The organism is Bacillus salacetis, from assembly GCF_049177075.1.
Lineage (GTDB): Bacteria > Bacillota > Bacilli > Bacillales > Bacillaceae_B > Rossellomorea > Rossellomorea salacetis_A.
The window spans coordinates 272,501-315,000 of record NZ_CP185377.1 but is presented as its reverse complement, the minus strand read 5'-3'; the positions used below and the strand labels follow the sequence as shown (position 1 = coordinate 315,000).

The 42,500-nt window shown below is 45.1% G+C and carries 36 protein-coding genes, 2 tRNA genes, 2 rRNA genes and 2 riboswitches (2 of these 42 running past the window's edge); of the genes, 8 read left to right on the top strand and 32 right to left on the bottom strand.

The window, feature by feature from the left end:
• The 11 genes from ptsG to ACOJQI_RS01675 form a co-directional block, all read right to left on the bottom strand.
• A protein-coding gene (gene ptsG, locus ACOJQI_RS01725; protein ID WP_421382943.1) for a glucose-specific PTS transporter subunit IIBC crosses the window boundary here: on the bottom strand, positions 1-1,963 show its 5' portion. It extends 104 nt beyond the left edge of the window; the window shows 1,963 of its 2,067 coding nt (coding positions 1-1,963); the start codon lies at positions 1,961-1,963; the stop codon falls past the left edge of the window.
• Positions 1,964-2,142: 179 nt separating this feature from the next.
• On the bottom strand, positions 2,143-2,985 hold the full coding sequence (gene glcT / locus ACOJQI_RS01720) for a glucose PTS transporter transcription antiterminator GlcT (protein ID WP_421382941.1): 843 nt from the start codon (positions 2,983-2,985) through the stop codon (positions 2,143-2,145).
• Between the two features lie 478 nt (positions 2,986-3,463).
• Positions 3,464-4,798, bottom strand: coding sequence for an NCS2 family permease (locus ACOJQI_RS01715; RefSeq protein ID WP_421382939.1), 1,335 nt, complete (start codon positions 4,796-4,798; stop codon positions 3,464-3,466).
• Between the two features lie 163 nt (positions 4,799-4,961).
• Positions 4,962-5,063: riboswitch (purine riboswitch) on the bottom strand.
• Between the two features lie 92 nt (positions 5,064-5,155).
• Positions 5,156-6,709: a glutamine-hydrolyzing GMP synthase gene (gene guaA / locus ACOJQI_RS01710; protein ID WP_421382937.1), complete on the bottom strand. Its 1,554-nt coding sequence runs from the start codon at positions 6,707-6,709 to the stop codon at positions 5,156-5,158.
• Between the two features lie 132 nt (positions 6,710-6,841).
• Positions 6,842-6,943, bottom strand: a riboswitch (purine riboswitch).
• Positions 6,944-6,984: 41 nt separating this feature from the next.
• Positions 6,985-9,186, bottom strand: coding sequence for a transglutaminaseTgpA domain-containing protein (locus tag ACOJQI_RS01705; protein ID WP_421382935.1), 2,202 nt, complete (start codon positions 9,184-9,186; stop codon positions 6,985-6,987).
• Positions 9,183-10,400, bottom strand: a complete 1,218-nt coding sequence (locus ACOJQI_RS01700) for a DUF58 domain-containing protein (protein WP_421382933.1) — start codon at positions 10,398-10,400, stop codon at positions 9,183-9,185. Before ACOJQI_RS01700 ends, ACOJQI_RS01705 begins: the two co-directional genes overlap by 4 nt.
• Positions 10,401-11,357, bottom strand: a complete 957-nt coding sequence (locus ACOJQI_RS01695) for an AAA family ATPase (RefSeq protein ID WP_421382931.1) — start codon at positions 11,355-11,357, stop codon at positions 10,401-10,403.
• Between the two features lie 789 nt (positions 11,358-12,146).
• Positions 12,147-13,046 carry a nuclease-related domain-containing protein gene (locus ACOJQI_RS01690; RefSeq protein ID WP_421385370.1) on the bottom strand — a complete coding sequence of 300 codons (900 nt, stop codon included), beginning with the start codon at positions 13,044-13,046 and terminating at the stop codon, positions 12,147-12,149.
• Positions 13,047-13,158: 112 nt separating this feature from the next.
• A complete protein-coding gene (gene nadE, locus ACOJQI_RS01685; RefSeq protein ID WP_421382929.1) occupies positions 13,159-13,989 on the bottom strand; it encodes an ammonia-dependent NAD(+) synthetase in 831 nt (276 codons plus the stop codon).
• Between the two features lie 84 nt (positions 13,990-14,073).
• Positions 14,074-15,546, bottom strand: a complete 1,473-nt coding sequence (locus tag ACOJQI_RS01680) for a nicotinate phosphoribosyltransferase (protein WP_421382927.1) — start codon at positions 15,544-15,546, stop codon at positions 14,074-14,076.
• A gap of 163 nt (positions 15,547-15,709) precedes the next feature.
• Positions 15,710-15,973 carry a hypothetical protein gene (locus ACOJQI_RS01675; RefSeq protein WP_421382925.1) on the bottom strand — a complete coding sequence of 88 codons (264 nt, stop codon included), beginning with the start codon at positions 15,971-15,973 and terminating at the stop codon, positions 15,710-15,712.
• A 133-nt stretch (positions 15,974-16,106) separates the two neighbouring features.
• Here ACOJQI_RS01675 and ACOJQI_RS01670 point away from each other — a divergent pair, with 133 nt between their 5' ends.
• A complete protein-coding gene (locus ACOJQI_RS01670) occupies positions 16,107-16,475 on the top strand; it encodes a hypothetical protein (protein WP_421382923.1) in 369 nt (122 codons plus the stop codon).
• 6 nt (positions 16,476-16,481) lie between these two features.
• Here the strand turns inward: ACOJQI_RS01670 and ACOJQI_RS01665 are convergent, their stop codons facing one another.
• Complete coding sequence (locus ACOJQI_RS01665; RefSeq protein ID WP_421382921.1) at positions 16,482-17,483, bottom strand: LLM class flavin-dependent oxidoreductase; 1,002 nt, start codon at positions 17,481-17,483, stop codon at positions 16,482-16,484.
• Positions 17,484-17,738: 255 nt separating this feature from the next.
• The gene (locus tag ACOJQI_RS01660) at positions 17,739-17,876 is read right to left on the bottom strand and encodes a hypothetical protein (RefSeq protein WP_421382919.1); all 138 of its coding nucleotides are present in this window, start codon (positions 17,874-17,876) and stop codon (positions 17,739-17,741) included.
• Between the two features lie 151 nt (positions 17,877-18,027).
• Here ACOJQI_RS01660 and ACOJQI_RS01655 point away from each other — a divergent pair, with 151 nt between their 5' ends.
• The 3 genes from ACOJQI_RS01655 to ACOJQI_RS01645 are packed head-to-tail and all read left to right on the top strand — an operon-like array spanning position 18,028 to position 21,747.
• Positions 18,028-19,158, top strand: coding sequence for an endospore germination permease (locus ACOJQI_RS01655; RefSeq protein ID WP_421382917.1), 1,131 nt, complete (start codon positions 18,028-18,030; stop codon positions 19,156-19,158).
• Positions 19,124-20,572: a spore germination protein gene (locus tag ACOJQI_RS01650; RefSeq protein WP_421382915.1), complete on the top strand. Its 1,449-nt coding sequence runs from the start codon at positions 19,124-19,126 to the stop codon at positions 20,570-20,572. Before ACOJQI_RS01655 ends, ACOJQI_RS01650 begins: the two co-directional genes overlap by 35 nt.
• Positions 20,569-21,747 carry a Ger(x)C family spore germination protein gene (locus tag ACOJQI_RS01645; protein WP_421382913.1) on the top strand — a complete coding sequence of 393 codons (1,179 nt, stop codon included), beginning with the start codon at positions 20,569-20,571 and terminating at the stop codon, positions 21,745-21,747. The genes ACOJQI_RS01650 and ACOJQI_RS01645 overlap by 4 nt, the downstream gene beginning before the upstream one ends.
• Before the next feature lie 84 nt (positions 21,748-21,831).
• On the opposite strand, the gene ACOJQI_RS01640 is transcribed toward ACOJQI_RS01645, so the two are convergent.
• Genes ACOJQI_RS01640 through ACOJQI_RS01625 form a run of 4 tightly spaced genes read right to left on the bottom strand, consistent with a single transcriptional unit; the run spans position 21,832 to position 25,681 of the window.
• Positions 21,832-22,599 carry a FixH family protein gene (locus ACOJQI_RS01640; protein WP_421382911.1) on the bottom strand — a complete coding sequence of 256 codons (768 nt, stop codon included), beginning with the start codon at positions 22,597-22,599 and terminating at the stop codon, positions 21,832-21,834.
• A 13-nt stretch (positions 22,600-22,612) separates the two neighbouring features.
• Positions 22,613-24,052 (bottom strand): sensor histidine kinase, encoded by a 1,440-nt coding sequence (locus ACOJQI_RS01635; RefSeq protein ID WP_421382909.1) that lies wholly within the window; start codon positions 24,050-24,052, stop codon positions 22,613-22,615.
• Positions 24,033-24,704, bottom strand: a complete 672-nt coding sequence (locus ACOJQI_RS01630) for a response regulator transcription factor (protein WP_421382907.1) — start codon at positions 24,702-24,704, stop codon at positions 24,033-24,035. Before ACOJQI_RS01630 ends, ACOJQI_RS01635 begins: the two co-directional genes overlap by 20 nt.
• A complete protein-coding gene (locus ACOJQI_RS01625) occupies positions 24,701-25,681 on the bottom strand; it encodes a YncE family protein (protein WP_421382905.1) in 981 nt (326 codons plus the stop codon). The genes ACOJQI_RS01630 and ACOJQI_RS01625 overlap by 4 nt, the downstream gene beginning before the upstream one ends.
• Before the next feature lie 559 nt (positions 25,682-26,240).
• Here ACOJQI_RS01625 and ACOJQI_RS01620 point away from each other — a divergent pair.
• Positions 26,241-27,068, top strand: a complete 828-nt coding sequence (locus ACOJQI_RS01620; protein WP_421382903.1) for an alpha/beta fold hydrolase — start codon at positions 26,241-26,243, stop codon at positions 27,066-27,068.
• A 65-nt stretch (positions 27,069-27,133) separates the two neighbouring features.
• Here the strand turns inward: ACOJQI_RS01620 and ACOJQI_RS01615 are convergent, their stop codons facing one another.
• The 3 genes from ACOJQI_RS01615 to groES form a co-directional block, all read right to left on the bottom strand.
• A complete protein-coding gene (locus tag ACOJQI_RS01615; RefSeq protein ID WP_421382901.1) occupies positions 27,134-28,396 on the bottom strand; it encodes a hypothetical protein in 1,263 nt (420 codons plus the stop codon).
• Positions 28,397-28,553: 157 nt separating this feature from the next.
• Positions 28,554-30,185 (bottom strand): chaperonin GroEL, encoded by a 1,632-nt coding sequence (gene groL / locus ACOJQI_RS01610; RefSeq protein WP_421382899.1) that lies wholly within the window; start codon positions 30,183-30,185, stop codon positions 28,554-28,556.
• Between the two features lie 50 nt (positions 30,186-30,235).
• On the bottom strand, positions 30,236-30,523 hold the full coding sequence (groES, locus tag ACOJQI_RS01605) for a co-chaperone GroES (RefSeq protein ID WP_409252644.1): 288 nt from the start codon (positions 30,521-30,523) through the stop codon (positions 30,236-30,238).
• A gap of 601 nt (positions 30,524-31,124) precedes the next feature.
• Between groES and ACOJQI_RS01600 the strand changes: the two genes are divergently transcribed.
• Both ACOJQI_RS01600 and ACOJQI_RS01595 read left to right on the top strand, forming a co-directional pair.
• Positions 31,125-31,868, top strand: coding sequence for a CPBP family intramembrane glutamic endopeptidase (locus tag ACOJQI_RS01600; protein WP_421382897.1), 744 nt, complete (start codon positions 31,125-31,127; stop codon positions 31,866-31,868).
• On the top strand, positions 31,865-32,071 hold the full coding sequence (locus ACOJQI_RS01595) for a YdiK family protein (RefSeq protein WP_421382895.1): 207 nt from the start codon (positions 31,865-31,867) through the stop codon (positions 32,069-32,071). Before ACOJQI_RS01600 ends, ACOJQI_RS01595 begins: the two co-directional genes overlap by 4 nt.
• An 84-nt stretch (positions 32,072-32,155) precedes the next feature.
• Here ACOJQI_RS01595 and ACOJQI_RS01590 read toward each other — a convergent pair whose 3' ends face one another.
• The 4 genes from ACOJQI_RS01590 to ACOJQI_RS01575 form a co-directional block, all read right to left on the bottom strand.
• Positions 32,156-32,440, bottom strand: a complete 285-nt coding sequence (locus tag ACOJQI_RS01590; RefSeq protein WP_421382893.1) for a hypothetical protein — start codon at positions 32,438-32,440, stop codon at positions 32,156-32,158.
• A 300-nt stretch (positions 32,441-32,740) separates the two neighbouring features.
• Entirely contained in the window at positions 32,741-33,514 is a 774-nt protein-coding gene (gene tatC / locus ACOJQI_RS01585; protein ID WP_421382891.1) for a twin-arginine translocase subunit TatC, read from the bottom strand.
• A gap of 18 nt (positions 33,515-33,532) precedes the next feature.
• Positions 33,533-33,706 carry a twin-arginine translocase TatA/TatE family subunit gene (locus tag ACOJQI_RS01580; RefSeq protein WP_421382889.1) on the bottom strand — a complete coding sequence of 58 codons (174 nt, stop codon included), beginning with the start codon at positions 33,704-33,706 and terminating at the stop codon, positions 33,533-33,535.
• A gap of 21 nt (positions 33,707-33,727) precedes the next feature.
• Complete coding sequence (locus ACOJQI_RS01575) at positions 33,728-34,429, bottom strand: redox-sensing transcriptional repressor Rex (protein WP_421382887.1); 702 nt, start codon at positions 34,427-34,429, stop codon at positions 33,728-33,730.
• Between the two features lie 339 nt (positions 34,430-34,768).
• Between ACOJQI_RS01575 and ACOJQI_RS01570 the strand changes: the two genes are divergently transcribed.
• A complete protein-coding gene (locus ACOJQI_RS01570; RefSeq protein ID WP_421382885.1) occupies positions 34,769-36,703 on the top strand; it encodes an ABC-F family ATP-binding cassette domain-containing protein in 1,935 nt (644 codons plus the stop codon).
• Positions 36,704-37,259: 556 nt separating this feature from the next.
• On the opposite strand, the gene tsaD is transcribed toward ACOJQI_RS01570, so the two are convergent.
• The 8 genes from tsaD to ACOJQI_RS01530 all read right to left on the bottom strand — a co-directional run.
• Positions 37,260-38,279, bottom strand: a complete 1,020-nt coding sequence (gene tsaD, locus ACOJQI_RS01565) for a tRNA (adenosine(37)-N6)-threonylcarbamoyltransferase complex transferase subunit TsaD (protein WP_421382883.1) — start codon at positions 38,277-38,279, stop codon at positions 37,260-37,262.
• Complete coding sequence (rimI, locus tag ACOJQI_RS01560; protein WP_421382881.1) at positions 38,272-38,730, bottom strand: ribosomal protein S18-alanine N-acetyltransferase; 459 nt, start codon at positions 38,728-38,730, stop codon at positions 38,272-38,274. The genes tsaD and rimI overlap by 8 nt, the downstream gene beginning before the upstream one ends.
• Positions 38,731-38,745: 15 nt before the next feature.
• Positions 38,746-39,435, bottom strand: coding sequence for a tRNA (adenosine(37)-N6)-threonylcarbamoyltransferase complex dimerization subunit type 1 TsaB (tsaB, locus tag ACOJQI_RS01555; RefSeq protein ID WP_421382879.1), 690 nt, complete (start codon positions 39,433-39,435; stop codon positions 38,746-38,748).
• The gene (gene tsaE, locus ACOJQI_RS01550; RefSeq protein ID WP_421382877.1) at positions 39,432-39,887 is read right to left on the bottom strand and encodes a tRNA (adenosine(37)-N6)-threonylcarbamoyltransferase complex ATPase subunit type 1 TsaE; all 456 of its coding nucleotides are present in this window, start codon (positions 39,885-39,887) and stop codon (positions 39,432-39,434) included. Before tsaE ends, tsaB begins: the two co-directional genes overlap by 4 nt.
• A 164-nt stretch (positions 39,888-40,051) precedes the next feature.
• Positions 40,052-40,128: transfer RNA gene (locus tag ACOJQI_RS01545), tRNA-Asp, on the bottom strand.
• Between the two features lie 104 nt (positions 40,129-40,232).
• Positions 40,233-40,306: transfer RNA gene (locus tag ACOJQI_RS01540), tRNA-Met, on the bottom strand.
• A 170-nt stretch (positions 40,307-40,476) separates the two neighbouring features.
• A 5S ribosomal RNA gene (gene rrf / locus ACOJQI_RS01535) occupies positions 40,477-40,593 on the bottom strand.
• 85 nt (positions 40,594-40,678) lie between these two features.
• Positions 40,679-42,500: ribosomal RNA gene (locus tag ACOJQI_RS01530) — 23S ribosomal RNA — on the bottom strand (it continues 1,114 nt past the right edge of the window).

Sequence of the window (42,500 nt, the reverse complement as noted above, 5' to 3'; positions counted from 1 at the left end):
TAGTAGAAGGAGCGTTATTTTTAATATAGTCCAGATCCACTTTTAGCAGCGGCTGTCCAGCTTCAACCTTGTCCCCTTCTTTAATCAGTGACTCAAAACCATTTCCTTCAAGTTTGACGGTATCGATACCAACATGGATCAGGATTTCTTTCCCGCCCTTTGATTCGATTCCGATGGCATGTTTGGTTGGGAAAACATTGACGATTTTTCCATCAACCGGAGAGACGATAAGGCCTTCAGACGGCAGGATGGCAAATCCATCTCCCATCATCTTTTGAGAGAAGACCTGATCAGGTACTTCTGATAAGTCTTTTATTTCACCTGTAATAGGAGAAACAAATTTCTCATTTGCGAATTCTTCTTCATTTTGTAACGCTTCAGGGTTTACCTCTTCGATTTGCTGTTCTACTTCCTCACTAGCATTTGTTTCAACTCTGCGAGGAGCTTTGCCCATCATGATATCTTTCATTTGAGATTTCAATGTATCTGACTTAGGTCCGAAGATTGCCTGGATGCTGTTCCCTACTTCAAGCACACCGGATGCTCCAAGTTTCTTCAGCCTGTTTTTATCGACTTGCTTTTCGTCATTAACTGAAACGCGAAGACGAGTGATACACGCGTCAAGGTGGGCGATGTTTTCTTTTCCACCCATGGCCTCAAGTACATCATGCGCCAGATCAGATCCTGTAGAAGGCGTTCCTTCTTCTTCATCATCTTCAACATCTTCACGGCCTGGGGTTGCCAGGTTGAATTTGCGGATGGCGAATCGGAAACCGAAGTAATAGATGACCGCAAAGACCAATCCAACCGGAATGACGAGCCACCAGTTTGTCTGCGGGTTGATGACACCAAATAAGATATAGTCAATCAAGCCACCGGAAAATGTCATACCGATTTTTACATCAAGCAGGTGCATTGTCATGAATGACAAACCTGCAAAGATGGCATGGATCCCGAAAAGGACCGGAGCTACGAACAGGAATGAGAACTCAAGGGGTTCTGTAATCCCTGTCAGGAAAGAAGTCAAAGCAGCAGATCCCATAATACCCGCTACGATTTTCTTTCTTTCAGGACGTGCTTCATGATAGATCGCCAACGCTGCTGCAGGAAGTCCGAACATCATGAACGGATACTTACCTGTCATGAACGTTCCTGCTGTCAGGTCCTGAACATTATCCTGGATCTGTTTCATGAAAATAGTCTGGTCACCACGCACCACTTCTCCAGCAGCAGTAGTGTAAGATCCAAACTCAAACCAGAATGGCGAATAGAAAATGTGGTGAAGGCCAAATGGAATCAACGAACGTTCAACCACACCGAAGATGAATGCGGCAATCGTTCTATTTTCACCAAGCATGAAATTAGAGAATGTATTCAGGCCGTGTTGAACCGGCGGCCAGATTAAAAGCATCAATAACCCGACTACTACCGCGGAAGCAGCTGTCGCAATCGGAACGAAACGCTTCCCTGCAAAGAATCCCAAGTACGATGCAAGTTCAATATTAAAGAAGCGATTGTACATATAAGCTGCAAGAATACCGATGATGATACCACCGAATACACCGGTTTGAAGTGTCGGAATCCCTAGTACATTGGCATATGCCATGTCAGCTTCAACATCAGCTGCAGTAATGCCCAATGCAGATCCCATCGTTGCATTCATGATCAGGTAACCAACTATGGCTGCAAGACCGGCGACACCTTCTCCTCCTGCCAGGCCTATGGCGACCCCTACGGCAAATAACAGCGCCAGGTTACTGAAGATGATGCCCCCGGCTTCTTTCATTACATTTGCTACCGTCGATACCCATCCTGCCTCAAGGAATGGGGCAATTTCCAGCAGGGTTGGATTGACAAGTGCAGATCCAAGGGCAAGCAGAATACCTGCCGCAGGAAGAATCGCAACTGGCAGCATCAACGCTTTACCTACTTTTTGCAAAACACCGAATGCTTTTTTAAACAAAGTGATAACCTCCCAAAATTCTTTTTTTATGGACAAAATAATAGCCGCAAACACAAAAAAGGCATGAGTAAAAGGAGACACTGATCGTGTATAAGGATAGACTTCCCCAAAATACACGAATCAATTATCTTCTTTACTCATGCCTGATCGTATCAGTAACACGTTAAAAGATAAGTTCATTATTTAACTTTATTCTGAATGCGCTGCAGATGCATTGTCAGGTAGACCACTTCCGCATCATCCACTGGTTTCTTCAGTGTTTGCTGCATTATTTTGATTAGTTTCCACGAGAGATTATAGCACAGCGGGTATTCTTCTTTCAATAGCAAAGCTATTTTTTCTGGTTCTTGAACACGTTCCTGCCTGAGCACACGCTCAATCGTATAGCGAAGATGGCGTACAAGCCTCATATAATGGACACTTTCCTTATCGATATCCACTTGCAGAGTATCCTCAATCGTTGAGGTCAGAGTTCCAATTAACTGCGAGTGCTGATTGACTTGCGAAAGGTCCTTATTCATCATGGCACTATGGATATGCAGCGCGATGAAGCCTATTTCACCTTCAGGCAGCTCAACATTTGTCTCTTCATTCAATAGGGCGACGACGTCTCTTGCGACTTCATATTCAAACGGGTATAAAGCTTTGGTCTCCATCAGGAACGGATTCCTAATCGCCATCCCTTTCATCAGGCGGTTGATCGCAAACAAGATATGATCAGTAAGCGCGACATGGATGTGTTCATTCAGAAAGGAGTTTGTTCTGTTCCGTATGAGCTCGATTGCCGAAATGATCGTTTCCAGCACATCTTCCTCAAGATAAGGCAGCAGCATTTTGTACTGCTCCTGTTCTTTCTCCCCTTTCAGCACAAACATTTTCTCTGCTAAATCATTTTCAATTAGGTCTCCCTTTTTCGCGTTAAAACCAATTCCTTTGCCGATCAGAACCACTTCTCCGTAACCTGCATGTTTAGCAATAAGAACATTGTTGTTCAGCGCTTTCTGTACTTCTATATGAACCATTTATGACTTCCCTCTTTTATCAGCTGAGACTTTTAGTATCCTCTGATTCTAACGAAAGCGCATACTTTTTTCAATGTAAAATGCTTCTATCTTACGGAGGTGTGCTTGGTGGTGTCATAAAAATCTTTGGCTGCTCCGATTCTGGGCCTTTCCGATTCCACAACCCCATAGAGCTCCTTTGACTACTCCGATTCCAACTCTCATCCAATTCCACAACCCCAGATCACCTATAACTTTGTTAACCAAAGGCTGTTTCGCAAAGTTTATCCTTTTTAAGTATATTAATCCGTTAATTCATAATCAGATTGGAGCGGAAGGTGAGTGACCTCCTGCGGGACTAGCGGGACAGGTGAGACCCCGCAGGCAAAGCCGAGGAGGCTCACCGCCCGCCCCGCGGAGTCACTCACCTGGAGCGGAAATCAACTATCTACGATTAAAACAAAAAAACAGCCCCTCAAAAAGAGAAGCTGTCTTAAAACTATATCAAGAAGATAAAATACAGAACAAAGATCACAAACAGAAGATACATGATTGGGTGGATTTCTTTCGTGCGTCCCTTCATGATCATCGTGATTGGATAGAAGATGAATCCAACCGCAATACCTGTTGCGATACTGTACGTCAACGGCATGGCGATGATGGTCAGGAATGCCGGTACCGCAATTTCAAAACGGTTCCAGTCGATTTTGCCGATGGCTGAAACCATCAGGACACCGACAATGATCAAAGCAGGTGCGGTTACTGGTGCTGTGATGACTTCAAGCAGCGGGAAGAAGAACAATGAGAGCAGGAACAAAACAGCCGTTACAACTGAAGCAAATCCCGATCTTGCACCCGCGGCAACCCCTGCAGAAGATTCAATGTATGAAGTGGTCGTTGATGTACCCAGTACAGCTCCGACTACCGTTGCACAAGAATCTGCAAAAAGCGCCTTGCCCGCTCTAGGAAGTTTGTTGTCTTTCATCAGGTTCGCCTGGTTGGCAACCGCCACCAAAGTACCTGCAGTGTCGAAGAAGTCAACGAACAAGAAAGTGAGTACGACTACAAGCATTTGAATCGTGAAAATACTTGATACATCATTGAAAAGCGGTTCAACCGCAGCTCCAAATGTCGGCTCAAGGCTCGGTACTGCTCCGACAATCTTTTCCGGAAGAGCGATCAAGCCGAAAATCATACCGGCGATGGCTGTAATCACCATTCCGAAGAAAATACCGCCCTTGGTGCCTCTTGTCATCAAGATGACCGTTACAAAGATTCCGAACACAGCCAGAAGGGTGTTCCCATCTGTCAAATCACCAAGGCCTACAAGCGTTGCATCGTTATTCGTGATGATGCCCGCATTCTGAAACCCTACAAATGTAATGAAAAGACCGATCCCTGCTCCTACTGCAAATTTCAATTCAGCCGGAATCGAGTTAATGATTTTTTCACGGAGACCCGTCAGCGTAAGGGCTATGAAAATCAAACCGGAAATCAATACGCCCGTTAAAGCAGCCTGCCATGTGATCCCCATCGTCAAAACGACAGTATAAGCGAAAAATGCGTTAAGCCCCATCCCCGGCGCCAAAGCAATTGGATATTTCGCTATCAATCCCATGATGAGGGAACCGATCGCCGCAGCCAAGGCAGTTGCAACGAATACAGCGCCATAATCCATTCTCATGCTGTCCGGAAGGTCCGGCACAGATTGCAAAGAAAGTGTAATCGGGTTGACAACCAAAATATAGGCCATAGATAAAAATGTTGTTAATCCGCCGATGAATTCACGGCTGTAGGTTGTACCAAGCTGGTCGAACTGGAAAAACTTTTTCATTTCCTTACCTCCTCTAAAAAATCCGCCGTCTATCACTGAGGTGTCCCGCCTGGACGCAAAAACGCCCTGAACAACCGTCGTTCAGGGCGTGACATACTGGTAAAGGAAAGTGAAAAACTAGTTTCATAGAAAAAATAATAGCATGAATCTGTATAGACTAGTCTTCATCAAACCATCACCTCGTAGTCAAGCCATTTACGGTAGCTCGGTAGAAACTGTTGGGCCTTATCCCCAAAATTATACGACGTAATGTTTCAGTTCTTATTAAGTTCACTGTTATTGTAACAAGTTGAACTCCACTAGTCAATACAAAACACGAACATTTTCGACAAATTATTTTTTAACGTTCGTAAAAAATTATTCCCATTCAATTGTTGCCGGCGGCTTGCTCGTAATATCATACACAACGCGGTTGATATGATCGACTTCATTGACAATCCTTGTGGAGATCAATTCCAATACATCCCACGGAATCCTTGCCCAGTCGGATGTCATGCCGTCGATGGACGTCACCGCCCTGATGCCGATTGTGTAATCATACGTACGGGCATCCCCCATGACACCGACACTGCGGATATCAGGCAGAACCGTGAAATACTGCCAGATGTCACGGTCAAGGCCGGCTTTTTTGATTTCCTCACGAAGGATATGGTCTGACTCTCTTACGATTTCAAGCTTCTCATCAGAAATCTCACCAAGTACGCGGATTCCAAGGCCGGGACCCGGGAACGGCTGGCGCCATACGATTTCATCAGGAATGCCGAGTTCTGTACCAAGTGCACGGACCTCATCTTTGAAAAGAGTATTCAGCGGTTCAATCAATTGGAACTGCATGTCTTCAGGGAGTCCGCCGACATTATGGTGAGACTTGATCGTCTGAGCCGTCGCAGTACCGCTCTCGATGATGTCCGTGTATAGAGTTCCCTGTGCAAGGTAGTCAATCCCTTGAAGCTTCGCTGCTTCGTCATCAAAAACATAGATGAATTCATTTCCGATGATTTTGCGTTTTTCCTCAGGATCTGAAACGCCTTTCAGTTTATTTAAGAAGCGGTCTTTCGCATCCACTTTGATCACGTTCATGTTGAAACCTTCAGAGAAAGTCTTCATAACGCCTTCTGCTTCATCTTTTCTCAGCAGGCCGTGGTCCACAAAGATACATGTAAGCTGGTCGCCGATCGCTTTGTGAATCAGAACAGCTACTACAGAAGAATCCACACCGCCGCTCAGTGCACATAGCACATTTTTGTCGCCAACTGTGTTACGGATTTTTTCCATCTCGATTTCGATGAAGTTTTCCATGGACCATTCATCTTTACAGCCGCAAACATCAAATACGAAGTTCTTCAGCATGTCATTTCCGTATTGGGAATGACGGACTTCAGGGTGGAACTGAACAGCGTAAAGTCCTCTTTCCTCATCACTCATTGAGGCAATCGGGCATGATGGGTTGATGGCATCCACTGTGAAACCTTCCGGAGCTTCCACAACCAAGTCTCCATGACTCATCCACACCACTTGCTCTTCAGGCAGGCTGCCAAAAAGCTTTGAAAAGTTCTGCACATTGATCTTAGCTTTTCCATACTCACGGTGCTTCGCTCTTTCCACTTTCCCGCCGAAGTGCATCGTCATCAATTGCATTCCGTAACAGATTCCCAAAACCGGAATATTCAAATCAAAAATTCTTTCATCGCAGCGGAAAGCATCTTCGCCATAGACACTATTCGGCCCGCCGGAGAAAATGATTCCGCTTGGATTCATTTCTTTGATTTCCTCAACTGTAATCGTGTGAGGGTGAAGCTCACTGTAGACACCAAATTCACGAATCCTTCTTGTGATCAACTGATTATACTGACTGCCGAAATCCAATACAACAATCATTTCCTGATTATGCAATTCCGTTTTTCCCGTCATCCTGTTCACCTCATCAAGTTATTTCGTTAATCTATTACTCTATACAGTTTGCCCGAAAAGTAAAAAAAACCAGAATCCAGCCTTTGTACAAAGGCAGAATTCTGGTTTTGATATACCTCGCTCATATCACATCAAAATGAATACTGCCTTCATAGTCAGATCATTTACGGTGATCCGGTAGAGACTTTCGAACCATATTATCGAGGATATATGAAGGTATGCAAACCGTATTTATATACATTTCGACATCATTTTATACTGAGTCAGGGCATTGGTCAACCTGTTGTCCTTTTAATTAAATTTTCCCACAATTCACGAAGCTGCTTCCAGTCATGCTCCGTAAGCTTTTGGCCGTATAACGTCCTTTCATATTTATCCGTCAAGGATGTCATTTCCCTCGTTCCAAAGAAAGAGTCAACATATCTGGAATAGGATCTCAGCGTCTGGCCGTCATCCATCTTCAATCCATAGCGCTTCAATTGCCTTAATAACGAGACATATGCTTGCGGGAAGGCCTCATCGTCATTTTTGAACTTGTAATACGGAACAATAAGGTAAGGCAGCCAGCGTCTTCTCACCCGGAATATTGAATAAGCAATCAATCCCAGGACAAGGACCGCCAGCAGGATCTTACCCCAGTTTTCCTCCGCAAAAGTAACGGCATCATCCCACAGTGCCTTGATGGAAAAGCTTGCAGAACCGGCACTTCCGGAATCTTCCTCTTCCGGTGTCATATCTTTCTCCGGTTTTTCCTGCTCGATTGGCGGAACCACTGTCTCTTCTGTTTCAGGCAGCTCATAGTCATAGTTGACGATTGAGCTGCCAGTAAAACCGACCGTCGGCTCAAACGGCACCCATCCTTCACCAGGGAAAAATACCTCCACCCAGGAATGGGCGTTATTATTGGTCACTTTATAGGTCTTATATTGGGTATCAATGGTTCTTTGATACTCCCCTTCTGTGTAACCCTTCGCCCATCTTGCCGGGATTCCCAGTGAGCGGACAAGGACAACCATCGATGTAGAAAAGTTATCACAGTAGCCCATCTGTGTTTCAAACAAGAACTGGTCGACGTAGTCCTGGCCTTCTTCCGGGACAGGAACATCGAACTGTTCATAGACAAAGTTTTCTTTCTCGAAGTACTCTTCGATTGCTTTTGCCTTTTGATACCAGTTTTCCTTGTCGGCCGTTATCGTCCGCGCCAGCTCGCCCACCCGTTCAGGGAGGTTTTCAGGAAGCTGGGTGTACCTTTCAAGAAAAGCTTGTGAGCCTTCAGGAAGTGTATCCGCAGAAGCGGATTCCAGCCCTTTCAAAGAATAAACCGGATTGGTATATTCGACAACGTACTCCTCAAGCTTAACTTCTTCCTCGCCCTGGAGGGTTGTGATTTTTTGCGTATCCGGACTGACGGAGAAATACCCATTTTCATTCCCTTGGAAAGTGTTGATTCCATAAGGATACACCACATGGGAATATTGCTCCTTCACTTTTACAACTTCGGAATCCGGTTCTTTTTCCGGATCCGGCTCTGTCAGGACAAGCGGAATTTCTTCTCCCGCATTAAAAGGAATACTCTGTTCTGTCTCTTCGCTGCCAGTCCTTTCCCAGCCGCTTCCGGTATAAATATCCTTACTTTCAATTCTCCAGTAGTGCTCCCTGACCACATCAGCGGTGAAGACCGTTTTCGGATCTCCCAGGAACGGCCCGCCCAGTTTGCTGTCATCTTCTCCATACCCAAGCTTCGATCCGCCGCTGCCATTGCCTTCATCAGCAAATGCCTTAAGATAAGGAACGGGATCCGGCCAGACAGGATCGATCTTCGGTGCCGCAAAGGCCAGGACAGAGCTTGCTCCAATCATCAGGACCAGTGGAATCATCCATCTTCCAGCCGCAAGCCTTGCCCCCTTCAGGCTTTCCTGGTCTTTCAAGCGGAGAAGGGCCAGCATTCCTAAGAGCAGGAATCCAAGAATGATGACACGTATGATGGCACCCTTGGCATCAAAAGAAGTAAATGTATCAAGCAGACTGATATAAATGATCGTCATGATATAAAATAAAAGCATCGTTTTTCTGACGGATAACCAGTAATGAATGAGATAAGTCATCAACCACAGCAGGATAAAAAATAACAGACTGCGGTACATGTCGGAAAGCATGGACCATTCCCTTCCGATCGTCAATCCGATATTATCCCAAAGATCTGCAATCATAGCCGCCACAGGATGCATGAACGTATCATCCGCATACAAGTGATACAGCGAATACACGATGAAAACCAGCTTTATGGCAAATGACAGGAATTTATTCCAATTCAAGTAGTAGAGGGTCATCGACAGAAGGATAAAAACCACGAAATACCCGAGATTCCCTGTATCCGTGATATCATTCAGCGGCCTTAACCACTCCCATAATAAAATGAACGCGAGTCCATATAGAAGGCCCCGCTGGAGATTCCTTTTTTGTGCTCCATCATTCATGCGTTCTTCACCTCCGAAAACGCAGAGCCGAATCCGCCTTCATAACTCACTTTCAGCCAGATTCCCCTGCCGGCTGCCATAGCCTTCAGGGCTTTCTCTTCAGTCGAAAGCTGTGCTCCTTTTTCTTTTATCAAAAAGATAACAACTGAGGAGTTACGCTTGGCATACGACCGCACAGTCGAGATCAGTTTTTTCGTAATAGAACCCGTGACAAACATAACCGTCGCTGACTGCTGGTAGTTGATCCCCTCTCCATGAAGGACTTTCGAGAGGTCAAACTTGCTGTCCGCTTTCACCTTCGCCAAATGGTGATAAAGCTGGCGCTGATGCTCTTCTCCGCCCCTGATCGGGAAGGAAATATGGTCTTCCCCGATAGAGAGAAGGCCTGCCTGGGCACCCCTTCTCATGACCGCTTTTAGTATCGAAGCAGTAAATGTAACCATTGGTTCAAACGCTTGAGAAGGTTCACGGTCCAGGACCACAAGCACGTCATGGGACTGTCTCTCTTCGAACTCTTTCGTCATCAATTCATTGGTACGGGCAAAAGACTTCCAGTGAATCCACGAGAATCGATCTCCCGGCTGATACTCCTTAACACCGGTAGCCATCGTCGTATCCTTCTGTATTTTCACATTGGAGGAAGCCATCCCCTGATCATAACGGCTTTCCAGCGGTCTGTAGACTACATCGACAAAAGCCGGGTAAACCAGCAGCGTGTTCGCACACGGTACGGTTACCTCTTTTTCAAATATGCCGAAAAAATCTCCCGTCTTTAACCGGACGGCGCTGAAATGATGCTCTCCGCGCGGCAGTTCTTCTATAACATATTTCAAATGGATTTCCCTTCTGAAACCAGGATAGATAATCGATTTTGCCTTTTGAAATGATGATCTGTAAAAAATGGAAGGGGACACAATATCATCCGCCACGACATAAAAGAGCGGAAAAGGAAGTCTCCTTCTAATGATGAGTGACACTTCCATGGAGTCCCCTGCTTTGAAATCCGTCGATTTAAACGACCGTTCCACCTCAAAATCCGATAAAGGATAAATGGAAACGAGCAGAGAAAATAAGGCAAATGGAACGAAGCTGTAGAACAAGAACCAGCTGACGAATCCTCCTTGGAATAACGCGTAGACAAGCGTGACTGCCCACAAAACGATGAGCAGCAGGAGCTTGCCTATGGTTTTTAAAAGCTGTAACTTCTTCTTCATTTATCTCACAAGCCTTTGAACAGGCACCGGAATCCGCGTGATTACACGTTCCACCACTTCTTCAGCCGTAATGCCCTCATATTTTGCTTCTGATTTCAAAATGATACGGTGAGAAAACACAAATGGAGCCAAATATTGAACATCATCCGGAATGACATAATCCCTGCTGTTCAGGTAAGCATAGGCCTGGCACGCTCTCATCAATGCAATCGAACCACGCGGGCTGGCCCCCAGGTAAACCTGTGAATGAAGACGCGTTCTATGAGCGATATCCACGATATATTTTTTCAAGGTATCATCAACAATGACGTCCTTCACATCTTCCTGGATCATGCGCAGCTCTTCAAGGGTGATAACCGCTTCAAGGTCCTCGATTGGCGCCTTTTTCTGTGCACGAGTGAGGATTTCCATTTCTTCTTCCATTTCCGGATAGCCCATCTTCATTTTAAGAAGGAAACGATCCAGCTGCGCTTCCGGAAGCGGGTATGTTCCTTCATACTCGATCGGGTTCTGGGTCGCCATAACAAAAAACGGCTTATCCAGCTTGCGCGTCACCCCATCGATCGTTACACTGTGCTCCTCCATCCCCTCAAGCAATGCGGACTGAGTCTTCGGAGAGGTACGGTTGATTTCATCAGCCAGGATGATATTCCCCATGATCGGGCCCGGCCTGAAATGAAACTCACTGTCTTTCGGATTATATATAGAAACCCCGATTACATCTGAAGGAAGCAGGTCAGGCGTAAACTGGATACGCTTGAAAGATGCTCCCACCGACTTCGCGAGGGCACGGACCATCATCGTCTTCCCGACACCCGGAACGTCCTCAAGAAGCACGTGGCCGTTTGCCAGAAGTGCCACCAAACTCAATTCCGCGACCGTCCTTTTCCCGATCATTACCTTTTCAATATTCTCAATCACATGGTGCAACTTTGGATTCACTACATTTGTCGCCATTCTATTCCCTCCTGAGACTCTGACTGACATCTACCTGTCTAATTACTTATTACATTCTCTGGAAAAGTGAAAAACCCTCTAGAATATAAATAGAATTATTAGGTAATTTGTCAAATTTTATCTTTTATTCTTGAATATTCGTATACTCGTGTACTTGCCGGCTGCAAGATCTACCTGACTGACCGCCCCTCTATATCTATGACTTTTCGATGGTCTCAACAATCTGAATTTTCTGTTACAATTATATAACAAAAATTAGGATTTGAAAATTGGGTATTGGATGGCCTACATTCTAAATGCAGCTCTTACGTATTTTTACTCTACCCTTGTATCTAGTTGTCCGGTGCGAATACACTTCTCCTCATTTTTGAGAGCACTCTTGTACTTAGATTCTTTTTCTAAATACATATCTAATCCCGATCTTTGTAACTCTTGTATCTAGTATTCCTATCCAGATACACATCTCCTCATTTTCCACAGCACTCTTGTACTTAGATTCTGGTTCTAAATACATATCTAACCCTCATCTTTGTAACTTTTGTATCTAGTATTCCTATCCAGATACACATCTCCTCATTTTCCTCAGCACTCTTGTACTTAGATTCTTTTTCTAAGTACATATCTAACCCCGATCTTTGTAACTCTTGTATCTAGTATTCTTATCCAGATACACATCTCCTCATTTTCCACAGCACTCTTGTACTTAGATTCTGGTTCTAAATACATATCTAACCCTCATCTTTGTAACTCTTGTATCTAGTATTCTTATCCAGAGTCTAACTTTCTTTATTAGTAATAATGGGACGCCGCACTGCGTCCCTTATGCTTAAAATTTTTCTTTAGAATCGTTCGTATAGTTCTTTTATCTCTAAATATTCCACACCAATCAAACACTTGATTAGTAGTTAAATGCCTTGTTGGAAATAATACTTTGAATTCTTTTATGCTTCTCAATACAGCTGTAGTAGTCTCCTCCTTATAGTCACATCCATCACAATAAAATGTCGTATAGATTGGAGAGTTATAGAACTTCTGGCACCCCGGACAAACAATCCCCTTCCGAAGCCCGTCATACGTATAATCCGGCACACTGCTATAAGGAATTTCCTCTATCAAAATAGACAATAACCTCTCTGCAATTTGGATTTCAAAACGGGTCGGTTTCGAGCACCGCTGCAACATTTTTTCTCTGAATCGAAGTAATTGTGCTGGATAAATGATCGGTAAATGTGAAGGTACATTATAAAGATGAAACTCGGGGTTAACAAACACAAGGTGAGGTTCCACTTTCACTCGCCAGCCCATATTTTTCAGAAGCTGGTTCATGAGGGTTTCTGCTTTTTCGAGCTGGAGGAGGGGGTTTTTGACGATATTTCCTTTTGGCGAGCGCCATTTGCCTTCTTTGTCGATGGTATAGTCGCCTTCAAGGTTTTTTACTTCGAAGATATGGAGGGTTCCGGCGGAGATTCCGAGGGAGTCGTTTTGGAAGTGGTTGTTGTTTACACTGAGGTTGACATCGTTTAGAAAAATCATGTCCTTAAGCGGTTCTGCCCACTTATCGAAGGAGATTTCCCCTTCATATCCTTTTTCTTTGTACTGATAGTAGCTTTCTTCTTCTTCGTTAAAATTCATTCTCGACCGCAGTATCCTCAGTATTTGCAGCTCCTTTGGCACATCACGCTCTTTCATGATCAATCGGCAACACTCCTTTTCAAATATATGTAAATTTTACACAAAACGCCGTGCAGATTCCACAATAAAAACCGGCAAGGAGCTCAAGCTCCCTGCCGGCCAAACTATATTATTCTTTCCACCAGTCATCAAATACGGTGATTGGCAGTTCACGTTTGTGTCTGGATTTCAAGTAGTGCCCTTCGATCGTTTTCGCAGCATCGGCGGATACTTCCTTGCCTTCCAGGAAGTCATCGATTTGTTCATAAGTGACACCCAGTGCCTCTTCATCCGGAATCATCGGCCTGTCGTCTTCAAGGTCGGCCGTCGGCACTTTCGTGTATAGATGTTCAGGGGCTCCAAGTTCTTTCAGAAGGGCTCTTCCCTGGCGCTTGTTCAGGCGGAAGATCGGCACAAGGTCGGCCGCTCCGTCACCGTGCTTCGTATAGAAGCCGGTTACTGCTTCTGCGGAGTGGTCGGTTCCGAGAACAACGCCTTTGTTCATTGCCGCCATGCTGTATTGGACCTTCATGCGTTCGCGCGCTTTTTCATTTCCTTTTGTGAAATCGGAAAGTTCGACTCCCGCTTCTTTCATGGCCGCCGCACTGGCATCCACCGCGCCTTTGATGTTGACCGTATAGGATTTGCTCGGCTGGATGAACTCGACGGCATCCAGGGCATCCTGTTCGTCATTCTGCTGTCCGTATGGGAGGCGGACTGCGATGAACTGGTATTCATCCGTTCCGTTCTCTTCGTTCAGTTCATCCACCGCTTTTTGGGCAAGCTTCCCGACAAGCGTGGAATCCTGTCCGCCGGAGATTCCCAATACAAGGCTTTTTAAAAAAGAATTTTTCTTTAAATAGTTTTTCATCAGGTCGACGCTTCGTCTGATTTCTTCCTTGACATCAATTTCCGGTTTTACTTGCATCTCTTCGACAATTTGTTTCTGCAAAGAATCCATCTTGTAATTTCACTCTCCTACCAGGAATTTTTAAAAAATATTCTATTATTATAATACCATTGGTTCAAACGCTACAAACATTCACTACCGGGCACTCTCCTGGTATTCCTGCACCTTCTGTTTGACTTCCTCGATATTGCGCATTTTGTTGTTCCAGCATTTTTCGCTCAAATCTACAGGGTAGTCCTCCGGGTTCATCAAGCGCTTATACTCATCCCACAGCACCTCGATGCCCTCACGGAAATAGTCACGGATCTCCTGCAGGGACGGCGTCTCATAGACCAGCTTGCCGTCTTTGAATATATCGGCATGAAGGTCCTTCGCTTCAAAATTGGTGACGAATTTGCTGATAAACGTGTGAACGGGATGGAACATCTTGATCCGATCCTGCTCCTGCGGGTTTTCCTCTTCCAGGGTGATGTAATCCCCTTCGGACTTCCCGCTTGTTTTATTGATGATCCTGTAGACATTTTTCAACCCTGGCGTCGAGACCTTCTCGGCATTGCTGGAAATCTTGATTGTATCAGTCATTTCCCCGTTCTCATTCTCGATCGACACCAGCTTGTATACCGCTCCGAGGGCAGGCTGGTCGTAACCCGTAATCAATTTTGTCCCGATTCCCCATGTGTCGATTTTCGCACCCTGGGCTTTCAGGTTCAGGATGGTATATTCATCAAGGTCATTTGAGGCCACAATTTTGGCATCAGGAAAGCCCGCTTCATCCAGCTGCTTCCTCGCTCTTTTCGAAAGATAGGCCATATCGCCGCTGTCCAGGCGAATCCCTTTGAAATTGATTTTGTCTCCCATCTCCTTGGCCACTTGAATGGCAGCCGGCACCCCGGATCGAAGCGTGTCATAGGTATCAACCAGGAAGACACAGTCCTTATGGGTTTCCGCATATTTTTTAAAAGAAATGTAATCATCGCGATAGGCCTGTACCATGGAATGGGCATGCGTCCCCGCAACAGGGATGCCAAACAGCTTTCCAGCTCGGACGTTGCTCGACGCATCGAAGCCTCCAATGAACGCAGCCCGGGTTCCCCAGATAGCAGCGTCCATCTCTTGGGCCCGCCTCGTACCAAACTCCATCACGACATCATTTTCGACGACCTCCCTGATCCGCGCCGCTTTCGTCGCAATCAAGGTTTGGAAGTTCACAATGTTCAAGAGGGCGGTTTCAAGAAGCTGGGCCTCCGCCAGAGGAGCCTCAACCCTGATCATCGGTTCATTTCCGAATGCAAGCTCCCCTTCTTTCATGGAACGGATGCTGCCTGTGAACCGCATTTCCTTCAGAAACTGCAGAAATTCTTCTTCATAACCGACCTCTTCCCGCAAGTATTCAATATCCGTTTCACTGAACTGAAAATTTTCGATAAAATGAATGACCCTTTCAAGACCGGCAAACACCGCATATCCGTTGCCAAAAGGAAGCTTCCGGAAAAACAGTTCGAATACCGCTTTTTTATCATGAATCCCATCTTCCCAATAGGTTTTCGCCATATTGATTTGATACAGGTCTGTATGTAGTGCCAGGCTGTCATCAGAATAGTTATACATCCTCGTTCACTCCTTCGAGTTGCGATTGGTCTTTATTCTATATAAATAGACTATTTTTATTATTTTAACCATAAATTGCGATTTTCACCGGAATGAGGATTCCCTCTTTTATAATCACCATGAAAAAACGCCAGCTGGAGATTTCAGCTGGCGTCACTCTCATCTAGACTAATAATCCGAACAGGGCTCCGGCGATTCCCAGAATCAGTGCAAGGATGAACCAGAGGATGGATAGGATCACAATTATCCAGCCCCATAGCTTTCTTCCTGTCACAATAAGATAAATCCCCAGTACGATGGCACCAAAAATAAGGCCGAGGATTCCCCAAACCCATGGGTTCTTGCCGCGCTTCCTCGCATCAACGAACAAGTAAATCGCGATGATTATATTAATGATAAAACTTAATGAAAATTCCAAGGTCTTCACTCCTTTTTATCTTTTCTACTTAGATTTCCCAAGGAACGAAATCCTAAACCCTTTTTACTGTTACCTAACAACCTCATAGTGAATATGATGATCACCAGCATAATGATTCGGCGGGATGGGGAGGGATTGTTCTGTGGCTGATTCTCAAAAGCAGGATGCTAAGGAAGAAATGATCTTAAAGATTGAAAAGCAGATAGCCGCTGCCCTCTGGGTCCAGTCCATTGCCCAAATCATTGAAGCCGTTCTTGTCCTCAAACTTTACTTGTTAAAAGAGGAATCAGAAGGAGAAACGAAGGTCGCCCTTGGGGTATGGACCCAAACCATCGGACAGATCATTGAAACAATAGGGGTGACCAAGCAGATCGGGGAGTTGGACCGCGAAATCCTCAAGGAAGCGCAAAGGATTTCGATCATCGGTGATATCCTCCAATCGGCCGGTGCCGCAATCGAGGTACTGGGCGGTAAACAGATCCTTGTGGAGGACGATGGCTTTATACCATAAAAAACTTCAAATAAGATTGAATTCCCTGGCAAGCAGTCTAATCACCTTTTTACGATTATCGATACCCGAGACGTTCGGGACAATCATGATTTCCTCCGTCTCAAAAGCTGCAGCTATTTTTTCTATCTCGGTTTTAACCTTTTCCGGTGTCCCGATAATCATCCTCCTGCGATTCTGCCTTACCTTCTGCTCCTCGCCGGCCGTGAACCCTCGTCTCTTTGCTGTTTCAATTGAGGGATAATAGGGCGGCTGGTTATCCGACTCCACAAAATACAACCAGAGATCGAAGGCTTTTGCCAATTCCTCTGCTTCCTCTTCCGTTTCCCCGACAACAGTGAAAAGCGAAATGATCGTTCGAGGGCTTTTCAAAACAGCAGAAGGCTGGAATTGCCGGCGGTAGTCCTCCACAATATTTATCCCCTTCATTCCCGGTTTGGCAAAGTGGGCAAATACATATCCTGTGCCTTGGGCCGCAGCAACGCGGGCACCCCTTTCACCTGTTCCGAGCATCCACATTTCAGGGACTGCCGGCACTTTTGGTGTGGCAATCAGGGACTGAAAGCGATGCTCATCCATCGTGTTATCTGTAAAATATTTTTTCAGGTCTGCAACCTGCTGTTCATAGGATTGTTTCTTGGTTTTACCCTCATTCAGGGCGTTATTGACAATCCGGTAGCTTGGGGACCTGCCAATCCCAAGATCGATTCGATTGGGATGGAGGGCTTCCATCATCCGAAAATTCTCCGCCACTTTATAGCTGCTGTAGTGGGGCAGCATGACACCGCCGGACCCAATCCGTATGTTGGATGTGGAGGATGCCAAGTGCATCATCAGCATTTCCGGACTGCTGTTGGCCACAGAGTCCACCATGTGATGTTCGGAAACCCAGAACCTCTTGTATCCAAGCGAATCTGCATGTCTTGCCAGCTCCGTTGTTTCCCAGAGCGCTTGATGCGCGTCCGCTCCTTCGTCGATCGGGGAGTAATCTAGTATGCTTAGTGAGATCATATGGGAACTCCTTTACGTGATGGTTAGTTATTGTTAGTTTGCCTACCATTATAAAGAAAATAAGGCTTCCGTTCATTTTGGAAGCCTCAAAACTTTTTGTAATTCAAATTGTCTTGTTCACACCTTTTGGGTGCCTGGCTCAAATCCGGCACTTTGAGCCAGGCTCAGGCCTTCCCTTTTGACCCTGGCAACCCCCAACCTTTTGTACATAAAAAAAGAAGGCCCCTCAAAAAGCAGCCCTCCTCCTTCATCCACTCATTCATCTTTTTCATCATAGGCAATCAAGACGATATTTTCATTCATTTCCTGCCTTAATTCATTTTCCAGTTGTGTAATTTTCGATAACTGATTTTCATCCAAGCTTGCAACAGGGAATTGTTCTTTCAAGCTCATTGTAATCCCCCTTTCGTTCTTGATAGTTCCATTCTGCCCGCGTTCAAAATATTTATGAGCGCTGCGGATTCGTTACTTTGGAAATGCGCTCATATATTGCCTTGTATAGGAAACAATACTACTTATCATATTCGGATTTGGTGGTTTTCCTATGAAGAGTTTAATTAAGATCTTGATTCCGCGGCAGTTATTGCTGCTTCTTATTCTGACAACGGGTTTATTGAATCACGTGATTCTCATACCCAATCTCATGACAGCATCCGGAAGGGACAGCTGGGTCGGGGTGATTGCCGCCTTCCCCATTGCAGTCATCTTCCTTTACTTCATCTACTATGTTGTGAAAAACAGTCCACCAGAAGGCTTTTTCCCTTTAGTGAAGCGCCGATTAGGGAAGGTTGTGCACAGCCTTCTTTTCCTCCCTGTCCTTTTATTTCTATTTACGAGCTCGTTTGTCACGCTAAAGGATTTAATCATTTGGCTGAATGCTTATTTCCTGGCTGACTTTTCTCTCTTGGTGATCACCGTTGTGTTAACCATCTCCTGCTTGCTTGTCACCTTTTCAGGTGTAAAATATATGGCTATCGCGAGTGGATTGATTCTTCCTCTAGTTATGTTGTTCGGCTTTATGATAGCAGCAGTCAACACCAGTGTGAAGGAGCCCAGTTTATTATTCCCTATCATGAGCGAGGGGTGGGGGCCTGTGTTGAAAGGAGTATTCTATACTTTGTCAGGGATTCTCGAGATCTATATCGTCATTCTGCTCCAGCCCTTTGCCCAGGAAAAAATCAAGTTCAGGCAGCTGTTTATTTTACTGATTATTTTAACTGGTTTGATCCTGGGACCATTGACCGCTTCCATCATGGAATTTGGACCTGTAGAGTCAATGAATTACAGATATCCGGCTTATGAGCAGTGGCGAATCTTAAGCATAGGGTCATATATCAACCATTTAGATTTTTTTGTTCTGTATCAATGGCTGAGCGGTGCTCTCATCCGTGTTGGGCTATTCATGTATCTGCTTGGAGTGCTTTTCACTAAAAAATTAACGCATTACCGCTTGAAACCCTTGGTAGTCCTTAGTATCTATCTTCCTTTATTCGCAGCTGTCACTTTCATTAAATTGGAGCCCTATTATTTCACCAATTACATTTATACGTACTTTTTACCAGCATGCTTGATACTTTTCTCAAGTTATATCCTCTTATCAGCCTTGATTCTATATGTACTAAAGAAAAGGGATGAACAACATGATGAAAACATCGAATTCGACTCAGGTTCATAAAAAGCTCGACAAGTTAAAAGCTCGATTTCAAAAGAGCCAGGACCTTACCTTCGACCCTCATAAGACAGAAAATGTAAGCTTTGAAATTGCCTATTTTGAAAGTTTGATCAATCTTCAATACTTGGATCAGTATATACTCCCAAAACTGGATTACCACACAGAAAGGTCTGTAAAAGACACACTATTACTCCTGTTTCAAGCAGACGAGGTTAGTGATAAATCGATTGACGACTTATCCAATTTACTCTTTGAAGGCAGTATCTTCTTTCTTCTTGATTCTGCCATTTTAAGTATCCGGGGTGCAGACTTTCCTAAAAGGCAGCCTGAAGAATCTGCTCTGGAAACATCGATAAGAGGGCCAAAGGATGGGTTTGTTGAGGACCTGAAAACAAACATCTCGCTTATAAGGCGACGGCTGAATACGTCCTCCCTATGCTTGGAAAAATACACAATCGGCAGAAGAAGCAAAACAAAGGTTGCCCTCATGTATGTGGATGACGTCATAAATCCTGAGGTTGTAAATGAAATCCGCAAAAGATTGGAGAATATCGACCTTGATGTACTGACGAGTATTTATGACCTTGAAATGTATTTCCGCGACCGCAAATACTCTATTTTTCCAACAGTCGATTATACAGGGCGGCCTGATTTCATTGTCCAGGGACTGAACCAAGGCCGGTTTGCCATCCTGGTAGACGGAAATCCCACAGTTTCATTTGCACCGATCAATTTACTTTTACAAACGAAGTCGCCGGAGGATTCATATAATAACTTCGCTTCTGTATCAGTAGAGAGATTGATCCGTCTCTTTGGCCTTACGGTTGCAGGTTTCTTACCCGGAGTCTGGATTGCCTTTTCAGCATTTAATATCGAGCAGATTCCATACTTGCTGGTCGCAACCATTACCATTTCGAGATTCGGCCTCCCATTATCAGCCCCCATTGAAATGTTTGTGATCTTATTCCTGTTCGAGCTTTTTAATGAAGCCGGTGTCCGCCTGCCGAGAGCCATCGGTCAGACAGTCGCTGTTCTGGGAGGATTAATTGTAGGGGATGCCGCAATACGGGCCGGCTTGACATCCCCGACTATGCTGGTCGTTGCAGCCATTACTTATATATCATCCTTTACCTTGGTGAACCAATCTTTAAGCTCAGCCTTTACCATTATTCGATTTACCGTGCTTTTAATGAGTACACTTTTCGGGCTTTTCGGTGTAATTATTTCATATCTTCTCACAGTGCTGTATCTTTCATCGATCTCTTCATTTGGAAGCCCTTATACGGGATCTGTGGCACCTGTCAGTTATACCGAAGCAGTGAAATCGATTTTAAAGGCGCCCCGGCAATATTATAGATCCAGATCGACCCTGACAGCCCCAAAAGATCCGACAAGAGGCGGCGGTGATCAATCATGAAGCGTATGTCGGCACTCCTGGCTGTTCTCCTCTGCTGCCTCAGCATGGGAGGATGTTCCGGTTCAAAAAACATTCAAGATCTAACCTATATTGTGTCGATCGGCATGGACTATGATGATGAAAAAAAGGAATACAAAGTTTACCTCCAGGGGCTTAATTTCGCAAATGTTGCCAAGCAGGAAGGCGGCAAACCTACTGAGCCTGTCCCTATTTTCACAGCAACGGCAACGGGCGAAACTTTGAACCTAGCGGTAAGCAAGCTTTATAAAAAATCAGAGCCCCCTTTATTTTTCGGACATACGGTAACCCTGGTCCTAACCGAAAGTGTAGCTAAAGACAAATTTACAGAGGTCATAAGGGAAATCGGCCGGAACCGCTCTCTCAGACCCACTCTCAGGGTAGTCGTTTCAAAAGAAAAGCTGGAAGATGTGCTGAACACAAAAGCTTTATTTGACTACCCTGCAATTTACACTGTCCTTTTCAAAGGAAAGGCAAGTGAGCTCGCTCAGAATGAAATCCGGCCGGTGCTATTAATGAATTTCCTAAGAGATTTTTACGAACCGATGGGAGCTGCGAAAATACCCACTGTAAAAATTGACCAGGATTCATGGAAAGCTGACAAAGCATTCCCGGTTCTATACTTCGATGGGTATGCAGTGTTTCAGCAGGAGAAATTCAAGACAGAGCTTGCCTTTGAAGATGCCTTTCTGGCCAATTGGTTATTTGAGAAAAATGTCATGATGGACCATAAAGTGGAAAAGGACGGCCAGCTCATCGCTGCTGTGAAGCTGGGCTCTCCGAAGATCAAACTTCAATACGAGAAGGGAACGGACAAACCTAAGTTTTCTATCAGCCTGGCCATACAAGGAGATTTACTCGAGAAAATAAAAGATGTCCCCCTAAAAGAATTAGAAGAAATTATTAAGCAGGATTTCAAGGATAAGCTAAACTCCCTTTACCAAGTGGGGGTTGAGAACCAAATCGACATCCTGAATGCCGGTGAAAAATTTTACAGACGGCACCCCAAGAAATATAAGGACTTGAAGGTATCTAAGGAATTTTATTTAGATAAAAACTCTTTGACTGGTGTAAAGGTCGATGTGACACTTGTTCATTTTAATAGCTATAAGTATCAAACAGAGGATGAAGATGGAGTCAATTTGCGAGGCGGGTGACTAAGTTCAGACAGTCAGTTCTTCATAGCAATCAAAAAGAGGCTTTCCCATCCATCCGGGAAAGCCTCAATATTTTTGCTGAATTTATTCTACAGTCACTGTCTTTTCTGTATGAGTGTGCAGCTCGCCTTTTTCAATATGAAGCTTCACGTGATAAGTTCCTGCTTCTGAAAACATATGGGAAGCTTTGTATTCCCCTTCGCCCTCTTCTGAAGTGTCGATGAATTCATGTTTTTCTTCGCCGTCCTTCCAGATTTCAAAACGGACTTGGGCTTCTGTCAGCGGCTCTTCGCCATGCTTCGCGTGGCCAGTCAAATCAAATTCTTCCTCTTTTTTCACTGTATCCGGTACCATCAAATGGCCGGTCGCTTCTTCACCATGTCCGTCACCATGATCATGGCCTTCTTCCTCATGGGCATGTTCTGTTTTTTCAACATCGCCGATGGTCAGCTCCAATTTAGGCATGGTGTGCATATCCCTCGCTGTTACATGGGAAATCACATAATAAATGCCTGCTTCTTCCACCGTCTTTTCTATTGAGTAAATACCTTCACCTTGGGATTCTCCTTCGATCATCTCATGGTCATCGGATTCTTCTCCTTCTTTCCAGAATTCGAACTCGACTTCTTTGGCATCATCTACATTTTCTTCGCCTTGAGTGACTTTAGCCTGGATAGTGAAAGCTTCGCCATCTTTTAACTCGTCTTTTCCAGGTTCAGTCGTCAGCTCGACTTCCACCGGCTGCATCATTTCTTCTGTTTCTGCTGAATCCTGTTCATTTTGTGTTCCGCAGGCAGCCAGAAAAAGTGCACTGCCGAGTGTGATTGTCATCCATAGTGAGTTACGTTTCATTTCATATATCCTCCTAAAAATACTCATCTTCAAAGGACATGGAACGGAAAGCCAGGGAAATCGCGGTGCCCTTTCCCGGTGTGGAGCTGATATCAATTGTGCCTCCATGCTTCAAGACAATCTGCCTTACGATTGCCAGCCCCAACCCAAATCCGCCTTCGTTCCTTGTCCTGGATTTATGGACCCGGTAAAAACGGTCCATGATATTTTCCAAGTCCTCTTTTGGAATTCCGCGGCCTGTGTCTTTTATCTCCAAGACGCTGAATCCCCCGCTTTGTTTCATGTTTATTAAAATCCCGCCGTGCTCAGGAGTATAACGAATCGCGTTATCCAGAAGGTTGCCGATGACCTGTTCGAGCCGGTCCGGGTCCCCTTCTATGATTGCCTCCTCATCAAGCTCAATGCCGAGATGGATTTTTTTCTTTTCCAATGGAAGCTTAAATCTCTGGGTTACATCCATGACCAGCTGGGCGAATGGAATCGGCTCCTTCTTCATCGGGTAGGAGTCGCCTTCCAGCTGGGCAAGGTCCAGCAGGTCGTTGACAAGCCGTGTCAGCCGGGCGGTCTCCTTATGGATGATCCGCAGATAAGCCTGCCGCTCTTCTGTATCAATGACTCCTTCCAGCAATGCTTCCGTATAACCCCGCATATAACTCAACGGGGTTCTTAGTTCATGGGATACATTCTGCAGGAATTCTCTCCTATTACTCTCGACTTCTTCCAATGATTTCGCCAGCAGGTTGAACGATTGTGCCAGCGAACCTATTTCATCGGATGAAGAAACTTCGATTCTCTTTGAAAAATCACCGGCAGCCATGCGTCCTGAAATCATTTCCATTTTCTTCAATGGCTGAATCATCTGCGCGGCAATCTTCCTTCCTGACCAGACAACGAGCAACACCATGAGGGCTGCTAAACCTGCCAGCACATATCGAATGGACCCAAAAGGAGCATAAACATCCTCCAAAGGCATATAGAGAAAGATCGCACCCGAGAGGACATCTCCCTCCAGCAAAGGAATGGCCACAGCTAAAATGTCCTGCTTGAATACCGGATGCTGACGGACCATCGTTACGGTCTCACCGCTTAACAGCTTCTGTCTTTCTTCGAAGGTGATCAAGGTTTCGCTTGCCATATCCCCATACGGGAGCGAGGCACTCAGCTTCATCGGATCCTCGGTGAAAATAATATCCGCTTCGGAATTTCTCTCCGTCCACTCCATCAATTCCTGAAATCGTCCCTTATCCGCTTCCTCGAGATAAGCTTCTTTCAAATTCTCGCCTTGGAGATGCAGCAAGTCCTTCTGTTTATCCACATAAAGTGTTTCATATAAATAGAAGGTCAAGCCAATCGTAATCATCACGGTGATAATGGAAACAACCGCGATTGTCAGCCAAATTTTCTGCCTTAAACCGATATAGCTCAGGCGCTTCTTAATTGAATTTATAGCCAACACCCCACACGGTCTGAACATAGGAGCCTGCGGATTTCAGCTTCAACCTTAACGTCTTGATGTGAGTGTCGACGGTACGGGCGGTTCCTTCACTTTCAAATCCCCAGATTTTGTCCAGAAGCTGCTCCCTGCTGAATACCTGGCCCTGATTCTGAATCAGAAGGGACAGCAGCAAAAATTCTTTTCTCGTCAGGTTAACCGTTGTTCCATCGACTTTCACCACATGCCCTTTCAAATCAATCGATAATTCCTCATGACTGATCAATTGGCTGATGGCGCTTCCGCCGTTGTACCCTTTTGACCTGCGGAGAGCCGCTTCAATCCTGGCAAGCAGTTCTTTGGGACTGAACGGTTTCACTACATAATCATCTGCACCTATTTTCAACCCTGTCACCCGGTCATCTTCGTTCCCTTTCGCTGTCAAGAAAATGATCGGGACCTCTGAAAAGGTACGGATTTCCTTCGCTGCTTCCAGTCCGTTCATGACAGGCATCATGATATCCAGCAAAACCAAATCAACACTTTCTTTTTTCAGTACATCAACCGCTTCCCTGCCATTACCTGCAGAAAGGACCGAATAATCATGGGCTTTTAAGTAAGAATTCAACAGCAGAACCATATCTTTTTCATCATCGACAACAAGAATATTCACTCTGATCCCCCTCCCTCGATAATGGCAACAGGGCCGCCATCAATGTCGATTTCAGATGTAATGTCGAATGTATCAAGATCCAATATAAAAAGAGAGTTGCTGTCGATGCTGGAAACATAAAGCATATCCTTGTTTCCTGTCACATCATAGGGGTTCGCCCCCACCTTCACTTTTTCAGTTGCCCCTCGATATGCAGCAATCTTATAGAGTTCATGTGAGCCATGACAAACCACATAAAGATCTTTACTGGCTGGAGGACTGAAAAACTTAACAGGCATCAGCCCGACCTCTATACGGTCAAGCTGTCCACCGCTCTCCGGATCGATTACATATACAAATCGATTCAAGTCTCCATGAACGGGACCATGCCCTCCCACATAGAGCTTCGAATCTTTGAACCAAATCCCCTCTGGCAGGTAAGGCACCAAAAACTCCCTCGTCACTTCAAGCTCATTCGCATCAATCACGGAAACAGAAGAACCTTTCTGATTCACGACAAACAGGAGACCTGCCTGCTCATCCAAAGCCATCGATAATGGAAACTTCCCTACGGGGATGGCCGCCGTCACTTTTTCTTCATTTATATTAAACACCTTGACCTGGTTGCCCCCGCTCGCAGATAAAAACAGCTGTCGGGTCTCATCACTGTACAACAGCTCATTGACACCTGCCCCGATGTCTTCCCATTGCTTCAGGTTCCCGTCTGCAGTATTCAATATGTTTAAGGTACCGCTATCCTTACTGATATAGGCAATGTGTTCATCATCGATCCGCACCATATCTGCTATGGTTTCATCCAGCTCAACCGTATCCATCACCTTCTGTGTCTCTTTATCAATGAACGTCAAGCTTGGATCTTTTAAATGAGATACCATAAGTGTGTCTTCAGCATTTTCGGGAACGGCCAGCCTGTCATTCTGGCAGCCGGAAATGATCAAAACCAAACTCAGTAATGCAAAAAGTAAGATCTTATTCATGAAGGACCTCTAATCCTTTCTTTTAGTTCAAGTTTACCCAACATCATATAGTATAGAATATAAATTTGAAATCTTTGCGAAGTATTGTGGGAGGATTTGTGAATTTAAGCGGGTTTGTTGATTTGCGTTCCAGGTGTGCGACTCCGCGGGGCGGGCGGTGAGCCTCCTCGGCTTCATAAAAAGCGTAAGCGGCCGCTTAGCGACGTACAGATTGGAGGGGTCCTGCATGAGATAAAGGAATCACAACGAACAAAGTGAGTTGATGATGACTTATCGCAAGGAAGGAGACCGAAATCTGCTAGTCGCTGGCCGCTGGAGCTGGATTCGCCTGCGGGGTCTCACCTGTCCCGCTAGTCCCGCAGGAGGTCTCACACCTTCCACTCCAATCAACCCTTTGAAATTCTATCTACCTTACTAAAAATGATAACCATCTGGTTTTGTTGTGAGTCCTAGAAAGGTAGACTTTCTCATGCTTAATCTGTTATTGAATGAATAACCTGTGAATATGATTTAAATATGTCTTTTGTGAAGAATAAAATTGTATTTTAGGAGGCAACTGATGAAGGCTGTTAATGGAAAGTATATTGAAGTGGAGCCGGGAATTGAATTATTTGTTCAGGATACCGGTACTGGAGAGCCCCTTGTTTTTATCCCGGGCTTCACCTTTACGACAGAAGTTTTTGCGGAGCAGGTCCGGCATTTTTCACAATCTTACCGGACAATTGTGATTGATCCCAGGAGCCACGGCCGTTCGACGATGACGGTTCATGGAAATGACTATGTTACACATGGAACAGACCTGCAAAAAGTAATGAAAGCATTAAAAGTGGAAAATCCAACTCTTGTCGGCTGGTCATTCGGCTGCTTAACAGCTTGGGAGTATATCCGTCAGTTCGGAACAGACAAGATCCAGTCACTCATTTTGGTTGATATGCCTCCAAAATCTTTATCCCTTCAGCAGGATCAGGATTGGGTGGAAGGACCTCTTGATGACATGGCTGCAGCTTACACGAACTATCTTCGCAATCCCAAAGGCCAGCGGGACTTCATCTCAGCTTACGCCTCCGGTGTCATGGTCCAGCGGGAGGTGAAAGAAGAAGAACTGACGTGGATTGTTGAGCAATCACTGAAAACACCATACTACATTGCCGCCAATTTGTTTTCTTCGGGTCTTTTCTCTGATTACCGTGAAGAAGCATTGCGCGGCAGTGAATCGATCCCGACTCTGTTCATTGTGGCAGAGCATTGGGCAGAAACGGCGACAGCCTATCTTAGCAAGTTAACCCCAAAAGCTACGGTTAAAGTATTGGGCGGCCACTTCATGTTCTGGGAGCATAGTGAGAAGTTTAATGAAATTGCAGGGGCATTTTTAGAAGGCAGGAGATAACATTATGACTGCTGTCCGGAAACACCAAAAGGCTGCATTTTCGTTCAGGGCAGCCTTTTCTTTTTTTATGTATCAGAAACTACTCGTTGAGGCAGAACAAGGTATCCAGTCGCCCTGCGGTTCTTTAGAATATTAATCAGCTTGTCCTGCTGAGAAGAGGTACAAGTTACCTGGACAATCACTTCACTTTTGCGCTTCGAAAATAATTTTGTTTTATTTTTACTGATGGCTAATTCGATCAGCAGTCCTGCAATGAATCCACCCACCAAGCCAATCAGCCCCCAAATGACAGGTCCCCATGCCAAAATGAATCCATATATGGAACCCAGGAGCATGAAGACCGTTCCTCCCACCATAGCCCCATCAAGGATGCTTCTGCCATCAACTCTGTGCAGAGAGTCCAGGATATGTGTTTCAGATTCAAGGTTTTCCATCGGAAGTGCAATGATATCTTGTGGAGAAATCCCCAGCGTCTCCATATCGTGGATAGCCATTTCCACAAACGGGGAGTGTTCAAAGGTTGAAAGAATTTGTAATGAACCGCTGTTCATTGAGTCTTTTGGTGCCAAGTTTTCATCCCTCACTCTTAGATAACGTATCTGCTCAATATCATAAAGGGTATTATTTTGATTGACCGACGCATACGCCTGATAAATCGCAAAACCGTACATAGACGGCAGGAAAAGAAACCATTGCCAGTCTACAGCCATAATGGCACTATCGAAGTCTCCAAGAAACGAATGAAGCCAGGCACTTATGGCCCCTGCCTTGTAAGTGACATATATCCACCAAGCCAAAATAAAAGTACCGACAACCGTACTCCCGCTATATAACTGCCCTAAACCTGGTGATAAGAACGACCATACCATCCCAATCCAGGGCTTTTTCTTATCAAGGATCACAACATCAAAAAAACTGACATTAGATGGAGATATAGGTGCATCCTCCACTTCGGACAAGACATGGCTTTTATTGATTTCAACCGCACTTCGGTAACTGTCCCAGATGCTATAGACATACACGGACATATAGAGCAACACCCAATCCTGGTTCAATTGAGCCTTGGCCTCTTCAAACCTGCCGAGCATGGTTAAGGCAATTCCCATATTCAAATTAGACTGGGTATTCACCACAAGCTCCCAAATGATCAGCACAAAACCATGAAGATATTTACCCACAAACATATGGCCGAAACCCGGGAAGGTCAGCGACCACCATGCTGCCACCCATGGAATCCGCGGATACAGCGAGTTGGTGCCGAATGGGGAAATCCGCCCTTTGGAATATCGGGGATTTATGTCAGCTGACTCAAACTTCTGGCGCGGCATAGGGGTTCCTCACTTTCGGCTGGATGTCATTATATAACATCACCAACCATTACCTGTGTTATTCATGTATAAACAACAGGCAGAGATATAAAAAAGAGGTTTCCCAATAGTTCAAAGAACTAAGGGGAAACCTCTTTTTTTAGGCTGGGGACACTTATTACATCATGCCGCCCATTCCACCCATGCCGCCCATGTCAGGCATGCCGCCGGCTGGGTTTTCTTCAGGAATGTCTGCAACTACTGCTTCAGTAGTTAGGAACATTGCCGCAACGGATGCTGCGTTTTGAAGAGCAGAACGAGTAACTTTTGTTGGGTCCACGATACCAGAATCGATCATGTTTACCCACTCGCCAGTTGCTGCGTTGAAGCCAGTGCCGACTTCTTCTTTCTTTAGGCGCTCAACGATGATAGATCCTTCAAGACCTGCGTTGTGAGCGATTTGACGGATTGGCTCTTCAAGTGCGCGAAGAACGATGTTGATACCTGTTTTGACATCAGCATCAGCTTCAAGGGAAGCTACTTTGTTATATACGTTCACAAGGGCAGTACCACCACCGGAAACGATACCTTCTTCAACAGCCGCACGAGTTGAGTTCAATGCGTCTTCGATACGAAGTTTGCGCTCTTTCAATTCTGTTTCAGTAGCCGCACCAACTTTGACTACCGCTACACCGCCTGCAAGCTTAGCAAGGCGCTCTTGTAATTTTTCACGATCGAATTCAGAAGTTGTTTCTTCCATTTGAGAACGGATTTGGTTTACGCGGGCAGAGATTTGATCCGGCTCGCCTGCACCTTCAACAACTGTTGTGTTTTCTTTAGTGACAACGATTTTCGCTGCGCGTCCAAGCTGAGTGATGTTCGCAGATTTAAGATCAAGTCCAAGATCTTCTGTGATTACTTCACCGCCTGTAAGGATCGCAAGGTCTTCAAGCATAGCTTTACGACGGTCACCGAATCCAGGAGCTTTAACAGCTACTGCATTGAATGTTCCGCGAAGTTTGTTCACTACTAATGTAGCAAGAGCTTCACCTTCAACATCTTCAGCAACGATCAATAATGGCTTGCCTTGTTGTACAACTTGCTCAAGGACAGGAAGGATTTCCTGGATGTTTCCGATTTTCTTGTCAGTGATCAAGACATACGGATTTTCAAGGACTGCTTCCATTTTGTCAGAGTCTGTTACCATGTAAGGAGACGCATATCCGCGGTCGAACTGCATACCTTCCACAACGTCAAGCTCTGTAGAGAATCCTTTAGATTCTTCGATTGTGATTACGCCGTCGTTACCAACGCGCTCCATAGCTTCAGCGATCAATTGACCAACTTCTTCGTCAGCAGCAGAGATAGCCGCAACTTGTGCGATGGACTCTTTGCTTTCGATTGGTTTAGAGATTGCTTTCAGTTCTTCAACTGCAGATTGAACCGCTTTTTCGATACCTTTACGGATACCTACAGGGTTCGCACCAGCTGTAACGTTTTTCAGACCTTCACGGATCATTGCCTGCGCAAGAACCGTTGCAGTAGTCGTACCGTCACCAGCAATTTCGTTTGTTTTGCTTGCAACTTCAGCAACAAGCTTCGCACCCATGTTTTCGAATGCATCTTCAAGCTCGATTTCTTTCGCGATTGTCACACCATCATTTGTGATTAGTGGAGAACCGTATTTCTTCTCAAGTACCACGTTGCGTCCTTTTGGTCCAAGAGTTACTTTTACTGCGTTTGCTAATTGATCCACACCGCGAAGCATGGAACGGCGCGCTTCTTCGCTGAATTTAATATCTTTAGCCATTATAAAAGACCTCCTTATATTGGTTAGGTATATTTTTAGTTAAAGATTGATTATTCGCCGACTACAGCCAGAATGTCACTGTCACGAAGGATCAGATATTCTGTGCCTTGGTATTTCACTTCTGTACCAGCATATTTAGAGAAGATGATTTTATCGCCGACAGCCACTTCAAGAGCTGCACGCTCACCATTATCAAGAACTCGGCCTGTACCTACAGCAACAACTTTACCTTCTTGAGGTTTCTCCTTAGCTGAATCCGGTAAAACGATACCGCTTGCTGTTTTTTCTTCTGACTCTACTAGCTCAATAACGACGCGATCACCTAGTGGTTTTAACAAGTGAAACAACCTCCTCGTAATATTATGTAAAATTTTCATTTATTAGCACTCGTTTGAGGTGAGTGCTAACACAACTATTATAATAATTAATTCGTTTTCATTTTGCAAGAGTCCTGCCTAAATTTTTTTTCGTCAAAATTCCCGAAAAAGCACACCCTCTTATTTTATGTGGGACATGGGATTTGTATACTTATTTCTTTAGGGGCTGCCCTTATTATGTTATAAATCGCAATCTGGATACACCTCTTGACTTGTTTCAGGCACTTCATGTATCTACTTTCACTGACTGGATACATGTCGTCGTCTTTTTTTATTGACTCGTGTATTTACTTCTCCAATGTAAATACATAACTCCATCTTTATCCTGTTACTCCTGTACTTTCTTTGAAAATCCAGCTGCATATCTTCGTTCAAACAAGAGCACTATTGTATCTGCTTTACATGAATAACTTCAATTTCAGGTTCTTATCAGACAGGCTCTTACGTATAAAAGAATAAATCCACTTTCTTTGCGAAAACGACACTTTATTAGTAGAATTGTAAAGAAAAGCGGAAGCTAATAAGGATCGGATTTTAGAGATCTATATAAGGAGACATCACGTTGAAAAAACAATACGGATATGTTCTTATTGCCTATATCATTATGCAGCTTTCCAGCATTATCGGGATTCCGGTGCTGTACTATCTCGGCGTGAACTGGTTCAACCAGTCCAGCGAGCGTGCAGAAGCGATTGTTCCCGGATATTGGCTGGTCATTTCGTTCTCGATTACGCTGCTTGTGGTTTGGGCTATTTTACGGAAGTCTGAGACAACGACCCGTCTTGAGAGAGAAGCTCCCATGTCTGCTGGTGTGTCCACGTTTTGGGCAATTGCCGGTATATTCATGGCGTTCTTCGCACAGTCTATAGCCATCAACATCGAGACCCTGATCGGCATCGAGATGGGATCGGAAAACACGAAAACCATTGTTAACATTATAGATACCGTGCCTCTGGCAATGATTGTCGCTGCGGTCATCGGACCCATCCTGGAAGAGATTGTGTTCCGGAAAATCATCTTCGGCGTGTTATATCAACGCTTTTCATTTATCATTTCCGCACTGATCAGTTCCGTCATCTTTGCTTTTGCCCACTTTGAGCCAGAGCATGTGCTCTTATATTCGGCGATGGGCTTCACTTTTGCTTTCCTATATGTAAAAACAAAGCGGATCATCGTGCCGATCATTGCTCATGTTTCCATGAACTCACTCGTGGTGCTGATGCAGTCCATTTTCAGGGAAGATATCGAACGGATGATTGAAGAAGCGGAGAGAATTCAAGGATTTATAGGAGGATTATTTTTATGAGGAGATCACCTTTGTTCAGCGGGATACTTTACATCCTCCTCGGGGTTTTATTTACGTACTTTGCCATTCGAAATGTAAATGACCATGGTTGGGGATTTTTCTCTTATTTGATGGTGCTGCTGGCCACGCTAGATTTTGGTTCAGGAGTCAGGATGGTCGCCATGCACTTCAAAATCAAGAAACATTTGAATAATAAAAAGTAGAAGAAGTCCATTTTAGGGCTTCTTTTTTTGCCTCAAACAACAAACCCAAAAAGCTTCCCTGCCTAAACAGGAAAGCTCCTTTTCTTAATAATAGTACGGGTAGTAATACGGGTAAGGCGGATAATAAGGATAGTAATAAGGTCTAGGCGTCAACAGGGCACCTGCCGCCAATCCTGTTAAGAATGGAACCCCAAACCCAAATCCACCAAAGCCGAATCCAGGTCTTCCGAACCCGCCAAATCCAAACCCTGGCCTTCCGAAACCAAATCCCGGTCGACCGAAGCCGAAGCCTGGGCGGCCAAATCCGAATCCTGGACGGCCAAAAATTCTTTGATCTTGAGAGTCAAATCCATGATGGTTCACGAGCATATTCCTCCTCATTCTTTTTCTAGTCAGTGACACTATAGACTATGAACACGGGGAGATATGTTCTTGGGTTTTAGTCCCTGTTTTCCAATTTTTATGGCAAGAACAAAAGCGCAAGCGCCTTGATCAGCCCCGACAGGCATAAGACGAGCCGGCGGGAAGGTCGCTCTTTGACCTTCTTGACGGATTGGCTTATGACCCGAGGGGCTAGGCGCTGGAGCTGGATGCAGAAATCAATCTTTGTATCTACCCCTAAGACGCTTATAATTTCCTATACAACAAAAAAGGAACAACCTGTCAAGGTCATTCCTCTCTGTTTCTTTCTTCTTCATATAATTCCCTCTGAAGCTTCTGTTCGGCTTCGAGCACTTTTTTATAGCCAATCTTTGAAATCCAGATACTGATTTCATATAACAATAGAAGCGGAACGGTCACCATCATATGTGAGACGATGTCCGGCGGCGTGATGAACGCTGCGATGACAAGCAAAATAAAATACGCATAGCGTCGCATCTGCCCCATGAACATCGGGGTGATGATTCCGAGCCTTGTTAAAAACAGCATGACAACCGGAAGTTGGAACAGCAACCCAAAAGGCAGGGTTAGCTGAAAAAGGAAATGAAAATATTCATTGATTCCGATGACCTGCTGGATATTCAATTCATCCGATAAATTCATCATGAACTTCACGACATACGGGAAGAGAATAAAATAGGAAAAGGATAATCCCCCAAGAAACAGCAGCAGGGAAATCGGAATATAGCTTAGTGTTACTTTTCTTTCTCTATCATGCAGCCCCGGGCTGATAAAAGCCCATAACTGAAAGAGAATGAGCGGAGATGTCAGGATCAACGCAATGAACGTCATCATCTCCAGATAAATCTTCAATGGATCTGTCAGCCTGAATGCATTCATCGTCAACTCTTTTGCTTCATCGGCGTGCTGCAGACCTCTGATCAGCGGCTCTGCGAGAAAGAAGCTGCCTATAAATGCTAACACGAAGAAAACGACTACAATCATGAGCCGTTTTCTGAGTTCACCTATATGTTCATAAACTGTCATTTCATTATGACTCATAGCGTTCAATCCTTACATTTACTTAGCATCTTTATTTTTATCGTCGTCTTCGTCTGCTAAGCCTTTTGTTGCGTTTTTGAATTCACGCAATGTATTTCCCATTGCTTTACCCAGCTCCGGCAATTTCTTCGGTCCGAAAATTAATAGAGCAACAATTGCGATCAATATGAGGCTACCTGGTCCTAGTGGCATAACGCTCACCTCCTTGTTCTATCATAACTTATCGGCTTTATTTTGGCTATCAAGTTCTATTTCATCTTGTGACATTTCAGTGTCATCCTCAGAATAATTTTTCAAGAAATAGACGAGTGACTGCAGCTCGACTGCCAGGTCAATATGATGGATCCTGATATGATCCGGAGCGGTCAGCCGCGCAGGCGTGAAGTTCAAGATGCCTTTGATGTTTGCTTCAACCAGTCGGTCCGTAATGTTCTGGGCAGCTCCCGCCGGAACCGTCATAATGGCTACTTCAATTCCGTTATCCTCAAGGTGCTTCTCCAGGTCATCAAGGTTGAAAACCGGTACATCCCCAATGACAGAGCCTACTTTGTCAGGATCTACATCGAATGCCATTTCTATTTTAGTATTATTGTTTTTAATAAAATTATAGTGAAGAAATGCTGTACCCAGATTCCCTACACCAATCAGCACAACCTTCGTCAGCGCATCCTGGTCGAGTGTTTTACTGAAGAAAGACAGCAGATAGTTTACATTGTATCCATAACCTTTCTTCCCTAATGCACCAAAGTAGGAAAAATCCCTGCGGATTGTCGCGGAATCTACCTTAACCGCTTCACTCAGTTCTTTGGAGGAAACTCTCTGTTTTCCCGAAGAATGTAAGTTTTTGATAAATCTATAGTATAACGGCAGCCGTTTAGCTGTCGCTTGTGGAATCTTTGTACTTTCCTGATTCATTGCCATTCCCCCACATTTATTTCGCTTGAGCTTTTAGCTTACCTCTCACTTCATTTCCACTGATAACGCTTCCATATGAACGTGCGAAGTCATCCTTTTTCATTCTGTGCTTGTTACAGTGATATGTCAATTCCTTTTCATGGTAAACCGTTGATTTCATTTCTATTATCATACACTATTTTGTTTACTGTGTCTGTCCCGCCAGGAGTCTTCCGCACCCTTTATATTGCCGCCGCCATTGATTTTACGATACACTATACTAATAGAACCATGATGTATATTGCTTGCTTTCAGAGCTCTTCTTTCTTTAAAAGAGCCTACTATATAGAGGTGAATGAAATGATATTATTACAAGTTAATCAAATCGTAAAGTCCTTTGGGGCCGATGTGATTCTATCGAATATAAAACTCGAAATCCAGAACCGTGACCGGATCGCCCTTGTCGGAAGAAACGGTGCCGGTAAATCTACCTTATTAAAGATTATCTCCGGCCAGCTCTCTTATGATTCAGGAGAAATCATCAAGCCCAAGGAAGTCTCGATCGGATATCTTGCACAGCATACCGGCCTTGAATCGGGTTTATCCATTTGGGAAGAGATGCTCTCGGTTTTTGACTACCTCCGAAAGATGGAAGAAGACTTACGCAAACTCGAGCAGCAGATGGCGGATCCGGCTGTATATGAAAATGAAGAGATATATAATAGAGTGCTGAAGGAATATGACACAATCCAGGTTACATTCAAAGAGTCAGGCGGTTACCAGTTTGAAGCGGATATCCGTTCTGTGCTGCATGGATTGAACTTTGCCGATTTTGACTATAACACTCCCATCTCGACCTTAAGCGGTGGACAGAAAACACGACTTGCTCTTGGAAAGCTGCTTCTGACAAAACCTGATATCCTGATTCTGGACGAGCCTACCAACCATCTTGATATCGATACCCTGTCATGGCTTGAACAATATCTCCAAGGCTATGAAGGCGCCATCCTCATCGTATCCCATGACCGCTACTTTCTAGACAAAGTCGTGAACCAGGTGTATGAGGTTTCCCGTTCCAATTCAAAGAAATACCACGGCAACTACAGCCAGTTCCTTGAAATGAAAGCGGAAATGTACGAGAGAGAGATGAAGCAGTACGAGCGCCAGCAGGAAGAAGTCGCCAAACTGCAGGACTTCATACAAAAAAATATCGCCCGCGCCTCCACTACCAAACTTGCGCAGAGCAGGCGGAAAAAGCTCGAAAAAATGGACCTGATGGACCGCCCGAAAGGTGATGAAAAATCAGCCACATTCTCATTTAGGATTGACCGTCAAAGCGGCAATGACGTCCTCAAGGTGAATGACCTGGCAATCGGATATGGAAATGATGTCATTTCATCTTCCCTTAATATGACGATGTCAAGAGGGGACAGTGCAGCATTAGTAGGACCGAATGGCGTCGGTAAATCAACCCTGTTAAAAACACTGATCAAGAGATTGCAGCCGATCGGCGGAAATTTCACCTTTGGTTCAAACGTATCCATTGGCTATTACGATCAGGAACAGGCCGAGCTTTCATCCAACAAAACCGTCTTAAATGAACTCTGGGATGAATATCCGATGAAAGACGAGAAAGAGATCCGGACTGTACTGGGGAACTTCCTCTTCTCAGGAGAAGATGTTCTGAAACCCGTAACAGCTCTCAGCGGCGGAGAAAAAGCGAGGCTCGCCCTTTCGAAACTGATGCTGCAAAAAGCGAATCTGTTGATTCTCGATGAACCGACAAACCATCTGGACCTCGACAGCAAGGAAGTATTGGAATCGGCTTTGATCGATTATCCCGGGACCATCCTGTTTGTTTCCCATGACCGTTATTTCATTAACCGGATAGCCACTAAAGTAATCGAGTTATCCTCGGTGGAAGCGACCGAGTTCCTTGGAGATTATGATTATTATCTGCAGAAGAAAAGTGAGATTCTTGAACTTGCCCAACTTGAGGAAAGCAATAAGGTGCAAAGTCAGGCGCCGGTAAAAACCGAAAAACAAAATTATCAACAGGATAAAGAGGCTAAAAAGCTGGAGAGACAGCGAAGAAGACGAGTGGAAGAGCTCGAAACCTTAATGGAAGAACTGGAAGAAACCATTGGCAAATTAGAGACAGAACTCTGTGATCCGGAGGTCTTCCAAGATCACGAAAAAGTAATTAAGCTGAATCAAGAGTTAGAAACGGCAAAACAGTCGTTGGAAGAATATATGGAAGAATGGACAGAAATTGAAGAACTTCTACAATCATAAAAAAAGGCTGCAGGTTAATTCCCTGCAGCCTTTTCTGTTTATTCACAGTCTTTGTTAAGACTTCATCCTAATATGTACTCTTTATTTCCACAAGTTTATTCACAGAAAAGTTGTTTATTTCTCTTTATTCACAACACTTTTCCACACTATCCACAATTTAATCCACAGTTATCCCCATTACCCACAAAAAAATAGGAAAATTTTCCTTAGGCTTTTACACATAGAAATGGCAGCTTATTCACAACTTATCCACAACCTGTGTACAAAACAGGTGTTCCTATTTGAGCAAAGGTAGTTACTTTCATATTCCCTCATTTTTCGACAATAAACATTTGAAGGTGTACAAGAAGTGTGGAAATCCTGGGGGTAATTCTTTAAGAATGGATGGTGTATTCACAGTTTTATCCTCAGCTGTGTATGAATTCAGGTAGATTTGCTATGTAAGTTCTACTTTTCAACCTATCCTGCATACCAATCACGGATGTATTTGAATATCCCCACCTTATCCCCACTTTCAGGACCAATAAAAAAGACTTGAAAGATTGCTCTTTCAAGCCTAAAAACTCTCGATATCAAGGCCGGGATTGGCATTCATCGCCATCGTTCCCCGTTTTCCCTTTTCAAACTCAATCGTCCCAGCTGCTGCTATCATCGCAGCATTGTCTGTACAAAGAGCCAACGGAGGTATCACAAGCTCTATGTCTTCTAAAGCCACAAACTCTTGTTCCAATGCATGGCGCAAGCCTTTATTCGCTGCCACTCCACCGGACAGCAGCACCTGCTTCACCTCATACTGCTTTGCTGCTTTAACCGTTTTTGTCACAAGCACATCTATGACACTTTCCTGAAAGCTTGCAGCAAGTGTTTCCGGCGCAATTTTTTCACCGCGCTGTTCAGCATTGTGGACAGTGTTGATTACAGCAGACTTCAATCCGCTGAAGCTAAAATCAAAGGAATCAGGTTCCAGCCATGCTCTTGGCAGATCAATCTCCGGTTTTCCCTCTGCAGCCAATCGGTCAATATGAGGACCTCCTGGATAAGGCAGTCCAAGTGTCCTGGCGACTTTATCGTATGCTTCACCAGCAGCATCATCACGGGTTTCCCCAATGACCTCATAGGAGCCGTGTTCTTTCATATAGACCAATTCTGTATGGCCTCCTGACACGACCAATGATAGTAGAGGAAATTTCATCTCTGTCACTAAACGATTTGCGTAGATGTGGCCGGCAATATGATGGACACCGATAAGAGGCAGTCCATGCGCAAATGCCAGAGCCTTTGCCGCATTGACGCCTATCAACAAAGCACCTACAAGTCCAGGTCCTTCTGTTACGGCAATCGCATCCATCTCTTTCATGGTCATTCCGGCCTGATCCAAAGCTTCCTCAATGACAATGGTGATCTGTTCGACATGATGTCTGGAAGCGATTTCCGGGACTACCCCGCCGAACCGTTTATGGCTCTCAATTTGAGAGGCCACAACATTTGAAAGGATCTCTGTCCCGTTTTTTACGATGGAAACCGCAGTCTCATCACAGCTAGTTTCCATTCCTAAAATATACGTGTCTTTACTCATATAATTTCACCCACATAACTAATGCATCCTCTTGATTGTCAGAATAATAATTTTTGCGGATCCCGCCTTCCTGGAATCCAAACTTTCTATATAACGATTGGGCCGGAGTGTTGCTCACCCTCACTTCAAGTGTCATGGTCCTGGCACCCATTTCCTTTGTGATCTCAATCATGCCGCCCATCAGCTTGTCACCAAGGCCTTTTCCTCTATATGAAGGCAGAACGGCAATATTGGTGATATGCGCCTCATCCACAATGATCCACACTCCGCAATAGCCAATGACTTTGCCGTCTTCTTCAATGACTATGTATGTGGCAAAGTGGTTCGTTTCAATTTCATTATAAAAAGCATCCCGGCTCCATGGAATGGAGAATGAATGGTTCTCCACTTCCATGACGTCGTCCAAGTCTTCTGTACTCATTAACCTTATTGTATACTCACTCATAACCATTCCCCAGTTTACCTGCTATTTTTGAGATTCTCTCCACTTTGCTTCCGCTTCAGCCAGCCTGATATAGTTCGGCACTATTTCATGTACATTTTCTTCAGGCATATCCATCCCAATCCTGATCAGTTCTGAAGGCCGAGGATTATGACTGGTCATTTCAGCCATCACCGCCTGGTTCCCAAGCTTATCATTCAGTACTTCCTGATGTATTTTCACATCATGTCCGACAAACAATATCTTCTCATCATATTCACTTAGCATTTCTGCCCATTGTTCCGCAGGCAGATTCGCATCATCTTTGAGACAGTCCAATTTGCCATCCGTGAACTTATAAAGCCCTGTATACAGCTGTCCTCTTCTGGCATCAAATAAAGGAGAAATCAACCCATTGAAATATCTCCCTGAAGAAGCCAATACAGCCAGGCTGGAAACACCCACTACAGGTATATTCAGTGTCCAGGCAAGGGTCTTTGCTATCGTTACACCTATTCTAACGCCTGTGTACGAGCCAGGACCGGCCGCCACCACAATCTTGTCCAGTTCAGACGCGGAAATGCCGCACTCCTTCATCAACATCTCCACAGCCGGCATCGCTCTTAGAGAGTGGTTTTTCTTTATATTCGTGATATATTCCCCAATGACTTCCTCATCACTGGCAAGCGCTATTCCCAATTGATAATTGGATGTATCAATCCCAAGGACCTTCATTCAAAAATCTCCTTACATAACATTTCATATCTATTCCCTGCCGGCTCCAGGAGGATCGTCCTTTCCTGGTCGGACTTTCTTAATATCGATATAGCCAGCCTCTCATCAGGAAGCTGTTCTTTAATTAAATGCGCCCATTCAACAACCGTCACACCGCCGCCGTTGAAATATTCATCAAACCCCAAATCCTCAAAAGAATCATCCAAACGGTAGACATCCATATGATACAGAGGAAGCCTTCCCTGATATTCCTTGATGATGGTAAAAGTAGGACTGTTCACATTGCGCTTGATTCCCAAGCCTTTGGCCAGACCCTTAGTAAAAGTAGTCTTCCCTGCTCCGAGGTCACCCTCTAATGTCAATACATCATTCTCCTGAAGCAGTTCGGCAAGCCGGCCGGCAAATTCCCCCGTTTGCTCAGGGCTGCTTGTTACTAATTCATACGTAGCCATACATTTCTCCTTTGATGGAATAAAAAAACCTTAGGATAATGGTCATTTCCTAAGGATGAAGTATATATGTAGTTTACCCGATTTTGGCAAGTTGAGCAAAAAATCTTTCATAAAGACAAAAAAAATAACGAAACATCGTTTCGCTAAACTCATAAATTCATAGATGGCGGTCCGGACGGGACTCGAACCCGCGACCTCCTGCGTGACAGGCAGGCATTCTAACCAACTGAACTACCGGACCAGGGATTTTTGACGAAGTCAAAATATCCTACCTTAAAGTAAGGAATAAATTTCATTCGGTCAAAATATCTCTCCTTAATATAAGAAGCAGATAAAAAAATGGTATTGCGGGGGCAGGATTTGAACCTGCGACCTTCGGGTTATGAGCCCGACGAGCTACCGAACTGCTCCACCCCGCGACGATAATATAAGGTGATATTTAACTGATATCCGATTCGAGTTTTCCTTTCTGAACCACCCCGATTTCAAAGGGATAATTCAAGATGCGGCTCAATCGGTGCGCTGATGTAAAGCTCCGAAGCTTATTCGGTTGTGCTCCACCCCGCGACGATATAAATTATTCATACCAGCCTGGCGACGTCCTACTCTCACAGGGGGAGATCCCCCAACTACCATCGGCGCTGAAGAGCTTAACTTCCGTGTTCGGCATGGGAACGGGTGTGACCTCTTCGCCTTAATCACCAGACTAAGTATGAAATTGAAAGAACATCGTTCTCTCAAAACTAGATAAAGGTATGAAGAAAAGAAAGTATTCCGAGTTCGCTAAATTTGTGGTTAAGTCCTCGATCGATTAGTATCTGTCAGCTGCACGTGTCGCCACGCTTCCACCTCAGACCTATCTACCTGATCATCTTTCAGGGATCTTACTCACATAAAGTGATGGGAAATCTCATCTCGAGGGGGGCTTCATGCTTAGATGCTTTCAGCACTTATCCCTTCCGCACATAGCTACCCAGCGATGCCTTTGGCAAGACAACTGGTACACCAGCGGTGCGTCCATCCCGGTCCTCTCGTACTAAGGACAGCTCCTCTCAAATTTCCTGCGCCCACGACGGATAGGGACCGAACTGTCTCACGACGTTCTGAACCCAGCTCGCGTACCGCTTTAATGGGCGAACAGCCCAACCCTTGGGACCGACTACAGCCCCAGGATGCGATGAGCCGACATCGAGGTGCCAAACCTCCCCGTCGATGTGGACTCTTGGGGGAGATAAGCCTGTTATCCCCGGGGTAGCTTTTATCCGTTGAGCGATGGCCCTTCCATGCGGAACCACCGGATCACTAAGCCCGACTTTCGTCCCTGCTCGACTTGTAGGTCTCGCAGTCAAGCTCCCTTGTGCCTTTACACTCTGCGAATGATTTCCAACCATTCTGAGGGAACCTTTGGGCGCCTCCGTTACTCTTTAGGAGGCGACCGCCCCAGTCAAACTGCCCACCTGACACTGTCTCCCACCCCGATCAGGGGCGCGGGTTAGAAGTTCAACACAGCCAGGGTAGTATCCCACCGACGCCTCCACCGAAGCTGGCGCTCCGGTTTCCAAGGCTCCTACCTATCCTGTACAAGCTGTGCCAAAATTCAATATCAGGCTACAGTAAAGCTCCACGGGGTCTTTCCGTCCTGTCGCGGGTAACCTGCATCTTCACAGGTACTATAATTTCACCGAGTCTCTCGTTGAGACAGTGCCCAGATCGTTGCGCCTTTCGTGCGGGTCGGAACTTACCCGACAAGGAATTTCGCTACCTTAGGACCGTTATAGTTACGGCCGCCGTTTACTGGGGCTTCGGTTCGCACCTTCGCTTGCGCTAAGCACTCCCCTTAACCTTCCAGCACCGGGCAGGCGTCAGCCCCTATACTTCGCCTTACGGCTTCGCAGAGACCTGTGTTTTTGCTAAACAGTCGCCTGGGCCTATTCACTGCGGCTCTCTCGGGCTTGCACCCTACCAGAGCACCCCTTCTCCCGAAGTTACGGGGTCATTTTGCCGAGTTCCTTAACGAGAGTTCTCTCGCTCACCTTAGGATTCTCTCCTCGCCTACCTGTGTCGGTTTGCGGTACGGGCACCTTTTTCCTCGCTAGAGGCTTTTCTTGGCAGTGTGGAATCAGGAACTTCGGTACTATATTTCCCTCGCTGTCACAGCTCAGCCTTAACGGTGACGGGATTTGCCTCATCACCAGCCTAACTGCTTAGACGCGCATATCCAGCAGCGCGCTTACCCTATCCTCCTGCGTCCCCCCATCACTCAAACGGAAAAGAGGTGGTACAGGAATATCAACCTGTTATCCATCGCCTACGCCTTTCGGCCTCGGCTTAGGTCCCGACTAACCCTGAGCGGACGAGCCTTCCTCAGGAAACCTTAGGCATTCGGTGGACAGGATTCTCACCTGTCTTTCGCTACTCATACCGGCATTCTCACTTCTAAGCGCTCCACCAGTCCTTACGGTCCAGCTTCACAGCCCTTAGAACGCTCTCCTACCACTGACACCAGACGGTGTCAATCCACAGCTTCGGTGATACGTTTAGCCCCGGTACATTTTCGGCGCAGAGTCACTCGACCAGTGAGCTATTACGCACTCTTTAAATGGTGGCTGCTTC

Excerpts from the sequence above, each read along its gene's own strand:
- glcT (WP_421382941.1), bottom strand. The coding sequence starts at position 2,985 with ATGGTTCATATAGAAGTACAGAAAGCGCTGAACAACAATGTTCTTATT.
- ACOJQI_RS01715 (WP_421382939.1), bottom strand. The coding sequence starts at position 4,798 with ATGAAAAAGTTTTTCCAGTTCGACCAGCTTGGTACAACCTACAGCCGT.
- guaA (WP_421382937.1), bottom strand. The coding sequence starts at position 6,709 with ATGACGGGAAAAACGGAATTGCATAATCAGGAAATGATTGTTGTATTG.
- ACOJQI_RS01705 (WP_421382935.1), bottom strand. The coding sequence starts at position 9,186 with ATGAATGATGGAGCACAAAAAAGGAATCTCCAGCGGGGCCTTCTATAT.
- ACOJQI_RS01700 (WP_421382933.1), bottom strand. The coding sequence starts at position 10,400 with ATGAAGAAGAAGTTACAGCTTTTAAAAACCATAGGCAAGCTCCTGCTG.
- ACOJQI_RS01695 (WP_421382931.1), bottom strand. The coding sequence starts at position 11,357 with ATGGCGACAAATGTAGTGAATCCAAAGTTGCACCATGTGATTGAGAAT.
- ACOJQI_RS01690 (WP_421385370.1), bottom strand. The coding sequence starts at position 13,046 with ATGAAAGAGCGTGATGTGCCAAAGGAGCTGCAAATACTGAGGATACTG.
- nadE (WP_421382929.1), bottom strand. The coding sequence starts at position 13,989 with ATGGATTCTTTGCAGAAACAAATTGTCGAAGAGATGCAAGTAAAACCG.
- ACOJQI_RS01680 (WP_421382927.1), bottom strand. The coding sequence starts at position 15,546 with ATGTATAACTATTCTGATGACAGCCTGGCACTACATACAGACCTGTAT.
- ACOJQI_RS01665 (WP_421382921.1), bottom strand. The coding sequence starts at position 17,483 with ATGATCTCACTAAGCATACTAGATTACTCCCCGATCGACGAAGGAGCG.
- ACOJQI_RS01660 (WP_421382919.1), bottom strand. The coding sequence starts at position 17,876 with ATGAGCTTGAAAGAACAATTCCCTGTTGCAAGCTTGGATGAAAATCAG.
- ACOJQI_RS01655 (WP_421382917.1), top strand. The coding sequence starts at position 18,028 with ATGAAGAGTTTAATTAAGATCTTGATTCCGCGGCAGTTATTGCTGCTT.
- ACOJQI_RS01650 (WP_421382915.1), top strand. The coding sequence starts at position 19,124 with ATGATGAAAACATCGAATTCGACTCAGGTTCATAAAAAGCTCGACAAG.
- ACOJQI_RS01645 (WP_421382913.1), top strand. The coding sequence starts at position 20,569 with ATGAAGCGTATGTCGGCACTCCTGGCTGTTCTCCTCTGCTGCCTCAGC.
- ACOJQI_RS01640 (WP_421382911.1), bottom strand. The coding sequence starts at position 22,599 with ATGAAACGTAACTCACTATGGATGACAATCACACTCGGCAGTGCACTT.
- ACOJQI_RS01625 (WP_421382905.1), bottom strand. The coding sequence starts at position 25,681 with ATGAATAAGATCTTACTTTTTGCATTACTGAGTTTGGTTTTGATCATT.
- ACOJQI_RS01620 (WP_421382903.1), top strand. The coding sequence starts at position 26,241 with ATGAAGGCTGTTAATGGAAAGTATATTGAAGTGGAGCCGGGAATTGAA.
- ACOJQI_RS01615 (WP_421382901.1), bottom strand. The coding sequence starts at position 28,396 with ATGCCGCGCCAGAAGTTTGAGTCAGCTGACATAAATCCCCGATATTCC.
- groL (WP_421382899.1), bottom strand. The coding sequence starts at position 30,185 with ATGGCTAAAGATATTAAATTCAGCGAAGAAGCGCGCCGTTCCATGCTT.
- ACOJQI_RS01595 (WP_421382895.1), top strand. The coding sequence starts at position 31,865 with ATGAGGAGATCACCTTTGTTCAGCGGGATACTTTACATCCTCCTCGGG.
- ACOJQI_RS01590 (WP_421382893.1), bottom strand. The coding sequence starts at position 32,440 with ATGCTCGTGAACCATCATGGATTTGACTCTCAAGATCAAAGAATTTTT.
- tatC (WP_421382891.1), bottom strand. The coding sequence starts at position 33,514 with ATGAGTCATAATGAAATGACAGTTTATGAACATATAGGTGAACTCAGA.
- ACOJQI_RS01580 (WP_421382889.1), bottom strand. The coding sequence starts at position 33,706 with ATGCCACTAGGACCAGGTAGCCTCATATTGATCGCAATTGTTGCTCTA.
- ACOJQI_RS01575 (WP_421382887.1), bottom strand. The coding sequence starts at position 34,429 with ATGAATCAGGAAAGTACAAAGATTCCACAAGCGACAGCTAAACGGCTG.
- ACOJQI_RS01570 (WP_421382885.1), top strand. The coding sequence starts at position 34,769 with ATGATATTATTACAAGTTAATCAAATCGTAAAGTCCTTTGGGGCCGAT.
- tsaD (WP_421382883.1), bottom strand. The coding sequence starts at position 38,279 with ATGAGTAAAGACACGTATATTTTAGGAATGGAAACTAGCTGTGATGAG.
- rimI (WP_421382881.1), bottom strand. The coding sequence starts at position 38,730 with ATGGTTATGAGTGAGTATACAATAAGGTTAATGAGTACAGAAGACTTG.
- tsaB (WP_421382879.1), bottom strand. The coding sequence starts at position 39,435 with ATGAAGGTCCTTGGGATTGATACATCCAATTATCAATTGGGAATAGCG.
- tsaE (WP_421382877.1), bottom strand. The coding sequence starts at position 39,887 with ATGGCTACGTATGAATTAGTAACAAGCAGCCCTGAGCAAACGGGGGAA.